The sequence below is a fragment of the Iodobacter sp. BJB302 genome (genome assembly GCF_002735645.1).
Classification (GTDB): Bacteria; Pseudomonadota; Gammaproteobacteria; order Burkholderiales; family Chitinibacteraceae; genus Iodobacter.
In genome coordinates, this window is record NZ_PDZG01000029.1 from 1 (window position 1) to 54,392 (window position 54,392).

The 54,392-nt window shown below is 51.1% G+C and carries 60 protein-coding genes, 2 tRNA genes, 1 other RNA gene and 2 pseudogenes; 17 read left to right on the forward strand and 48 right to left on the reverse strand.

The annotated features are described in order from the left end of the window. Nucleotides 1-197: 197 nt before the first annotated feature. Entirely contained in the window at nucleotides 198-554 is a 357-nt protein-coding gene (locus CSQ88_RS10805; protein ID WP_099398116.1) for a hypothetical protein, read from the forward strand. A gap of 80 nt (nucleotides 555-634) precedes the next feature. On the opposite strand, the gene CSQ88_RS10810 is transcribed toward CSQ88_RS10805, so the two are convergent. Both CSQ88_RS10810 and CSQ88_RS10815 read right to left on the reverse strand, forming a co-directional pair. Then, on the reverse strand, nucleotides 635-3,778 hold the full coding sequence (locus tag CSQ88_RS10810; RefSeq protein WP_099398117.1) for a S8 family peptidase: 3,144 nt from the start codon (nucleotides 3,776-3,778) through the stop codon (nucleotides 635-637). After that, a complete protein-coding gene (locus CSQ88_RS10815) occupies nucleotides 3,775-4,476 on the reverse strand; it encodes an NF038120 family PEP-CTERM protein (protein ID WP_099398118.1) in 702 nt (233 codons plus the stop codon). Before CSQ88_RS10815 ends, CSQ88_RS10810 begins: the two co-directional genes overlap by 4 nt. A 507-nt stretch (nucleotides 4,477-4,983) precedes the next feature. Between CSQ88_RS10815 and CSQ88_RS10820 the strand changes: the two genes are divergently transcribed. Then, nucleotides 4,984-5,060 (forward strand) — tRNA-Val (locus tag CSQ88_RS10820). A gap of 13 nt (nucleotides 5,061-5,073) precedes the next feature. Here the strand turns inward: CSQ88_RS10820 and CSQ88_RS10825 are convergent. Further along, nucleotides 5,074-5,304: a hypothetical protein gene (locus tag CSQ88_RS10825; RefSeq protein ID WP_099398119.1), complete on the reverse strand. Its 231-nt coding sequence runs from the start codon at nucleotides 5,302-5,304 to the stop codon at nucleotides 5,074-5,076. Between CSQ88_RS10825 and thrS the strand changes: the two genes are divergently transcribed. From thrS to CSQ88_RS10870, 9 genes are all read left to right on the forward strand, one after another. After that, a complete protein-coding gene (gene thrS, locus CSQ88_RS10830) occupies nucleotides 5,303-7,207 on the forward strand; it encodes a threonine--tRNA ligase (protein ID WP_099398120.1) in 1,905 nt (634 codons plus the stop codon). The genes CSQ88_RS10825 and thrS overlap by 2 nt on opposite strands. A 30-nt stretch (nucleotides 7,208-7,237) precedes the next feature. Continuing rightward, on the forward strand, nucleotides 7,238-7,783 hold the full coding sequence (infC, locus tag CSQ88_RS10835) for a translation initiation factor IF-3 (protein ID WP_099398121.1): 546 nt from the start codon (nucleotides 7,238-7,240) through the stop codon (nucleotides 7,781-7,783). 167 nt (nucleotides 7,784-7,950) lie between these two features. After that, nucleotides 7,951-8,148, forward strand: coding sequence for a 50S ribosomal protein L35 (rpmI, locus tag CSQ88_RS10840; protein ID WP_099398122.1), 198 nt, complete (start codon nucleotides 7,951-7,953; stop codon nucleotides 8,146-8,148). A 16-nt stretch (nucleotides 8,149-8,164) separates the two neighbouring features. Continuing rightward, a complete protein-coding gene (gene rplT, locus CSQ88_RS10845) occupies nucleotides 8,165-8,524 on the forward strand; it encodes a 50S ribosomal protein L20 (RefSeq protein WP_099398123.1) in 360 nt (119 codons plus the stop codon). A gap of 138 nt (nucleotides 8,525-8,662) precedes the next feature. Further along, a complete protein-coding gene (gene pheS / locus CSQ88_RS10850; RefSeq protein ID WP_099398124.1) occupies nucleotides 8,663-9,649 on the forward strand; it encodes a phenylalanine--tRNA ligase subunit alpha in 987 nt (328 codons plus the stop codon). 104 nt (nucleotides 9,650-9,753) lie between these two features. Beyond that, nucleotides 9,754-12,108: a phenylalanine--tRNA ligase subunit beta gene (pheT, locus tag CSQ88_RS10855; RefSeq protein WP_099398125.1), complete on the forward strand. Its 2,355-nt coding sequence runs from the start codon at nucleotides 9,754-9,756 to the stop codon at nucleotides 12,106-12,108. Nucleotides 12,109-12,137: 29 nt separating this feature from the next. Further along, a complete protein-coding gene (locus CSQ88_RS10860; protein ID WP_046352592.1) occupies nucleotides 12,138-12,455 on the forward strand; it encodes an integration host factor subunit alpha in 318 nt (105 codons plus the stop codon). Continuing rightward, nucleotides 12,421-12,786, forward strand: a complete 366-nt coding sequence (locus tag CSQ88_RS10865; protein ID WP_099398126.1) for a MerR family transcriptional regulator — start codon at nucleotides 12,421-12,423, stop codon at nucleotides 12,784-12,786. The genes CSQ88_RS10860 and CSQ88_RS10865 overlap by 35 nt, the downstream gene beginning before the upstream one ends. Nucleotides 12,787-12,824: 38 nt before the next feature. Next, nucleotides 12,825-12,901, forward strand: a tRNA-Pro gene (locus tag CSQ88_RS10870). A 28-nt stretch (nucleotides 12,902-12,929) separates the two neighbouring features. Here CSQ88_RS10870 and CSQ88_RS10875 read toward each other — a convergent pair. The 6 genes from CSQ88_RS10875 to CSQ88_RS10900 all read right to left on the reverse strand — a co-directional run bounded on the left by CSQ88_RS10875 (nucleotide 12,930) and on the right by CSQ88_RS10900 (nucleotide 17,749). Further along, nucleotides 12,930-14,081: a tyrosine-type recombinase/integrase gene (locus CSQ88_RS10875; protein WP_257212565.1), complete on the reverse strand. Its 1,152-nt coding sequence runs from the start codon at nucleotides 14,079-14,081 to the stop codon at nucleotides 12,930-12,932. Beyond that, on the reverse strand, nucleotides 13,964-14,365 hold the full coding sequence (locus CSQ88_RS23370) for a hypothetical protein (protein ID WP_257212561.1): 402 nt from the start codon (nucleotides 14,363-14,365) through the stop codon (nucleotides 13,964-13,966). Before CSQ88_RS23370 ends, CSQ88_RS10875 begins: the two co-directional genes overlap by 118 nt. A 12-nt stretch (nucleotides 14,366-14,377) precedes the next feature. After that, nucleotides 14,378-14,617 carry a hypothetical protein gene (locus tag CSQ88_RS22770; RefSeq protein ID WP_143449463.1) on the reverse strand — a complete coding sequence of 80 codons (240 nt, stop codon included), beginning with the start codon at nucleotides 14,615-14,617 and terminating at the stop codon, nucleotides 14,378-14,380. Nucleotides 14,618-14,704: 87 nt separating this feature from the next. Next, complete coding sequence (locus CSQ88_RS10885) at nucleotides 14,705-16,615, reverse strand: replication endonuclease (RefSeq protein ID WP_099398129.1); 1,911 nt, start codon at nucleotides 16,613-16,615, stop codon at nucleotides 14,705-14,707. Beyond that, nucleotides 16,612-17,070, reverse strand: a complete 459-nt coding sequence (locus CSQ88_RS10890) for a hypothetical protein (RefSeq protein WP_099398130.1) — start codon at nucleotides 17,068-17,070, stop codon at nucleotides 16,612-16,614. Before CSQ88_RS10890 ends, CSQ88_RS10885 begins: the two co-directional genes overlap by 4 nt. Before the next feature lie 442 nt (nucleotides 17,071-17,512). Next, nucleotides 17,513-17,749 (reverse strand): hypothetical protein, encoded by a 237-nt coding sequence (locus CSQ88_RS10900; protein ID WP_143449464.1) that lies wholly within the window; start codon nucleotides 17,747-17,749, stop codon nucleotides 17,513-17,515. An 86-nt stretch (nucleotides 17,750-17,835) separates the two neighbouring features. On the opposite strand from CSQ88_RS10900, the gene CSQ88_RS10905 reads away from it, so the two are divergent. Both CSQ88_RS10905 and CSQ88_RS10910 read left to right on the forward strand, forming a co-directional pair. Next, a complete protein-coding gene (locus tag CSQ88_RS10905; RefSeq protein ID WP_099398133.1) occupies nucleotides 17,836-18,309 on the forward strand; it encodes a helix-turn-helix domain-containing protein in 474 nt (157 codons plus the stop codon). Nucleotides 18,310-18,408: 99 nt separating this feature from the next. After that, nucleotides 18,409-18,663, forward strand: a complete 255-nt coding sequence (locus CSQ88_RS10910; protein ID WP_143449465.1) for a hypothetical protein — start codon at nucleotides 18,409-18,411, stop codon at nucleotides 18,661-18,663. A gap of 299 nt (nucleotides 18,664-18,962) precedes the next feature. On the opposite strand, the gene CSQ88_RS22975 is transcribed toward CSQ88_RS10910, so the two are convergent. From CSQ88_RS22975 to CSQ88_RS11000, 18 genes are all read right to left on the reverse strand, one after another. Continuing rightward, entirely contained in the window at nucleotides 18,963-19,739 is a 777-nt protein-coding gene (locus tag CSQ88_RS22975) for a polymorphic toxin-type HINT domain-containing protein (RefSeq protein WP_099398135.1), read from the reverse strand. A gap of 316 nt (nucleotides 19,740-20,055) precedes the next feature. Further along, nucleotides 20,056-20,298 carry a type II toxin-antitoxin system Phd/YefM family antitoxin gene (locus CSQ88_RS10920; protein WP_099398136.1) on the reverse strand — a complete coding sequence of 81 codons (243 nt, stop codon included), beginning with the start codon at nucleotides 20,296-20,298 and terminating at the stop codon, nucleotides 20,056-20,058. A 127-nt stretch (nucleotides 20,299-20,425) separates the two neighbouring features. Further along, the gene (locus CSQ88_RS10925) at nucleotides 20,426-20,761 is read right to left on the reverse strand and encodes a helix-turn-helix domain-containing protein (RefSeq protein WP_099398137.1); all 336 of its coding nucleotides are present in this window, start codon (nucleotides 20,759-20,761) and stop codon (nucleotides 20,426-20,428) included. Further along, complete coding sequence (locus tag CSQ88_RS10930) at nucleotides 20,758-21,102, reverse strand: type II toxin-antitoxin system RelE/ParE family toxin (protein ID WP_099398138.1); 345 nt, start codon at nucleotides 21,100-21,102, stop codon at nucleotides 20,758-20,760. The genes CSQ88_RS10925 and CSQ88_RS10930 overlap by 4 nt, the downstream gene beginning before the upstream one ends. 98 nt (nucleotides 21,103-21,200) lie before the next feature. Next, nucleotides 21,201-22,256 (reverse strand): phage late control D family protein, encoded by a 1,056-nt coding sequence (locus CSQ88_RS10935; protein WP_099398139.1) that lies wholly within the window; start codon nucleotides 22,254-22,256, stop codon nucleotides 21,201-21,203. Continuing rightward, complete coding sequence (locus CSQ88_RS10940) at nucleotides 22,253-22,663, reverse strand: phage tail protein (RefSeq protein ID WP_099398140.1); 411 nt, start codon at nucleotides 22,661-22,663, stop codon at nucleotides 22,253-22,255. The genes CSQ88_RS10935 and CSQ88_RS10940 overlap by 4 nt, the downstream gene beginning before the upstream one ends. Beyond that, nucleotides 22,663-25,245, reverse strand: a complete 2,583-nt coding sequence (locus tag CSQ88_RS10945; RefSeq protein WP_099398141.1) for a phage tail tape measure protein — start codon at nucleotides 25,243-25,245, stop codon at nucleotides 22,663-22,665. The genes CSQ88_RS10940 and CSQ88_RS10945 overlap by 1 nt, the downstream gene beginning before the upstream one ends. Then, complete coding sequence (locus CSQ88_RS10950) at nucleotides 25,245-25,958, reverse strand: site-specific DNA-methyltransferase (protein ID WP_099398142.1); 714 nt, start codon at nucleotides 25,956-25,958, stop codon at nucleotides 25,245-25,247. The genes CSQ88_RS10945 and CSQ88_RS10950 overlap by 1 nt, the downstream gene beginning before the upstream one ends. Continuing rightward, entirely contained in the window at nucleotides 25,955-26,077 is a 123-nt protein-coding gene (locus CSQ88_RS10955) for a GpE family phage tail protein (RefSeq protein WP_099398143.1), read from the reverse strand. Before CSQ88_RS10955 ends, CSQ88_RS10950 begins: the two co-directional genes overlap by 4 nt. Nucleotides 26,078-26,085: 8 nt before the next feature. Continuing rightward, entirely contained in the window at nucleotides 26,086-26,391 is a 306-nt protein-coding gene (locus tag CSQ88_RS10960; protein ID WP_099398144.1) for a phage tail assembly protein, read from the reverse strand. A 20-nt stretch (nucleotides 26,392-26,411) separates the two neighbouring features. Next, nucleotides 26,412-26,921, reverse strand: a complete 510-nt coding sequence (locus CSQ88_RS10965) for a phage major tail tube protein (protein WP_099398145.1) — start codon at nucleotides 26,919-26,921, stop codon at nucleotides 26,412-26,414. 15 nt (nucleotides 26,922-26,936) lie between these two features. Continuing rightward, a complete protein-coding gene (locus CSQ88_RS10970; protein ID WP_099398175.1) occupies nucleotides 26,937-28,109 on the reverse strand; it encodes a phage tail sheath protein in 1,173 nt (390 codons plus the stop codon). Between the two features lie 91 nt (nucleotides 28,110-28,200). Then, complete coding sequence (locus CSQ88_RS10975) at nucleotides 28,201-28,761, reverse strand: hypothetical protein (protein WP_099398146.1); 561 nt, start codon at nucleotides 28,759-28,761, stop codon at nucleotides 28,201-28,203. Between the two features lie 4 nt (nucleotides 28,762-28,765). Continuing rightward, nucleotides 28,766-30,673, reverse strand: a complete 1,908-nt coding sequence (locus CSQ88_RS10980; protein ID WP_099398147.1) for a phage tail protein — start codon at nucleotides 30,671-30,673, stop codon at nucleotides 28,766-28,768. Beyond that, the gene (locus CSQ88_RS10985) at nucleotides 30,670-31,218 is read right to left on the reverse strand and encodes a phage tail protein I (RefSeq protein WP_099398148.1); all 549 of its coding nucleotides are present in this window, start codon (nucleotides 31,216-31,218) and stop codon (nucleotides 30,670-30,672) included. Before CSQ88_RS10985 ends, CSQ88_RS10980 begins: the two co-directional genes overlap by 4 nt. Beyond that, complete coding sequence (locus CSQ88_RS10990; protein ID WP_099398149.1) at nucleotides 31,211-32,110, reverse strand: baseplate J/gp47 family protein; 900 nt, start codon at nucleotides 32,108-32,110, stop codon at nucleotides 31,211-31,213. Before CSQ88_RS10990 ends, CSQ88_RS10985 begins: the two co-directional genes overlap by 8 nt. A 3-nt stretch (nucleotides 32,111-32,113) precedes the next feature. Further along, nucleotides 32,114-32,464, reverse strand: coding sequence for a GPW/gp25 family protein (locus CSQ88_RS10995; RefSeq protein WP_099398150.1), 351 nt, complete (start codon nucleotides 32,462-32,464; stop codon nucleotides 32,114-32,116). Further along, nucleotides 32,464-33,180: a phage baseplate assembly protein V gene (locus CSQ88_RS11000; RefSeq protein ID WP_218963070.1), complete on the reverse strand. Its 717-nt coding sequence runs from the start codon at nucleotides 33,178-33,180 to the stop codon at nucleotides 32,464-32,466. The genes CSQ88_RS10995 and CSQ88_RS11000 overlap by 1 nt, the downstream gene beginning before the upstream one ends. Nucleotides 33,181-33,334: 154 nt before the next feature. On the opposite strand from CSQ88_RS11000, the gene CSQ88_RS11005 reads away from it, so the two are divergent. Next, a complete protein-coding gene (locus CSQ88_RS11005) occupies nucleotides 33,335-35,353 on the forward strand; it encodes a tetratricopeptide repeat protein (protein ID WP_218963071.1) in 2,019 nt (672 codons plus the stop codon). Nucleotides 35,354-35,417: 64 nt separating this feature from the next. Here the strand turns inward: CSQ88_RS11005 and CSQ88_RS11010 are convergent, their stop codons facing one another. The 12 genes and pseudogenes from CSQ88_RS11010 to CSQ88_RS11060 form a co-directional block, all read right to left on the reverse strand. Further along, nucleotides 35,418-35,870 (reverse strand): phage virion morphogenesis protein, encoded by a 453-nt coding sequence (locus CSQ88_RS11010; RefSeq protein WP_099398152.1) that lies wholly within the window; start codon nucleotides 35,868-35,870, stop codon nucleotides 35,418-35,420. Further along, a complete protein-coding gene (locus tag CSQ88_RS11015) occupies nucleotides 35,867-36,328 on the reverse strand; it encodes a phage tail protein (RefSeq protein ID WP_099398153.1) in 462 nt (153 codons plus the stop codon). Before CSQ88_RS11015 ends, CSQ88_RS11010 begins: the two co-directional genes overlap by 4 nt. Further along, nucleotides 36,321-36,536 carry an Rz1-like lysis system protein LysC gene (gene lysC / locus CSQ88_RS23665; protein WP_374700465.1) on the reverse strand — a complete coding sequence of 72 codons (216 nt, stop codon included), beginning with the start codon at nucleotides 36,534-36,536 and terminating at the stop codon, nucleotides 36,321-36,323. The genes CSQ88_RS11015 and lysC overlap by 8 nt, the downstream gene beginning before the upstream one ends. Continuing rightward, nucleotides 36,460-36,861, reverse strand: a pseudogene (lysB, locus tag CSQ88_RS11020) (Rz-like lysis system protein LysB); the annotation flags it as partial. The gene lysC and the pseudogene lysB, both read right to left, overlap by 77 nt. Further along, complete coding sequence (locus CSQ88_RS11025) at nucleotides 36,858-37,322, reverse strand: D-Ala-D-Ala carboxypeptidase family metallohydrolase (RefSeq protein ID WP_099398155.1); 465 nt, start codon at nucleotides 37,320-37,322, stop codon at nucleotides 36,858-36,860. The gene CSQ88_RS11025 and the pseudogene lysB, both read right to left, overlap by 4 nt. 64 nt (nucleotides 37,323-37,386) lie before the next feature. Continuing rightward, a pseudogene (locus tag CSQ88_RS23670) lies at nucleotides 37,387-37,680 on the reverse strand (phage holin family protein); the annotation flags it as partial. Continuing rightward, entirely contained in the window at nucleotides 37,620-37,988 is a 369-nt protein-coding gene (locus tag CSQ88_RS11035) for a putative holin (RefSeq protein ID WP_099398157.1), read from the reverse strand. The gene CSQ88_RS11035 and the pseudogene CSQ88_RS23670, both read right to left, overlap by 61 nt. 4 nt (nucleotides 37,989-37,992) lie before the next feature. After that, nucleotides 37,993-38,199: a tail protein X gene (locus CSQ88_RS11040; RefSeq protein WP_099398158.1), complete on the reverse strand. Its 207-nt coding sequence runs from the start codon at nucleotides 38,197-38,199 to the stop codon at nucleotides 37,993-37,995. After that, on the reverse strand, nucleotides 38,199-38,666 hold the full coding sequence (locus tag CSQ88_RS11045) for a head completion/stabilization protein (RefSeq protein WP_099398159.1): 468 nt from the start codon (nucleotides 38,664-38,666) through the stop codon (nucleotides 38,199-38,201). Before CSQ88_RS11045 ends, CSQ88_RS11040 begins: the two co-directional genes overlap by 1 nt. Nucleotides 38,667-38,769: 103 nt before the next feature. Then, nucleotides 38,770-39,390 (reverse strand): phage terminase small subunit, encoded by a 621-nt coding sequence (gpM, locus tag CSQ88_RS11050; RefSeq protein WP_099398160.1) that lies wholly within the window; start codon nucleotides 39,388-39,390, stop codon nucleotides 38,770-38,772. A 29-nt stretch (nucleotides 39,391-39,419) separates the two neighbouring features. Next, complete coding sequence (locus CSQ88_RS11055; protein ID WP_099398161.1) at nucleotides 39,420-40,520, reverse strand: phage major capsid protein, P2 family; 1,101 nt, start codon at nucleotides 40,518-40,520, stop codon at nucleotides 39,420-39,422. A gap of 31 nt (nucleotides 40,521-40,551) precedes the next feature. Then, a complete protein-coding gene (locus CSQ88_RS11060) occupies nucleotides 40,552-41,340 on the reverse strand; it encodes a GPO family capsid scaffolding protein (RefSeq protein ID WP_099398162.1) in 789 nt (262 codons plus the stop codon). A 156-nt stretch (nucleotides 41,341-41,496) separates the two neighbouring features. Between CSQ88_RS11060 and CSQ88_RS11065 the strand changes: the two genes are divergently transcribed. Beyond that, nucleotides 41,497-43,248: a terminase ATPase subunit family protein gene (locus tag CSQ88_RS11065; protein ID WP_099398163.1), complete on the forward strand. Its 1,752-nt coding sequence runs from the start codon at nucleotides 41,497-41,499 to the stop codon at nucleotides 43,246-43,248. Further along, complete coding sequence (locus CSQ88_RS11070; protein WP_099398164.1) at nucleotides 43,249-44,271, forward strand: phage portal protein; 1,023 nt, start codon at nucleotides 43,249-43,251, stop codon at nucleotides 44,269-44,271. A 302-nt stretch (nucleotides 44,272-44,573) separates the two neighbouring features. On the opposite strand, the gene CSQ88_RS11075 is transcribed toward CSQ88_RS11070, so the two are convergent. Next, entirely contained in the window at nucleotides 44,574-45,794 is a 1,221-nt protein-coding gene (locus CSQ88_RS11075; protein WP_099398165.1) for a membrane-targeted effector domain-containing toxin, read from the reverse strand. Nucleotides 45,795-46,390: 596 nt separating this feature from the next. On the opposite strand from CSQ88_RS11075, the gene CSQ88_RS11080 reads away from it, so the two are divergent. Further along, nucleotides 46,391-47,365, forward strand: a complete 975-nt coding sequence (locus tag CSQ88_RS11080; RefSeq protein ID WP_099398166.1) for an IS110 family transposase — start codon at nucleotides 46,391-46,393, stop codon at nucleotides 47,363-47,365. Between the two features lie 258 nt (nucleotides 47,366-47,623). Here CSQ88_RS11080 and CSQ88_RS11085 read toward each other — a convergent pair whose 3' ends face one another. The 8 genes from CSQ88_RS11085 to CSQ88_RS11125 all read right to left on the reverse strand — a co-directional run bounded on the left by CSQ88_RS11085 (nucleotide 47,624) and on the right by CSQ88_RS11125 (nucleotide 54,059). Next, nucleotides 47,624-48,073 (reverse strand): hypothetical protein, encoded by a 450-nt coding sequence (locus CSQ88_RS11085; RefSeq protein ID WP_099398167.1) that lies wholly within the window; start codon nucleotides 48,071-48,073, stop codon nucleotides 47,624-47,626. Nucleotides 48,074-48,186: 113 nt separating this feature from the next. After that, nucleotides 48,187-48,585, reverse strand: a complete 399-nt coding sequence (locus CSQ88_RS11090) for a hypothetical protein (RefSeq protein WP_099398168.1) — start codon at nucleotides 48,583-48,585, stop codon at nucleotides 48,187-48,189. A 717-nt stretch (nucleotides 48,586-49,302) separates the two neighbouring features. Then, nucleotides 49,303-49,845, reverse strand: a complete 543-nt coding sequence (locus CSQ88_RS11100) for a DUF4105 domain-containing protein (RefSeq protein WP_143449466.1) — start codon at nucleotides 49,843-49,845, stop codon at nucleotides 49,303-49,305. A gap of 3 nt (nucleotides 49,846-49,848) precedes the next feature. Beyond that, nucleotides 49,849-50,394, reverse strand: a complete 546-nt coding sequence (locus CSQ88_RS11105; protein WP_099398171.1) for a PAAR domain-containing protein — start codon at nucleotides 50,392-50,394, stop codon at nucleotides 49,849-49,851. A gap of 271 nt (nucleotides 50,395-50,665) precedes the next feature. Then, nucleotides 50,666-51,030: a transfer-messenger RNA gene (gene ssrA / locus CSQ88_RS11110) on the reverse strand. Nucleotides 51,031-51,337: 307 nt separating this feature from the next. Continuing rightward, nucleotides 51,338-51,991 (reverse strand): HAD family hydrolase, encoded by a 654-nt coding sequence (locus CSQ88_RS11115; protein ID WP_099398172.1) that lies wholly within the window; start codon nucleotides 51,989-51,991, stop codon nucleotides 51,338-51,340. A 41-nt stretch (nucleotides 51,992-52,032) separates the two neighbouring features. After that, entirely contained in the window at nucleotides 52,033-52,743 is a 711-nt protein-coding gene (gene ubiG / locus CSQ88_RS11120) for a bifunctional 2-polyprenyl-6-hydroxyphenol methylase/3-demethylubiquinol 3-O-methyltransferase UbiG (protein ID WP_099398173.1), read from the reverse strand. After that, entirely contained in the window at nucleotides 52,740-54,059 is a 1,320-nt protein-coding gene (locus CSQ88_RS11125; RefSeq protein ID WP_099398174.1) for a TRZ/ATZ family hydrolase, read from the reverse strand. The genes ubiG and CSQ88_RS11125 overlap by 4 nt, the downstream gene beginning before the upstream one ends. Between the last annotated feature and the right edge of the window lie 333 nt (nucleotides 54,060-54,392).

Consider the following 54,392-nt stretch of genomic DNA (forward strand, 5'->3'; position numbering starts at 1 on the left):
CGTTTTGATACCCGCTTCGCCAGTTAAATATTGCTGAACGACAGAGAGCTTGAATTGCGTTGAGTACTTGGACATAAAAACACCCCAAAAATATGGACGGGTGTCCAACTTTTGGGGTGCAGTTCACATTGTTTGGGCTTTTTTGTGTTTAATGATAAGCGTATGCATGTGTTTTGCTGCCCGATAATGGAGCCACAATGATTATTAAATTGTCTGCTTTGCTTTTTTGCCTGAGTGTTTCTTCTTCTTTTGCAGATGAGACTCTGCTTAGTTTAAGGGCAGAAATTGGCAGTGCCCGGTGCGTGAAAGATACGCAGTGCCGCACCGTGGCCGTGGGGGCAAAGTCTTGCGGTGGCCCTGAGCTGTATCTGCCATGGTCTGTTGCAGAAGGGCAAGGGGAAAAAATAGCTTTGCTTGCCAGGCAATATAGTCAGCAAAGGGTGTCAGAGATTAAAAAAAGCGGTGAGTTATCTGTATGTCAGTTTGTGGCAGACCCAGGCGCAGTATGCAGGCAAAAGCAGTGTGTTTTACAGAGTGCGGGTGTGATGAACTAGGGTCTGTTTGATTTTTAGGCATAAAAAACGGCGAACCAAACTGGCTCGCCGTTTTGCATTAAAGATCACATGCTGCTTAATTAAATACCAGCACTGACCGCGCGCGAAGTTGAAGTAGCGCTTGGGACAGGATCATTGGTTTCAACAAGTAGTGATGTATTGCTTTGTGCTGCCCCGTCAATCAGGTAAGACACATTAGCAAGGTAGCGTTTACCTGTTGGCAGATCTTTCCAGCTAAAGCCTACAGAAGCGGTACCGCCTACATAGATTTTACCTGGAGCGAGCGCTTTAAACGAGCCACCTGTATCACCAGCGTTCACAATCCAGCTGGATAATGTGTAATCTGTGGTGCCGCCTTTGACTGCATAACCCACAACGCACGCTTTGTAATTGCCTGCAGGCAGGTTAAAGAGCTGAACACTTTCGTTAGAACCATCAGTTCCGCTGCTGCCCACTTTTACACCCGCAGCGTTCATCACCAGTAAATCGAGGTCATCTTCGCCACCGTGTGTGGTATCAGCGTTGTAAAGTGCAAAGCGTGTTGCCAGATTACCGGCAGGTACACTAAATGAATGAACGATCACGCCTGCAGTACTTGTTCCTGCTGTGCATTCACGTACACCATCTTTTGCTGCGGAATCCGTTGCAACAGTTGCTTTGTTCAGCGTCGCTTCTTTCAAGCCCCCCTTCACTAATGTGAGTTTTCCATCGCTGCCAGTTGCAATCGTTACCACTTTATTGCCTGTGGACTCTTCGCTGTTTAATTGCAAAGGCGCGGCAAGCAGGCTGGCTCTGGCTGTTAAGGGTGAGCGCACGGTATGAGTGCCATCAGACCAGACGAGCGAGCCGTATTGGTAAACACTCTTTGGTGCGGTGGTACGGCTTAAAGTAACGGCGAATGACTTACTTTCGCCCGGATTTAAGCTCAGAGTGGATGGTGATACAACGGTATCAAAGCCACTGATTGACGCTTGAGCCGTATACGTTGCTACGCGGTCACTGACATTCGTTACTGTGCGGTTGAATGTAAATCTGCCCAGCACGTTCGCTGCAGTCAGCGATGGCACGTTTAAGTTATAAGGCTGAATGCTGCCGATTAAGCTGCATTTGCTTGGGCTCAGCTGATTTTGTCCGCACAGATAGCGGTCGTAATCCAGCGGGCTTACATCGTAAACCAGGCCCGGGTCTGCCGCCGTATTCGGGTTAACATGGCCTGCGCCCTGTGCCCATGGCAGTAAACCGTTTTGTAAGCCCGGCTGACCGTCGTTCAGTGTTGAATAAGCACTGGTCATGAGGGCTGATTTAATCGCCGCTGGCGACCATGTGGGGTGCAGCTGATGCAGCAGCGCACCAAGCCCTGCCACATGCGGGCTGGACATCGATGTGCCTTGCATGGATTGCCATTCAGCAGGGGCCGCTGCACCATTTGCAACCTGGTTACGCTGAGCTTCAGTCAGCTCAGGCCGTGAAGCGGCCAGAATATCCACGCCAGGCGCGGTTAAATCTGGTTTGAGTACGTTGGCATCTGCACGGTTTGGCCCGCGTGATGAAAAATCAGCCATCACAGGGGCATTGCCGGCCGAGGTCGTTACCGATGCGCTGAATAAAGCCTGAGCAGTATTACCCGCTGCTGCTGCGTAAGCTTTTGCAGCCACGCCATCTGCAGCACTGATATGGACCGTTGGAATCACATGCGAGAACGCGGTAATCGTTGCCGCACCGCCAGCAACATTGGTCAGCAGCATGCCTGCACCGCCTGCTTCTTTTACTGCTGCACTTTTATTGAGCAAAGCAGATGAGCCGCGATCGCACAGCACAATTTTTCCGGCTACTTTGGCCGTATCAAGTTTTGCATCTGCTGGCACGCCATCTGCATCGCCATAGCAACGATCCAGCGCCGTTTTGCTGGCTGGTGAAAGGCTTTCATAGTTTGAAATACCCGCATTTTTGGCCACAATCAGATTGCCTGAGAGCGGAGCAGGGTTCACTGACCCACCCTTAATGGAACGGCTGCCAAGGGTGACTGTGCTTTCCTGTACCCGGTCATGAGTGGATGCTGCAACAGTGGTCAGCCATGGGCCAATATGCGCCACCATATTCGCCGGGCCACTGTTACCTGCTGATGCAGCAACAAAAACCCCAGCATTGGTTGCTGCCAGAAAGGCAAGGTCAACCGGATCATTGAGCTGCTCACCGCCGCTGATGGAGTAATTCAGCACATTTACCCCATCGCTAACTGCTGCTTCAATGGCTTTGATGCTGTCACCGCCGTAGCAATTGTTTTTGCCTGCAGCAACAACAGGGTCATTGGATGTCCAGCATACTTTGTAAGTTGCAAGGCGGGCTCTGGGCGCAATGCCTGAGATATAACCAATGGACGCGCCACCAATAGCCGCTGCTACTTTGCCATTGCCACCGGCCGTAGATGCAGTATGTGAGCCATGGCTATCGCTGTCGCGCGGGGAGTTGTAGTCGCTCCAGTGCGGTACTTTTGCCCCGCTGGCAACCAGCGTATCGTACTGAGCCCTGAATTTTTTGGCACCAATCAGCTTGTTATTACAATTTGCATTGGAAAACCCTTCGCCATTTTCGCAAGAGCCTTTCCATGCTGCAGGAGGCGCACCATAGACTTGAGTGCCGGCTGCATCATGTGTTGCTTCGCCATTTGCATTAACGCGATCAGCAAAAGAAGGATCTTCAGGCCATACACCTGTATCAATCACACCAATAACAATGTTTTCACCGGCGCTGGCCGCCCCATTTAATTGTGACCAAAGGCCAACACCTGGTTTATCCAGCCCTAAAAATTTAGGTGTGTAATTGGTTTGGATGGTCCGTGGCACATCCAGTGTAATGGCAACAACATCAGTGTTATTTTTGAGTTTTCGTACTTCAGCATCCGTCAGCATGGCTGAGAAGCCATTAAATACAACCTGGTAGTTATGCACGACAGGTGCATTGCCAATGCTGGCAATCACGTTATTTTGCTTGCGTTCGATATAGTTGATGTAAGCCTGAACATCATAAGCATTGACATCCAGTAACTGACCACTAACTGGTTTTGTTGCTTTTAAGCCACTGATTGCACCGGTATAAGAAGCGGCTGGCTGATCAGCCAGCTGAATAATATATGGCAGGCGGGCCTCATCTGCAGATGCAAAGCCGGCAGCACCAGCAGTCAGTAATGCGGTAATGGCCAGATTAATAATGCTGCGTTTCATCATGATGCAATCCCTGCAGAGTTGTTTTGAGCTTTGCTTTTACGACGCATCATCATGGTGATGCTTGCCAGACCCAATGCCATCAGCAGCCATTCAGCAGGCTCCGGTACGGCGGCAACATTTATATTGTCGATAGCAAATTGCGCCTGGTTATTGCCAAACGCAACGCATGCACCTGCCTCAGTTGTCAGGCACGCAGCAAAACTGATTTCTGTAAAAACACGGTTATTTGTTGTGTATTGGAAATCGCTGAAAGACCATTGCCCGTTCGAGTTTTGCCCCGGCAAAGTAAAGCGATCAATAAAGCTTTCGCCACCGATGCCCTTGCCCAGAACAATTAAATTAGCCACGCTGAAAGGGATATTTGCCAGAAGAGGGGATGTAAAGCTGCTTGAAAAGCTGCTTAGTGTGAAGCCAGTATCGTTGGAGATACGCAAGCCACCATCGTTTAAGCCAAGGTAGTAAGGCGTATCGTTGCCGCCCGGGCAATCAATAATGGCGCAAGTGTCGGCGGAGGCAATTGCGCCCGCCATGCCTTCGCCCAGCACAGATAATTTAAAAGAGGGATCTGCCTGTACATTGTCTCCCCCTTCATAAATCTCGCCTTTCAATGAGTCAAAGTTAATAATCGAAGCCTGTGCAGCAGGCATGGAAAAACCAATGGCTGCCGTCAGCAGTGCCATCTTGAGTGATTGCTTCATATAACTCCCTGTGTCTTGGATTTGAATGAACAACGGGTGTGCTCAAGGCTCAGGCATAAAGTGCCTTTACTGAATGAATCTGACTCTTTTGCCTGATTATTTTTTATGTGACTTATTAGTTGACGAACTGATTGCCTTTCATATTTATGAAGTTGGCGTGTGAATAATAACAAAATATGCCAGGCCGTCTATAATTCACTGTCATAAATCATTTATTTGTATCTGTTATGTAGCAGTATTGAGAAAACAGCATTTTTTGATGATTTTTCTTTCGTTTCTTAAATGGATATCGAGGGTTGGCAAATGCTGATTTGTTGCGGCTGAAGACCTTGTTTTCCTGATGGATTTAAATAAATGACTTTTAATTCAAATGGTTAGTTTTTTTTATTGGGTTTTTTAGTTTTAGGGGTGGAGTTTTTTTTATTTCTGGCTTGTGTCGGAGGAAAATCTCCTTTAGAATGCTGTCTCTCTGATCTTGTTGTTCAGTATCAAGTCAGTTAAAGCGCTAGGGTTGTAGCTCAGTTGGTTAGAGCGTTTGGTCGACATCCAAGAGGTCGTGAGTTCGAATCTCACCAACCCTACCAAAAAAATTATCGGTTATGATAAGCAAGAAAAATCATAACCGTACTTCACGGAGTTAAGCCCCATGAACCAAGTAAGCACCACCACCGAGTAACTCTGGCGGCGTGTGCGCGGGGCTTGATTTATAAAAAGTGCGGCGTAAGCCGCACTTTTTTTTCGTTCATTTTTTACAGCATCTGTTACTGTTTGTTTTCTTTTTGAAAGCCTTCTAACCTTATCTAAAACGCGCAGCACAGGATAAAACATGCCTATCGTGACCCTGCCAGACGGCTCTGAACGACAATTCGACGCCCCGCTTACCGTGGGCGATGTAGCAGCCAGTATCGGTGCGGGCCTTGCTCGTGCCGCATTGGCGGGTAAGGTTGATGGGCAGTTGGTCGATACCAGCTATCTCATTGATCGTGATATTCAATTGGCGATTATTACCGAAAAGGATGCGGAAGGCTTAGAGGTTATCCGTCACTCTGCTGCTCACTTAATGGCTTATGCAGTTAAAACCCTATTTCCTGATGCACAAGCGACGATTGGCCCTGTGATCGAAAACGGTTTTTACTACGATTTTGCTTACAAACGCCCGTTTACGCCAGAGGACTTGGTCGCCATTGAAAAGAAAATGGTCGAGTTGGCGAAGAAAGATATCCCTGTTGAGCGTTATGAGCTGTCGCGGAATGAGGCCGTTGCTTACTTTAAATCGATTGGTGAGGCCTATAAGGCCGAAATCATCGAGTCAATTCCTGCTGATCAAGTTTTAAGCTTATATCGTGAAGGGGACTTTACCGACCTTTGTCGCGGCCCTCATGTGCCATCTACAGGCAAGTTGAAAGTATTTAAACTCATGAAGGTTGCCGGTGCTTACTGGCGCGGCGATAGCAAAAATGAAATGCTAACCCGTATTTACGGCACCGCTTGGGCAAAGAAAGATGAGCTTGAGCAGTACTTACATATGCTTGAAGAATCCGAAAAGCGCGATCACCGTAAAATTGGCAAGCAGCTTGATTTATTCCACATGCAGGAAGAAGCGCCGGGTATGGTGTTCTGGCACCCTAAGGGCTGGGCACTGTGGCAATCCATCGAGCAATATATGCGCAAAAAGCTTGATCAGCATGGCTATCAGGAAATTCGCACGCCAATGGTTATGGATCGCAGTCTGTGGGAAAAATCGGGTCACTGGGAAAACTACCATGACGGGATGTTTACCACTGAATCAGAAAAGCGTGATTATGCCGTGAAGCCTATGAATTGCCCAGGGCATATCCAGGTCTTTAATCAGGGCTTGCGCTCCTATCGCGATTTACCACTGCGCTTCTCTGAGTTTGGCTCTTGCCACCGCAACGAGCCATCAGGCTCCTTGCACGGCATTATGCGCGTACGTGGCTTTGTACAAGATGATGCGCATATTTTCTGTACGGAAGATCAGGTTCAGGCTGAAGCTGCGGCATTTATTGATTTGCTGCAAGAAGTCTATGCAGATTTCGGCTTTAATGAAATTTTGGTTAAGCTCTCCACTCGTCCGGAAAAACGTGTTGGAACAGAAGAAAGCTGGGATCATGCCGAGGCTTCACTTGCCGCTGCGCTAAATTCCAAGGGCCTTGCCTTTGAGTATCAGCCAGGCGAAGGCGCATTTTATGGCCCGAAAATTGAATTTTCTTTAAAAGATTGCCTCGGTCGTGTGTGGCAATGTGGTACTTTGCAGATTGATCCGAATTTGCCGGAGCGTTTAGGCGCTGAGTATGTCGGTGAAGATAATGCAAAACATCGTCCTTTAATGCTGCATCGCGCGGTATTGGGCTCGATGGAGCGTTTTATTGGTATCCTGATCGAAAATCACGCGGGTGCATTCCCTGTCTGGCTTGCACCAACGCAGCTTGTGGTCTTGAATATTTCAGATGCACAGCGTGAATATGCCGTAGAAGTGTGTGAAAAACTCAAGTCCTTAGGCTTTAGGGCTCAGGCGGACTTGAGAAATGAGAAGATTACCTATAAAATCCGCGAGCATAGTCTGCAGCGTCTTCCTTATCAGCTCATTGTGGGCGATAAAGAGAAAGAGGCAGGCCTAGTGGCCGTGCGGAGCCGCACTGGTGAAGACTTGGGGCAGTTAACGATTGAGGCGCTTGTTGAGCGTCTGAAATCGGAAATGCCTAAAGTTTAATCGCGGGCTGTAGCGCGGTTTTGATTTTGAATGACTTGGAGAATCACAATAGCTTCTCAGGATAAAGAACCACGGATTAACGGTGAAATCACCGCCCGTGAGTTACGTTTGCAGGGTGTGGATGGCGAGCAGCTTGGTATCGTCAGCCTTTCCGAGGCTTTGGCTCTGGCCGAAGAGGCCAATGTTGATCTGGTGGAAATCGCACCAACAGCTCAGCCGCCTGTTTGCCGCATTATGGATTACGGCAAATTTAAGTATCAGGACGCGAAAAAGAAACACGCCGCCAAGCAGAACCAGAAGCAGGTCCAGGTCAAGGAAATCAAGTTCCGCCCGGGTACGGACGAGAACGATTACCAGATCAAACTGCGTAATCTGACCCGCTTCCTCGCCGATGGCGATAAAGCAAAGATTACTTTGCGTTTCCGTGGCCGCGAAATGGCTCACCAAGAAATCGGTATGGCTCAGCTGAAACGTGTTGAAGCTGATCTTGGCGATTTGGTTGTGGTTGAGCAATATCCGCGTCTGGAAGGGCGTCAAATGGTGATGATGCTGGCTCCTAAGAAGAAAGCCGCTTAATTTCCCTTTGTAAAACGACCGGGCTAGCGGCTGCGCCTGGTAAGGCTGGTTGTTTGTTTAAAACCAGCCAGCAGCCGTAATAAAAGCGTGGTGGCAGGTATTAAGTGCAGAGCGGGCAACCGCTATGGCGCCTGTCGCCCTATCTAACTCAGTAGTAGGAGTTCATCATGCCTAAGATGAAGACCAAGAGCAGCGCTAAAAAGCGCTTCAAGGTTCTCGGTGGTGGTGGCGTTAAGCGTAGTCACGCTTTCAAGCGTCACATCTTGACCAAGAAAACCACTAAGACTAAGCGCCAGCTGCGCGGTACAAGTATGGTCGATGCGTCGAACATGCCTTCTGTCCGTGCAATGTTGCCCTACGCATAACTAAAGGAAAAGACTCATGCCTCGCGTTAAACGTGGTGTTACAGCTCGTGCCCGTCATAAAAAGATCCTCGCTCTGGCCAAAGGCTACCGTGGTCGTCGTAAAAATGTCTATCGTGTAGCCAAACAGGCTGTCATGAAGGCAGGTCAATACGCTTACCGTGACCGTCGTCAGAAGAAGCGTCAGTTCCGTCGCCTATGGATTGCGCGTATCAACGCTGCTTCCCGTGAGTGCGGTCTGGCCTACAGCCGTTTCATGAACGGTCTGAAGAAAGCTGGTATTGAAGTTGACCGTAAGGTTCTCGCTGATATGGCTATCTTTGACAAACCAGCTTTTGCTCAGTTTGTTGAAGTTGCTAAGGCGAAACTAGCCGCCTAATCGGCTGGTCGACAAGAGGGGGAGGCTTCTGGCCTCCCTTTTTTATTCCCTTGGTTTATCCAAGGGGGTGCTTTGCTGATTTTCTTTATTGGTATGTCAGCTAAAGCAAAACAATTTGCCTGAGATTGCCGCAAGATCATGGTTGATAACGTACAAGCGATTCTGGAAAAAGGCCTGGCTGCATTAAATGCAACCAATGACCCGAACGAACTTGAAAATGCCAAGGCGCAATTTATTGGCAAGCAGGGCGAGATTTCTGCGCTCTTAAAACAGTTAGCCACCTTGCCGCCCGAAGAAAAAAAATCTTTTGGTGCAATTGTTAATCAGGCTAAGCAAGCTTTTGAAGCATCACTCAATGCCCGTCGTGAAGCCATTGCTAATGAAAAATTAGCAAAGCAGCTGGCGGCTGAAGCGCTGGATATCACTCTGCCAGGCCGTGGCCTTGCTGCAGGTGGTTTGCATCCGGTGACTAAGGTGCGTGAGCGCATCGAAGCATTGTTTCACTCTATGGGTTTCGCAGTGGCCGATGGCCCCGAAATCGAAACAGATTTTTACAATTTTGAAGCCTTGAATCTGCCGCCAGATCATCCTGCCCGCGGTATGCAAGATACCTTTTATGTAGAAGGTGGCGAAGTGTTGCGTACGCATACTTCACCGATTCAAGCGCGTTACATGGAAAGCCACGAGCCGCCGATTAAAATTATCGCGCCGGGCCGGGTTTACCGTGTTGATTCTGATGCCACACATTCGCCAATGTTCCATCAGATGGAAGGCTTGTGGGTGGATCAGGATGTCTCCTTTGCCGATTTAAAAAGCGTGATTGTCAGCTTTCTGCGTCAGTTCTTTGAACGTGATGATCTGGAAGTGCGCTTTCGCCCCTCTTTCTTCCCCTTTACCGAGCCTTCGGCTGAGATCGATGTAAAGTGGTCTAAGGGCTGGATGGAAGTGGGCGGTTGCGGCATGGTGCACCCCAATGTGCTGAAGAATGTAGGCATCGATAGCGAAAAATTCACCGGCTTTGCCTTTGGTATTGGCTTGGATCGTTTCGCGATGCTGTATTACGGCGTAAACGATTTACGCCTCTTCTTCGAGAACGATATTTCCTTCCTCGAACAGTTCAAGTAATTAGTTGAAAAGTGGCTCAGCTAAAGCAGTTCTTTAAAGAGAGCTGTTCTGGCTGGCTTTCTACAGCGGATGTTGTACCGTCCGCGCATCTGTAGGTGCGAGTGATGAAATTTTCTGAACAATGGTTGCGTAGCTGGGTAAACCCGGCACTAAATTCTGAGCAGCTGGCCCATTTATTAACAATGGCCGGTTTGGAAGTAGAAGAAAATGACCCTGCTGCCCCTGAGTTTACTCAAGTGTTTGTGGCAGAGGTGTTGTCTGTTACCAAGCATGAAAACGCCGACAAACTGAATGTTTGCAGCGTAAATGTAGGTGAGGCTGAGCCATTGCAAATCGTGTGCGGCGCACCGAATGTGGCCCCGGGCATTAAAGTGCCTTGCGCCCGCGTGGGTGCCGCTTTGCCTGGCGATTTTAATATCAAAAAAGCCAAGGTTCGTGGCGTTGAATCCTTCGGTATGCTTTGTTCCGGCGATGAATTAGGCATGCCAAGCGATGTTGACGGCCTGATGATTTTGCCAAGCGACGCGCCTGTTGGCATGCCGATTCGCGAATACTTGCAGCTTGATGATCGCTTACTGACTTTAAAGCTCACTCCAAACCGCACTGATTGCCTGTCGATTAAAGGCATTGCGCGTGAAGTGGCTGCTTTAACGGATGCCGTGCTTCATCCGGTTGAAATTAAAGCAGTCGTTCCAGCATGTGACGATGTGATTGCCGTATCACTCAATGCGGGAGCAGCGTGCCCTCGTTACGCAGGGCGTGTAATTAAAAATGTAAATCAAGCAGCTGTGACTCCAGATTGGATGAAGCAACGCTTAGAGCGTTCAGGTTTACGTACTGTCTCGGCGATTGTTGACGTAACAAACTACGTCTTGCTGGAGCTTGGTCAGCCAATGCACGCCTTTGACGCTGATAAGCTGCAAGGTGGTATTCAGGCACGCTTTGCTCAGCAGGGCGAAAAAATTACGCTGCTGAATGAAAAAGAGTTGATGCTAGACGCCGATATGCTGGTGATTGCCGATGCTGCTCAGCCCTTAGCGCTGGCAGGTATTATGGGTGGTTTAGCATCGTCTGTAGTGGCTGGCACACAAAATATCTTTTTAGAGTCCGCCTTCTTTGCGCCAGGCACGATCGCAGGCCGCTCTCGTCGCGTGGGTTTCAGCTCAGACAGCTCGCATCGTTTTGAACGCGGTATCGACTTTGCCAATGTGGTGAATGCACTTGAGCGCGCTACACAGCTGATTCTGGATATCTGCGGCGGTGAAGCTGGCCCGGTTACAGAAGCAAAGGCTGAGCTGCCAGCTCGCCCGGCTGTGGCCTTGCGTGTATCGCGCGTGGCTAAAGTTTTGGGCATTCAGCTATCCGCAGATGAAATCCTTGCCTTGCTGGCTCGTCTGGCTCTGCCAACATCGCTTGCTGGCGATGTGATTACTGTAACGCCTCCTTCTTTCCGGTTTGATATCGAAATCGAAGAAGATCTGATCGAAGAAATTGCCCGCCTGTTTGGCTACGACAATATTCCTGTTGCACCTTCAGCATCGCGTCAGATGATGCTGCCGCAGCTTGGGGACCGTCGTGAAAAGGCCGCACTGAAATCAATTATGGTGGCTCGCGACTATTTCGAAGCCATCAGCTACGCCTTTGTTGAAGAAAAGTGGGAAGCCGATTTTGCGGGCAATACCAGCCCGGTGAAATTGCTTAACCCTATCGCCAGCCAGATGAGCGTGATGCGTTCCAGCCTGTTTGGTGGCCTAATCTCTGCGCTTCAAGGCAATCAAAAGCGTAAGCAAGAACGCGTGCGCCTGTTTGAGCTTGCCCGTGTATTTAATGGCACTACTGCCGATGCTCAGCCAGAGAAAATCGCTGGCTTAGCTTGGGGTCACCGCAGCGCCGAGCAATGGGGCATAGCCAAGCAATATGTTGATTTTTATGATGTAAAAGCTGATGTAGAAGCACTGCTTGCTCCGCGTAAAGCAGACTTCCGCCGAAGCGAACATCCAGCCCTGCATCCTGGCCGCGCTGCCGAAGTATTACTAAATGGTGTCGTGGTTGGAGTGATTGGCGAGCTGCATCCTAAATGGGTGCAATCGTACGATTTAGGCACAGCGCCCATCTTGTTTGAGTTGGATGTGGAAGCGCTTGTAAGTGTTGAAACGCTTACAGCTAAGCCAGTATCCAAGCTACAAGTTGTTCGCCGTGACCTTGCCTTACTGGCAGATGAAAGCTTGTCTGTGGCAACACTGCAAGCCGCATTCGCCAAGCTGAAAAACCCGCTCCTTATAGCATCAGAAGTGTTTGATGTCTACCGTGGAAAAGGTGTTCCAGAAGGTAAAAAAAGCCTTGCTTTCAAGATGTTAATGCAAGATACTCACAAAACTCTTACTGATGAGGAAGTCGACGCTGTAGTCGCGGATATGATCCGTGCTGCCGAAGCAAGCGGTGCGACGCTGAGAGTCTAATGCTAATGCAGTATACCCCCACTACAATGATGACGCTTACTAAAGCTGACTTAGCCGATATGTTGTTCGACAAGGTTGGTTTAAATAAGCGTGAAGCCAAAGACATGGTCGAAGCCTTCTTTGAGGAAATCCGCACGTCCCTTTCTGAGGGCGATTCGGTAAAACTCTCCGGTTTTGGCAATTTTCAGCTCAGAGACAAGCCACAACGTCCTGGGCGTAATCCTAAAACAGGCGAAGAAATCCCAATCTCCGCCCGGCGCGTGGTTACTTTCCACGCCAGTCAAAAGCTGAAGGGAATGGTCGAAAGTCACTATGCAAAGCACCAGCCTCGTCATACCGACCAGTGATCTGCCTTCAATCCCCGTGAAACGCTACTTCACCATTGGTGAGGTCAGTGAGCTTTGTGGTGTAAAGCCGCATGTGCTGCGTTACTGGGAGCAGGAATTCACGCAATTAAAGCCGGTAAAGCGGCGCGGAAACCGACGCTACTATCAGCACCATGAAGTGCTGCTGGTGCGCAGGATCCGCTCTTTACTTTACGAGCAAGGCTTTACTATCAGCGGCGCCCGTAACCAGTTGTCAGCACTTCGAGGAGATGCTGATGGCGTGGAAGAGGGCGCAACAGTGACAGAACTGCGTCATGAATTAGAAGCACTACTTGCTTGGTTGGATGACTAGTCAGGCAAGCGGACGTAAGGTATAATACGCCCTGAGTTCGGAATGTGGCGCAGCCCGGTAGCGCACTTGCATGGGGTGCAAGGGGTCGGAGGTTCGAATCCTCTCATTCCGACCAACTTAAGTACTTGATTAAAGGCCACTTTCTAAGTGGCCTTTTTTCTTTTTGTGCTTCTGATTAAGGTAAGTGCGGGAGTTTTGCGGGACAGGTCTTCTGTCACTTTGTTTGCGGCATCTATTAACTGGCTCAGTTCAGCGGCGGAGTAGTGTGTCGTGACGTTGCCATTAGTATGGCCAAGCAACACCTGCCGGTCTTCATGGCTTACACCCGCAGCCCTTAAGCGTCGGCCAAAGGTGTGCTTTAAATCGTGCACTCTTACATTGGCCAGCCCTTCACAAAATGGCTGCTTTGTTTCTTCTGCCATTCGTTCAGCCGCTCTGTTCCTTGCTTTGCGCCAGGCGTGATCATTCATTCTGGCAAGGCACCGGCCTTCATATGGGAATACCCATTCCTCATCAATTCCGCGCTGGTTGTTTATGACCTGTTTCGCTGCGGCATTTAAAATAATTACGCGGTCATCTCCATTTTTAACACCGCGTGCGCCATCTCTTCCGCCAAAATTCCAAGGCACTACAAATACGCTGGTATTTAATTCCGGGATTTTTACTTCCCATTCCCAGCGCAATTTGCAGACCTCTTGTTCCCGTACTCCAACATTTACCTTAAACATTGCCATTCTCTTTAAATGCTCTGGCAGCTCCATCATTAAATATCGCTGTTCATCAAAATTAAGAGGGTAGGGCTCGCGGGCGGTTTCTTTTTCATTTAGCTTGGCAATCATTGGCGGTGAATCAAGCCACGTCATCCCGTGCTCATCGCGCCAACTGCGAGAGGCCAGATTTAATACCCGGATCACTTTCTCTAAGGCCATATTGATGGTGCGATGGCTAACCCCCTGTAATAGACGGGCCTCAATAAATGCGGCTAATGTACCGTCGTGTAATTTATTTAATGGGCAATTACCAATAAATGGATCCAGCTGAGAAAAAATCAGGGCAGTTAATTTAATAGAAGGCTGCTCCAAATTATCCCGCAAGTATTTCGTTGCGGCTTCCCGCCAGATCCGCTCTGGCCGTATGCCATAGACCGTGGCATTACGGATTGCCTCCAGCCGGTGGATTAAGTAGCTTTCTGCTTCTTCCCTGTCGCCAGTGCCAGTGCTTTCGCAAAGTCGTCCGTACCCCTTAATTTGTTTGTCGATGTGCCAGGCACCTGCCCGGAGCGTAAGACCGGTGATATTCTTTCTTGCCATGTTGATACCTCTTTATGTTGTCTTTCTACGGGGCCGGTTTTGGGAATATTGGCTGCTGGTACTCGGCAGCCATTGATACGCTGAAAGCCGACGTCTTGTTTGTATTGCGTTACCCACTCATCCAGGTCGAGCCGGTCAAATGCGACGCCTTGAATGCCGATAGGAACGGCCACAACATTAGGCTCGACTGTCTTAGTAAATTCGTTTTTATTCATGCCCAGATAGGCAGGGGCATCGCTTTTACGAATAAGTCTTGGGAGGATTTGCATCTCTGTGTCCTTTTATCGGCCTGCGATGCGCCGGGCTTTTTGTTTGGTGGCGTTATGCCCTTGCCAGTCTTTCGCGCACTCCTCGCAGCAGAACACCGCATCATTGGCGGCGACCGCGCTGCACCAGCGGCATTCCCCGCTGGGCTGAGGGGTTGTATCTTTGCTTAGCTTTGCATTGACGTAGTGGGCTGCGATGGCGTTGCAGCGCATTAGCTCGGATACGTCGCTGGCTTGGTCTATCTTGTCGCTCATGGTTCAGATTCCTGTTTAGATCGATGAATGATTCAGCTGCATACGTCGGGCTGGATGCGGCAGGCGTAGCAGTGCCTTGGTCGTGCTTTAAATTTGATTTTTTGCGTCCAGATAAGCCTGAGCACCGTACTTCTGAGCGTTGATTCTTGCCCGTTCACTCAGATCCGGCGGGGCTTTCTCTTTTCTTATGCCTTTATCATTAAGTGCCTGATCCAAAGTGCAGGAAACAGTTAATGCCACATGACCTAGGGTCGAAGGCTTCGCCCTCTCCCTACGCTTGCGCTTCGCTTCAGCGGCAAAAGCCACCCCTAAAAACACGGCTTCTTGTTTCTGCTTTTGGGCGCGCTTCATTTCGGCCACTTCGTGCGGGCTGTATTCAATATGCGATGCGCCCTTAAATGGGCCTTTTTGCGCCTGGCAAGTTTTACCCAGCCGGGCTTTGCCTTTGGCACCCCATTGCACCTTCCAGCCTTCCTTATGGGTGAGCACCTGGCCGCGCTGGCTCTTAACACCGCAAATCACCGCAACCACTTCGCCATAGCCGTTGATTTGTTCACGTTTCACCAGCTCCAGCGGGTCGTTTTCCATGGCGACCATATAGGCTCTGAAGTCGCCCTTGTCGGCGGCATCCCATGCGCTGCCTAAAATACGGGTAGGGCAAACGATCTGGCCATCCAGATGTAAGTCACGTAAAGCAGTGAGCGGGGCCAGTACATCGGCGCGGCCTGATCTCATGGCCTTCATGGCTTCGGTAATACAGGGCTGCAGATTGCCGTCGATTAATCCCCTGGCGGCTTCCGCAATGGCCGGCTCTTTATCCAGCGCAATCAGCTGCTCTAATAATGTTTCGGCGTCTTTGCGCACGCGGCGGGATTCGCGGTAAGGCGTCACCGGCGCGGTGCCAAACATCTGAAACTGACGACGGCCTAAAATACGTGCCCAAACCGTGGCGCGCTGTGCGCCGCTGATGGCGCTCATGCCCGCTTCGGTATCGCCGTCTACTTTGTAGCCGTCGATATTTTTAGCGATATAGGCGATGGCATAGGCCACGGCGGCGTAAACCATATCCTGGCCTTTGCGGGGCTTGATGGCGTCGATCTTCACGCGGACTTTTTGGGCGTTTTTTTCATTAGGTTCAGCTTGCAGATATTTATCGCGGATGATCTTCAGGGCTTCGCTGGCGTGCTGCGGTTTCACAAAAAAGATTAAGTGCCAGTGCGGGGTGCCGTCTTTGTGTGGCTCTAAGGTGCGCAGCCCCATAAAATCAATTTCGGCTTTGCTAAATTGGGTACGGCATTGCGCCCAGCATTGGGTCAAATAGCTGGCGGTTTGTTGCTGGCTGTAGCCATTCCATTTTTTATTGAGGATTAGCTTTAAGTGCGGCTTTTCACCAACGCTGGTGCAGCGGTGGTAGCAACCTGGCGCCGTCAGCGTGATGGCGTAAGCGCGGTAGCCCATTTCTTGCGCCCGTTCGGCCATGCCCTTCATGCGGACAATTAACTCGGTGCGCTTGTTCTTGCCGTTGGCCATGCTGCCTGCCAGTACATCGGCCATATCGACCACTTCACCATCGGGCGAAATCGCCACCGCTTCGGCCATGGCCACCGCGCTTTGCTGGGCGCGGATCACCATCCGTTCTAAATTCCACGGACTGACATAAGCCTGATCTTTACCCATGCCAATACCATAGGAATAAGCGCGGGCTTCGGCGGCGCGGATGGCGAGCGTACGCAAGCGCTTGCTCCACCATTTATCTGACTTGATCCGGGCGGCCAGCTCCAGCACATAACGGCGCTGGGACGGTTTCATTTTTTTGTAATCAAGATGCTTTACGCCGTGCTCGGGTAACACAATCCAGCCGCGAGCCACCACCATTTCCAGCAGCTCCAGCGGCGCTTCAATGTTTGAGCAACGGACGGCAAATTCTTTGGCCTTGGCGCGGCACTCGCTATCCGTGGCGGTTTCCAGCCATGCTTGTAAATTGAATTTGGGATTCATTGCGCGGTCGCCCTGGCATACCAAGCGTTTTGCAGCGTGGTTTCGCCTTCTGCGATGACGCTACCCAGCAAGCCGCGTATCTGTTTCAGCTTGGCGGATTCACGGGGCAGATCAAATTGATTCAGGCGGGCCATGCGGGCATGGATGGCCGCGTCGGCTTTTTGTGCCCAGGCCAATAAATCGGCCAGCTCTTGGTTTTCTGCCTGGTTTAATACCGGCAAAGGTTTGCGCTGTGGTTTCAGTGTGGCGAGGACTTCTTCGCCGTCATCCGCATAGATAAAAGCAGGGCGCTCTTGTTTTACTTCTGGCAAAGGCATGGCCGGAGCGTTTCTGACCATGGCTAAAACCCGGCTTCGCGCATCCACATTGATCTTTGTTGCCACACAGCGCTTAGGCTCTGAAGTGTTGGCAGGCAGATCAATCCTTGCTTGTAACTGCTTTGCGAGAGCGGCCATGTTTTATCCAGACGTGACAAAGCCCCTGCGGCTGTTAAACAGGCGCGGGAAGGCTTAGATAAAAGGGGGATTACTTCGGGTTAAAGCGCGAGGGAGAGTTGCTGTTCTTTAAATTTTGGATCGTTAGCAGGGGGAAAGTCAGTCCATTTAAAGACTTCATGATCTTCGCTGTACTTGGCGACCCTGGCCTCTGTGATTTGGAAACCTACTTTTAGCCTGGCGCCACAACACCGGCAGCCAATTTGGGCGGTAGTGGCTGTGGGCGTAATCCGGACGCTGGTTCGCGTATGCGTTTTAGAATTGCAGTAAGGGCAATGAATCTCTACGGCCATGATGATTACTCCAGAGCGAACAAAAATTACAAAAGCAAAAGGCAGAGCCACAAACGACTACCATTCGTCGGGTAAAACGCTTATATTTCTCTACGAAACTTAACAACGCATTAAGCGGCAGCTGCTTGTTCTGTCTCGGTAAGTGCAATGTCTTCTATGTCTTTAAGCTCTTCTTCAGGGATTTCAATTCCGCGAAAAGCCAAGCCTTCTAAGATCAGCAACCGGCACATTGAAGCAACAGACCTTGATTCTTGTTTTGCGATTGAACCCACAACGGGGTGCTCAATGGTTGTTAATCGTAAATTGATACCCCGGCGGCTGAGCAGGCCGCGCGGCGCTCTGGGCATTGTCTGATCACCTGCCTCGTTTTCTATCATTGTTTAAGTTACCATTAAGGTTATTTAGAGTGTCACTAAGCGACTTATCAGAATTTATGAATTCATTATCAGTTGAAATCAACCGAATGTCAAACGATGAAGATCGAATTCACTCGATAAGTGATCGATTTAAAGAAGAGAGAAAGCGTCTTGGCTTATCTCAAGAAAAGGCATCGAAGGCGCTTGGTGCCTCGATTAGCTCTCTTTATATGTATGAAAAAGGGAAGGTAAGCCCTCCTGCTTCGGTACTTTTTTTGCTTGCATTATTAGGTGCAGATATTCAGTACATAGTTACGGGTGAGCGCAGCTCTGTGAACTTGCCCGACACAGAACAAAAATTAATTTCTGCTTTTCGTGCTGCACCTGAGCCGGTGCAAGCTGGCATCCTGGCCATGCTTCAAGTCGTTCCTGTCGCCGATGCGCCAACCTCAGAGAAGTCGCCAGATGTAAATCCTAAGTTCACAGGTAAGGTAGGCCAGGTCATTGAAGGCAATGTGAAGGTAAAAGGTAAGCAAACCTTTAAATTCTGAATATAAAGTGATGAATAAATAGCCACCGCTTAATCGTAAGCGCTGCCGTTGAAGCGATCAAACCCGCAATTTTGCGGGTTTTTTTATGGTTTAAATAAATTGAAAGATCAATCATTCTTGGGTGAAGTGGGTATGGTGGCATTTAAAAACATAAAGATTGAACACAAGCATTTTCACTATGCTGCTTCTCCCCGATTACTCTTAGCCGCCTGCATATTGTTGTCTTTTGCGCTGGGTGTGGTGACGGGCAGGGACTATTTGCCTGTACGGTATTCTTCAGAGGATAAGCCCGCCATGACAGAGCAAAAGGATGGCCCTCTGGTCCTGACAATCAATGCGAGTTCAGCTGTATAAATAGCAGGTAAACAAAAGCCCCTCGATAAAAAGGGGCTTGGTTCGTTTGGCCGAGGTGCGAAAGCTCAGCATAGAACACTGTGCGGCAGCTTCCGACCCAATGCGGCCACTGATTCATCAACAATGTGAGTGGCGGGTTTCCTCAGTAAAGCTGGCGCTCTGTAATGAATCTGAACGGCAACAGCTCAGCCTTAGCGGAGTCTCATTACCTGCCGAGTCCTATTCAAGCCATGCGACAATACCCTTCAGCTGCACCTCGCCTTTACGGATGGCTTCATTCAATTCTGACGTATAGCAAACTAGGGTACTTCACTCGGAATTGGCAAAACGCCATCACCATTCATCAGTTTGACACCTACACAGTTGTCGTTATGTACCCATACTCCTTTGCCGACATAGTAGGTATGATAATCTTCAACTTCAAGGTTATAGACCCGCAGCTTAAGATAAGGATCATCCGAATAACGAATCGCATAATCGCCCGGAATCTGGTTCCCAATTGGATTATAGCTATTGAAGTCCATCAATGAGCCGCGCTCGAAATTATCCTGCAGCTCAGGTGCCCAACCCACCCCAGGCTGATGGGTACGATAAACTGGCGAGTTGTACATAACGCGCGCCAGCGTACCATCCGTCAACTGCACCAAATGCCAGCCGCGCTCTAAATCTGCAGCCTGCACCCAACCAATTGGCATATGTGTCACAACTTCTACGTCATTACCATCGTCACGCTCTTCCCAGCTCACTGTTTCCTTAACCACCCAGAATGGATGGTTACCAGTAGCAAACAACACATACTCAGATTGAGTATCATCACCAAGACGATAGTAAATTTTATGTAAAGTTTTGTCATCATGAACCAATGTCTTCACAACACGTTTGTATTGCTGCGCACCTCCCGTTTCCGGTTGCGAAAGTACTAGATCACCAATTTGAATCTGCTCAATCGGTTTTGGTCCTTGGTCAGTCCAAACTCGGGTACCGGCAGGGAAGCACCCTCTTACTTGTGATGGGAGTTTGATGTCTTCGGCTAACCCGAACGTTTTGAAGATTTCGGAGGGAATGTTTTTTTTCATCGGGTTAAGTCCATCGACAACGGTTTAAATATCCAAGGCATTCAAAAAATTTAATTACGATAGAGAGCGTCCGTAATGGTGATTTTTACCGACGCTCAACTTAGCCTAAATCAGCAATCCTAAACGCCCGCTTCTGGCCGATAGCGGCCTGCCGCTCAGTCTAACCCAGTCGTTTCAACCGAGCATTAACTCTCGTTTGATGATGGCGATATTGGTAAGCGGGCTGGCGACGTTCGATGAGTTCGGGTGGATAAATTGAGTAAGATTCCGCAATATTTCGCGTGCTTCAGCAGGATATGTGTATCTAACAAATACTTCACTCGTCAGCCCCATTGAATAAAAGCTCAATTTCTTTTGCAGCCATCGTGTCGAAGTCATCCGGCACCAAAAACGGCCCCGACATAAACCCTAGCCTTTGCATGGTTGGCGGTGCATCAAGGGGTATGACTTTTACCAGTGGTTTTCCGGCTTTTGCAATAATAAAGCCCCCAGTCATTTGGGCTTGATCGACCAGCTCGGATAAGTTGGTTTTCGCTTCGTGCATATTAATTGTTAACACAAGCACCTCTTACTTTTAAACTAAGTTATGTTGGTCTAGTTTAATAGCCGGCGAAGTACAAGCGAACCAAAATAAAAAAGCCCCTTGATAAAAAGGGGCTTAGTTAGTTTGGCCGATGATCTGCGGTCTAGCCAATATGTATGGTTACTGGCTTATCTGCACGGCCAAGCAAAGAAATCAGCGTATCAATCGTAAACTTATTAGTTTTTTTATTAACTACATCCGAAACGCGTGGCCGCGAAATATGGAGTATTGCAGCCGCTTCAGCTTGCTTAAGCTGTTTGCTTTCGATCCATGATCCTAGCTCTGCAATAAGCTGCTCTTTGAGCATTAAGGTAGTATTAATTTGTTTTTGTGATTCGGCGTGATAGCGCTGTGCTTCTTCCGGCGCAAAGCCAAGCTCAGCAAACAAGTTGCCACCAGCCGGGGTGATATGCTGGATTGTGGTGTCAATATTATTCATGGCTCTGTTTTCCTTGATTGAACGATGGCCCGATAACGTGCTTCGGCAATGTCCTTATCTTTTTTTGCAGTAGCTTCAGTTTTCTTTTGGAAGCAATGCAATACATAAATGGCCTCTTCAAACTTGGCCACATACATTACGCGAAAGATACCGGCTGCATCTTTAATCCGAACCTCTTTTGTTCCCCGGCCAACATCATCAAAAGGCTTCCAATCATCTGGATCTAAACCGGCCTGAACTTTTGAAAGTTGGTAGCCTGCTTCTTTGCGTGGGCTTTCTGGAAAGCGGATAAGGTCATCAAATGATGATCCCACCCACCTTATTTCTTTATCATCTCGCATGTATAAAATTCTATACATTATTATTGGTTTGCGCCAGCGTAAAACTTCGCATTAAAAAATGAAACACCAAACGGCGGCCAGATGGTCGCCGTTTTTGTTTACCCGTCCACCTCACTAGCCTTCACTTCCAGCTCCAAAGCCGTGGTGTAGCCGCTGTCGGTCAGGCTGTGCGTGGCGCGGCTGATGATCCAGTCTTGCTGATCAATGATCGGCTTAAAGCCTGACACGCTGGCGGGCAGCTCGGGGAAGAGTTCGGGGCGGCCATAGGCGAGGGTGATTGAGAACTGAGCCACGCCGCGCTGCAGTTTTTCCCATTCTGCTTTTGCGGCTCGCTCTGCATTGGTTTTGCTGGCGTAAACGTGGCGCAGAGTTTTGACGTTATCGTCTGCGCCCTGGATGACTTCACCTTGCCCGGGGCCTGCTTTTTTTCTGGGTTTGCGTTTTACGGTGGTGGTTTCTTTCTTGGCCGTTTTGGTGTTTTGCCATGCCGCTTTCACGCCGCTATATGCACCCCGGTCTGCAATGCCAAAGCGGTGGCTATCGCCAGACTGGCGCGTAATCAGCACTTTACCTAGGGGCTGGCCACTGGCCGTGGTGGCCTGGCCCGCTTTCATAAACAGCAGGCTGCTGTCTTTGACCGTGGCAATGGCGTCAAACATTTTAGCGATGCGGCTTAAAAAGCTGGCGTCGCTTTCGCTGGTCTGGTCGATATGACGGATGGCTTGCCCGGCTAAGTCTGGCCCAATCTTGTGCCGGATCTTGTTTTGCCTGGCGATGGTTTCCACAATCGCGCCCACGGTGGTTTGATGCCATGAGCGTTCTTTCTTGACTGACAAGCCCGCGCGTAAATCGGCACTGCGGGCGCGGATGGTGAGCTGATCCGGTGCGCCGCTGTGCTCGACTTCATCGACGGTATATTGGCCCTTATCGACTAAGCCACTATCCGCCCAGCCCAGCGACACACTGACCACGGCCCCGCGTGGCGGAATCTCCAGCAGGCCGTCGCTATCGTCCAGCGTGATATCCAGCTGGTCCGCTTCAAAGCCGCGATTGTCTGTGAGGCTAACCGATACCAGCCTGTCGTTCACCAGCTTAGAAATATCCTTGCTGCCAACTAAGATTTTAACGCGCGGGGATTGATGGCCTTCATTCATTGCAACAGGCCCATGATTTTTTCGAGGGGGTTGGAGGTGATCCGCTTCAGGTTTAAGTTAAATTCAATCTTGCGGGCAGAGCCGTTCTTGTAAAACAGGCTGCGGGTGGTTTTGATGGATTCAATCACGTACTCGCCATAAATCCAGCCTGTGCCTTCAATTAAAAAATACGCTTCCCCCGTATCGGCCATTTCTTCCAGCGCCAGCAAAGACACCTCGCCCGCGTTCAGTTCTTCATACAAGACGCCGCTCAGTGCGATGGTTTCCGCATCCGGCCCCAGAAACTGATTGGCCGGGCCGATACCGATCCGCGTCTGGCTGGCGTGCCGCCATGATTTTGACTGTTCTAAAGTTTGGTAAGGCGAGCTGGCCAGCTCAAATACAAACATGCCTAAGACCATCATCATCAGTCGCTGTCTCCTAAGCGTGAACGGCTGCGCACCTGTTTCTGGCGGTCGGCCCTGGCGATTTCTTGCGCGACCAGTTGCGCCAGTGCTTGTTCGTTCATACCTGGCGCCGCATTAATCGTGATCTGGATCGATGGCGCTTGGCCGTAGCTGGTTCGGGCGGCCATGGGCGGGCGCTGATCCAGTTGGATGTCGGCCATGGCCCCTAAACTGGTGCCGCCAATGATCAGGCCACCGGCAGCGGTCGCCATTTTGCGGGCCATGTTCCTGATGGTATCGAGCGGCGTTTGCTGGCTGTCGCTTAAGCCTTTGTCCAAACCCGCCACGGTATGCCGCCCAATCTGGGCAAACACGCGGGAGGGCGAGTGAATATCGAGCGCCTTTTGTACCGGCTCGGGCAGCATTTTGGCCAGCTCGTAGAACTTGCCTTTTAACCAGTCCCACTTACCGGCAATGCCTTGCCATAGGCCATCGACCATCATCTGGCCATAGCCGGTAAAGGTGGCGGGGAGTTCCAAACCAAACCAGCTAAAGACCTTGGCAAAGGCGCTGTAAAACAAACCCAGTGGCGACCAATTGAGGATTAATGCGCCGATACCCGAAATGCCACCATGAAACGCGGCCTTGATCTGCTCCCACAGACCGCCAAAGAATGCCTTAACCGGCTCCCAATATTTGTAAATCAACAGGGCAGCAAGGGCGATGCCCGTGACTAATAAGCCAATAGGATTCATCAGCAGGGCGCGGCCCATAAACAGCGCGGCATTCCCAGCCAGGCTTAAAGCACCGGTCAACAGGCCATAACTCCATGTGGCGGCTTTGGCTAACACTGAGCCAATACCCATTTGAATATTCATCGTGGTCAGGGCAAATTGAATCATGGCAAACGGGCCTAACAGTGCCGCTGCGGCCAGGGCTAAGCCGCCCAGAATCGCCACAATCGCAGCAGCGGATACGCTGACTTTAACCAGGGTGGCGGCCAGCTCAGGGTTGGCCTTCATCCACTCGCCTGTTTTGCGGATCACGCCGGTGATGTTTTGCAGCAGCTCGCGCAGGGGGCTGTTGCTGCCTTCAAACATTTCAATGCCCATATCTTCCCATGCCGATTGCAGGGTCTTGATATCACCCGCCGCGTTGTCGCTCATGGTCGCCGCGTTTTTACTGGCTTCACCAGCGGATTGTCTGAGGGTGGCAATCAGTTCTTGCAGCTTGCCGCTACCGGCTTGTGCGGTCAGCACTTGCAAGGCGCTGAAGGCTTCCTCCCCGGCTATATGCTTAAAGTATCCGGCCCGCTGGGCGTTGCCCATGTTTTTGGTTTTGGCTTCCAGCTCGGCCAGAATGGTCGGCAGGTCGCGCAGATTGCCCTTAGCATCTTTGGCCTGCAGTCCCAGCTCTTTCATGGCGTCTGCGGCCATTTTGGGCGGGGCGGACAGCCTGGACATAATGGCGCGTAAAGCCGTACCGCCCATACTGGCCTGAATCCCCGCGTCGCCCAGCTTGCCGGTCATGGCGGCGGCGGTTTCCAGATCCACGCCCAGGCCGGCAGCCACCGGCGCAGCGTATTTCATGGTTTCGGCCAGCATGCTTAAATCCACATTTGAGCGGGTGAACGTGCCGACCAGTACATCGCCCGCACGGCCCATCTGATCCGCGTTCAGCTTAAAGCCGGTCAGAATATTAGAGGCCATATCGGCAGCGGCGGGCAGTTCTACCCGCCCGGCCCTGGCTAAATCGAGCACACCCGGCATGGCCTTTTGAATCGCAGTCGGATCAAAGCCCGCCATGGCTAAAAAGCCTTGCCCCTGGGCGGCTTCATTGGCGGTAAAGCTGGTGGCCGCGCCTAATTCCCGCGCCTGTTTGCGTAAGGCGGCCAGTTGCGGGCCGTTTTTATCCAGCCGGGTGAGCGCCTGTACGCTGGACATTTCCGCATCAAAATCTAAGCCCGGCCCCATCACCCGCCTAGCTGCATACAGCGCACCGCCGCCTGCAACCGCCATACCGGCACCGGCTCCCGCCAGATTGTTTCTGGCGTTCATGCTTCGGTCGTAAGTTGCCCGGGCGGCGTGCTGGCGCTGCATCTGTCGGCCTAAGCGTTCCAGTTGCTGTTGTTCTCTTTGCAGTGCGGCGGTTGTGCTGGCGGCGTTTTGCCTGAGCTCGTGCTGATGTTGGGACAGATTGCGCGTAGAAATACCCGCCGCATTTAAGGACGTGCGCAGGCTTTGTTGCCGGTTGACCAGCTGGGTGTGGCGGGCGGCCAGTTCCGCCGCTTCTTTTTTAGCGCGGTTAAATTCCGCGCTCATTTGTCGGGTCGGATGGGCCGTGGCGGCGAGACTTCTGCCCAGCGCCGTGGCGCGTTCCTGGGCTGCTTTCATTTGCAACGAGGTCTGGGCGGTATCGCGGGTCAGCTTTTTAAACGAATCAATCTGGCCCTGGGTTTTATCCAGTGCTTTCATTTTGTTTTTAAGTTCGCTGACTTGCCTTGATACGGCCCGGCTTTGATTCAGTACCCCTCTGAACGGCGCGGTAAATTGATCAATTGCTTTGAGCACCACTTCTAATCGTAAATTTCGCGCCGCGCTCATTAGTGCTCCTGGGCCAATCGTGCTAAGGCAATGTTTTTGTATTCCTCGCTTAACTCACAGCCCAGCCAGTCGTAGCCTTCCAATTCCGCCGCCAGCAGGGTGGAGCCTGATCCGGCGAAAGGGTCCAGAATTAAACCGCCAGGCTGGCAGATCTTGATCAGATCGCGCATTAAGTCGGTAGGTTTGCCGGTGATATGGAACTTGTCTTTTTGTTTGACCACTTCCTTATACACACCACGCAATACGCCCACATCGCGGGCCAGCGGCATATCACCTTTACTGCCCCAGACCACATACTCGGCTTGATTGCGGTATCGGCCCATCACTGGCCGCACGCCTTCGCCCTTATCCCAGACCGCAATGCCGCGCCAGGTAAAGCCCGCTACCTGCAAGGCATCGGTGGTCAGTGGCAATTGTCGCCAGTCGGAGAATAAGCAAATGGGCGCACCGTCTTTCATGACGCGCAGGCATTCAGACAACCACAGCGTCATCCAGCGCAGGTGGGCGCGCTGGTCGCGGTGATCGCCGGTAAATTCAGGGTATTTGCGGACGGTGTCGTTGTTTTGGTATTTCTCGGTTGTGCTGCGGTTTTTAGCGCCGATATGTAAGCCGCCCGAGGCATAAGGCGGATCAGTGATCAGCGCATCGACCCGGGCGGCGGGGAGGGATTCTAAGAAGGGCAGGCAGTCGCCTTGGTGGAGGAAATTTTTCATGTATTGTTTTCTGGGTGGTATCGTTTGCGCGCTTCTTCGCGCCATTCCATCAGATCCGATATTGTCATGTCGTCCATGGCCGCCGGGGGCCAGTGAAACACCATGGCGATATCGGCCATGGCTGAATTTACGCTTGCGGGTAGTCCGCTTTGGCGTCCTTCTGCAATAAAAAACCGGCGGTAATCCCAGCCAATTGCAGCAGGTCGGCAGGGTCCAGATTGCGGACATCCTGCTCGGTGAGCGCAGGGTCTGAAATACGCGGCAACACCTTGGTGATGGCTTCCACATCCATCTGCAGCAAGTCGCCCAGCTTCACGCCGCGCAATGCGCCGCTTTTGGGTTTGATGAGCGTAATACGGCTGATAGATTGCTCGCCGCGTGTGATGGGGGTATCGAGTTCGACGGTGTTGGGGTTTTTTTCTTGAACATTCATTTTTGTTTAAATCCTTTTAATTACAGGCCAATGGCGCTGCGCATTTTTGCAAGGCGGTCGGTGCCGTCGATGATTTCAATCATGTTGACCGTGTCGATTTCCACCAGTGTTTTGCCGTTCAGGGTCAGCTTGTAATAGCTGAGGGAGCTGGCGACTTTGAACTCGGTGTCGTCGCCCGGCTTGGCGCTGCCCATATCGATTTCTTTATGCCGCCCGCGCACAATCACCTCGACCGCATCGACTTCTTCCGAGTCTTCCCGCTGATAGCCACCGGCAAAGCGCAGCAGCACCGCGTCGTGTGTGGGTGCGCCAAAGCGGGCGAGGATTTCGCGCATAAAGCCGCCATAAGTCGCCGACATTTCGAGCTTTTCCAATCCAAGGTCGATATCGACCGTGCCGCTCATGCCGCCGCCCCGGTACTCTTCCATCTTGCGGCTGAGTTTGGGCAGGGTCACTTCCGTTACCTGTCCTGCAAAGTTGATCCCATCCATAAACACATTGAGGGCTTTTAACTTACCTGGTAAAGCCATATTGATTCCCCTTTGTTAGCCCACGCTGGCGCTAAAATTCATCAGGTATTGATCGGTGATGCGCTGGCGCAGCTCTAAGTCTTCCAGAGGAGGGACGGGGGTGTAGTCGTAATCGATGGTGAGCTTGCCCGCCTTCAGATCCTCTTTCCCGTTGGCCTCCACATCCAGCCAGGCGTTAAAGCCCAGCAAGTAACCCGCTGCCACCCAGGCGCGGCCCTTCGCATTAATCCCTTCCAGAATGTCTTTGGCTAAGGATGGCGTCATGGGCTGATCGATGGCCCACAGATGCGCCTCGCCCATGGTGTCGGCAATCACCTGGGCGCTGCGGGTGTAGTTCTCAAACATAAACAGCGGATCAGCAGACAGGGTACGGTTGCCCCAGAACACAAAGCCTTTGGCGCGAACAAGGGTGGTGATGTCTTTGCTATTCAGGAGGCCCGCGTCGGTGTCCGGGTCTTGCAGATCCCAGAACACGTCCTGGCTTAAGCCGGTGACACCATTAATCACCACATTGGAAAGCGTCTTATGCCAGCCGATGTCCTTATCCAGTTTGGCGCGTAAGCCGATGGCGTAGGCGACGGCTAAGTCGAGGCCTTCATCATCAAGGCCCGACCAGTTGGGATTCTTAAAGTCTGGCCAGATCATCATTAATTCGCGCTGGCCGAAATTGGCGCGGTATTCCAGGGCTTCTGCCACGCTATTGCAGCCACGGGCGCTGATATAGGCAAAGCCGCGCAGCTTCTGGCAAATGCTTGCCAGCTCGTTAGCCACCAGCAAAGTGTCGTAGCCCGGCACGCCTAAAATGCGCGGTTTGACATGCACGATGCTGTTGGCCGCGAGCAAAGCTTTAAGGCCGGTAAAGCGGCCCGTTTCATCGGTGCCGCCGATGATGTTCTGCTCGGTTTCTTTTTCGTCTTTGCCTTGTTCGACGCGCACCATGACGACAATCGGGCTGGTTTGTTTGGCGATGGCACGTAATGTGCGCAGCATGGTGCCTTTGGTGCCTGCTTTGCCAATGGCTTTTTGTACGTTGGTAATCAGCACCGGCTGATTGATGGGGAAGAACTTTGCATCTGCATCGGGGGCGGTGCAGACCAGGCCGATGACGGCAGTACTGATGGTTTGAATGGTGCGCGTGCCCTCGTTAATCTCGATAACGCGCGTGCCATGGTGGAATTGATCGCCCATGATTTCCTCGGTTTGAATTGACCGGGCCATCATGAGCGTTTACGGCTGGATTGGCTTTCACCGGGGAGTGTGAAGCCTTGAACGACACTGCTTAGGCGGGTGTTTCACTTAAAACCTGCGCTAATAAGCTTTCAAGCCGTTCTACCTTTTCATTTAAGGCGAGCAATTGATCGTCAGCGATGACTGGCGGCGGGTCTAAAACCAGCGGGATGGGCTGAGCTTCGGTGATCCATTTTTTGCCATTCCAGACCGCCCCTTCAAAATACGGCAGCAGGGTGAAGCCTTCAGGTATCGGGCCTAATGTATCCAGCAAACGCGCCGCGCCGTCGCTGGTTTGGTAAGCGATCATTTTCCGGTAGTCTTCAATCAGCGCCCAGCGCTGATCTGCCTGATTCCGAATGATGGCCTTGTTTTGAGCGGGCCGAACTTTAGGCGCATCCAGCACCGCACCGGCAGGCAAGCCGCAATCTTTAGACACCCACATTTCAGCCTTGCCGATATATTCGAGCGTGCGGGTGTCGTGGCAAAAGCAAGGCACGACGCCGTCATGGCTGGCAAAGCCGTGCTGATCGAAAGAAACGGGCGGCAAGGGTTTTGTTTCTGGCCGCTGTTCCGGGCGGGTGTTGTCTGGTTTTGTGGTGTTCTTCAGCATTGGATTATCCCCACCGTACGATGTAATTAAATGCGACGTTATCCGGGTGCGTTCTGCCCTGCGGGCCATCGACCGTGGCTCGTGGTTGGGTTCTCACATAGTTAACGCCGGGCTGCCCGCCGCCGCCCGAGTAGGACAGCCAGCCGCCATCATCAAAGGGGACGGTGTGCTGATGCTCGCCTACATTGGCGGCCTGATAGCTCAATACGGTTCGCCCCGGATCAATACCGCGCCCCGCGTCCCAGCCTGAGATATACATGCCGCGCAGGTCGGGCAGGGTGGCACCATAGAGGCTGGCTAAAATCGGTGCTTCGTTTGGATTAATGCCCTGGCCCTGTAAAAAGATCCAGCCAGCGGGCGGGGTATTGCTGGGCCATGGGACGGGGACGCCGGTTGGTACGCCGAAAGAGCCATCGGCCATGCCTTCCGCGTATCTTGCTGCATCTACTCGAACGCCAAAGGTATCTGAACCATTTGATCCCATCAGTACGGGATAACCTGGCGACCAGCCCACACGCGCATCAATATTGCCAACGCCTGCGCCTACGGGAGAACGGCCTGCACTCGCATCAAAGATCACATGGCCGTTACCGAACTGATTCCAGCGCAGCAGCGTGGATACACCATTAAAATCCCAGTCAATTACACTAATCGCCTGCTGTGCATCTAGGACTTTATGGTATCGGGAATAAAATCCTCCATCCTGCCTAAATTCCCAAGTCGTAACGGCTCCTGCATCACTTGAAATACAGATACACGCAGCAGGAAATTGATTACCTGAATAACGAAGCGATCCAAATGAAACCAGCCCCGCCCAGCCTGCATCTCCGACGGTGTACTGTTTTACTATGGGCGCATATTGGCTGCCTGCAACCATTCCTGCATCAACAAATAAGGGGGCAGATGATGTCAGTTGACTATCAAATGACCCCGTGCCGACTTGAGAATTGGCCCTGAACGCGGTCAGACGCCCCCCAGCAATAAAATCACGCATACGCTCAAAAGTGTTGTACTGAGGATGAGGGTCTTCAGCTGATTGATGTGAGCGCATTACATCGTTGACTACCTCGTTTGTTTGCTCCTTCAGATAGTAGTGTTCACTGTGCGGGTTCGCCTCTTTAACGTGCGCTTGAATCAGCCCCTTGGTTTCCCCTTCGGTGGTGTATTGCGGGTGCGGGTCTTCGGCTGATTGGTGTGAGCGCATGACATTATTAACGACTTCGTTTGTTTGATTCTTTAGGTAGTAGTGTTCGGCGTGCGGGTTTTCGTCTGTGACATGCGCAGTGTCTGCTTCGTCCGCATGATGGATCGCTTCATCGCGGCCACGGTTGGCTTCGCGCTGTGCGGTGGTGGTGAGGTCTTGCCTTAAATCGGCATTGCTTTTATCGGTGATTTTTTTGTTGTAGTAATCTTTTGAATGCGGGTCGTCATCGGCAATATGCTGCTTCATGGTTTCTTCGACCAGCTCAATGCTGGCAATCCCAATATCCTGGCTGACGCTGATCGTCACGGCGGCGGTGTTGCTGACGACAAACACCATTCTTAGGGTTTGCACCTTGCCCGAGCCTTCTTCTAACTGCGGCTTGTAGCTGGCAGGGCAATTGGCGACGGCGATCAGGCCGCCTTTGTCGTCATAGATCCCCATTTCCCGAATCCACCAGCCGCCGATATTTTCTTTAATAATGAGTTCGGCAATCACGGTGTTTTTGCCCGCTTCAGATTTAAGCGAGTTTAAAGGGCTGCGGTAATTCTCTTTGACCAGTTGGGTTTGGTTTTCATCGGGGGTGGTGTCGTTGCCGCCGCCATCGCCTACGGCCATGGTTTCAAGATGGATGGTTTTGTTTTGCGCGGTGGCTTCGGCAATTTGCGCCGCGCCGTATTGGGTGAGGATGGCAAAGTATTTTTGGCTCATAGGGTGTCGATTGCCTTGGGATAGATGTTGATGACTTCGCCCTGGTATTGGCCGACGCCGGTATAGATCAGGCCGCGCGGCTCGACGCTGATATTCATTTCGATCAGATGGCGCGAGAGCGGCTTGGCTTCGTCGATTAAATAATTCAGCTCGATCTGGGTTTCTTCGGTAATGCCCTGGTCTATGGTTTTGACTTCCAGCCTGAAGGTGCCGCGCGGGCCGGTGGGGTTTTCTTCCCACCATTCGGTGATCTCTAAGCGATAGCCCAGCGGCTCGACAATGCGCTTAAGTGCGCCAATCGTGCCCTTGTGCTGATGCACAAAGAACGATTGGCGGATCACTTCCCGCTGCACCGGCTCGCTCCAGTGCTCGTCCCATCGGTCCACTGAGAATGCCCAGGCTAAATAGGGCAAAGCAGCCTTGGGGCAGGTGTCGGCATTCCAAAGCGCCGCCAGCAGAATCGGCAGTTCTTGCCCGGCCTGGCAGCTCTCGGCGATGGCGCGTTCCAGCTTGCTTGATCCGGTCGGCAGCAAGGATTTAGTCATCGATGCCGCCGACGCTGATTTCCACGGCGGTGCAGTGCGCGGCCTGTGTTTCATCAAGCACCACATCTTTAGCCGGCGACACGAGTTCGACCCGCTGCACGCCTTCCACATGCAGCGCGGCAAAGATGGCCGATTGCCGGATATCGCGCCCCATGCGGCGCTGGGTGCTGATGTATTTTTTAAGCTGGGCGTGGGCGGCTTCTAAAATCGGGCCTTTTTCTGGGCCTTGGTAAAGATATAAAACCGCCGTCACGGCGTAATTGATGATCTGGGCCGACTGCACGGTAAGCCGGTCGCCCACGGGGCGCACGTCTTCACCCGATAGCAGCAGCCTGACTTTGCTGAGCAAATCAGCAGGGGCGCTGCCGTCGCCATCGTTTGCCAGTACGCTGACCACCACTTCGCAGGGCTGGGGACTGATGGCGCTGGCGTCGGCCACGCGGGCGTCCGCCGAAAGCGCGTGAAAGATATACGCCGACCTTGGCCCCGCCACGCTTAAGCCCTCAAAAGCTCGCTGGCCGCGTGCGCGGAGTGAATCATCGGATTCTAAAACCGCATCGGTGGGCGGTACCGCGTTTGGATTAGCGGGCGTAATCACAAAACGCTTCACATTAAAATTAGCCACCAGATGATCTAAATCACTTCCCTGGCTAAACGCCAACATGCAGGCCGCGCCGCGCTCGTTAATCCTTTGCCGCTGGATCAATTCGCGGTAAGCGTTTTCTTGTAACAGCTTGGTGAGCGGTTCAGATTCCAGACTCAGTACGGCGGCCGCATCGGGATAGAGCGCAATCAGCGCCGCTTTGCGCTCTTTAAAAATCGTTTCAAAATCCAGCGCCTCGATCAGATTGGGCGGGGGCAGGCGGGAGAGGTCTACTTCCTGGCTTTTCATGGTTTAGGCTCGCAGAGGAATAGAAAGCGCCACCGGCTGCTGGCCGCGCGGGCCATCAATGCGCTCGGCTTCCAGCGTGACGCTGAGTGCGCCGTGTTGTTCGCCCAGCGTTAAATTGACGCGCTGGGCGCGGATACGCGGCTCCCACTTTTTAAGCGCAGTGGCGGTGGCGGCCATCACCCGTAAGCGGGTGGCCCCGTTTAAAGGCTGATCGATTAGCGCGGGGATTTCAGAGCCATAGTCGCGGCGCATCAGGCGGCTGCCCAGCGGTGTGGTCAGCACATCGGCCACGGATTGCTGGATATGGGCCAGATCATCAATCGCATGGCCGTTGTGCTTGTTCAGGCCCGCCATTATGTTGGCCCGCCGGTGCTGCTACCGCCTGCCTGCACGCCGCTGTGGGTGTGGTCATGCAAGACCACGCCATTACTGGTGATCGCACCGCCGCTTTGGGTGATTGGGCCAGTAATCGTGGTTGCACCGCCCCCTTCACCGCCGGTACCGCTCATGCCTGCGGCGTAACTGAATGCGCCCAGCACATCGGCTTTACCTTTAAAGGTGCTGTCGCCCTTAATGACCAGATCACCGACCACGGTCAGATTTCCGGTGGTGGTGGTTTCAGGGCAATCGACGGTGACATGATTCGAGGCTTGAATCAGCGCGGTTTGAATGCCGGTGGCGCTCAGTGCGCCGCTGGCGTGGTTGTAGCTGACCAGCGCCCCGTCTGGAAAGGCCACGCAAGTGACGGCGGCGGCTGAGCTGGGCGAGGTAATCGCATCCGAAAACAGCCCGGGCAACACTACGCCCGCACCTACTTCGCCCGATTGGCTAAACAAAACGACTTGCTCGCCAATGCTGGGCGGACTCCAGATCCGCACCTTGCCCGCCCGGGCAGTGAGCCATGGCAGCCAGTCGGTCAGCAGCCCGCCGGTTTGCACACGGCAGAGGGCGTGGGTGTGATCCACTTCGGCCACAGTGCCGATGCGGATCAGGCTTTCTAAAATGCGGGAATGTTCGGCTGTTTGATTCATGCCGCCATAGTGCCGCGCCGGTGCGCGATGTTCACGCACGGGCGGGTGTGAGGCGGGTTTTTACAATGATTGGCAGGCGTAGCGAAGCAAAGATAGGTTTTATATTTTGATAAACATCTGTAACAGAATTAAAACTTACGTGTTGATTGTTTTTAAATTACAATCCGCGAGAACATAAACGGACTCAATAAAAATGAAAAGAATGGTTCTTGTTGCTGCTTTGTTTACTGGTTTCATTTCCATGGCAAATGCAGGGTTAGATGAAGGCTTAGTGGCTGCAAAGGCTGGTAACTTCTCGCTTGCCTTCAAAGAATTTGAGCCGCTTGCTGAGCAAGGTAATGCAATAGCGCAATACAACCTCGGCCAGATGTATCTTGCTGGTCAAGGTGTGGTTAAAGATACTGCCAAAGCTGTCAGCTGGTATCGTAAATCCGCTGAGCAAGGCTATGCCTATGCACAATTTGCACTCGGCACGATGTATGAAACGAGCCGTGGTGTGCCACAGAGTGATTCCCAAGCTGTAATTTGGTATCGCAAGGCGGCTGAGCAAGGAGAAGTCAACTCGCAATTCCTACTTAGCTTGATGTACACCGAGGGTAAAGGCGTACCTCAGGACGATGCCCAAGCCGCAAACTGGTGTCGTAAAGCTGCTGAGCAAGGCGATGCAGTAGCTCAATATGATCTTGGCCTGAGGTATGGCAATGGTGAAGGCGTACCGCAGGATTATATTCAGTCAGAGAGTTGGTATCGTAAGTCCGCTGAGCAAGGCCATGCCAAAGCGCAATACAATCTTGGCTGGATGTATGCTAATGCTCAAGGCATACCCCGAGATGATGTACAAGCTGTAAGCTGGTATCGCAAAGCTGCAGAACAAGGTAATGTCGACGCGCAATACAACCTTGGCAGGATGTATGAAATCAGCAAGGGCGAGCTACAGAATTTTGATCTGGCTGTAAGTTGGTATCGCAAGGCCGCCGAGCAAGACGATGCTCACGCGCAAAACAGACTGGGCCGTATGTATGAAAATGGTACAGGAGTGCGCCAAGACAATGCCCAAGCGGTAAGCTGGTATCGCAAGGCTGCTGAACAAAGCGATGTCGACGCGCAATTCAACCTCGGCCGGATGTATGAAAATGGTACAGGAGTGCGCCAAGACAATGCCCAAGCGGTAAGCTGGTATCGCAAGGCTGCTGAACAAAACGATGTCGACGCGCAATTCAACCTCGGCCGGATGTATGCTAATGGTAAAGGTGTGCCCCAAGACGATGCCCAAGCTGCAATCTGGTATAGCAAGGCCGCTAAGCAAGGCAAAGTCAAAGCGCAATTCTATCTCGGCCGGATGTATGCTAATGGAAAGGGTGTGCCGCAGGACGATGTTCAAGCGGTGAATTGGTATCGCAAAGCTGCAGAGCAAGGAGATGCTACAGCTCAATACGACCTTGGTGTCATGTATGAAAAGGGGCTTGGGGTAGCCAAAGACATTGCTCAAGCAGTGAGTTGGATTCGTCAGGCTGCTGAGCAAGGCTTGGCTATTGCACAATATAGTCTTGGTGTGTTGTATGACAACTACGACAGCGTTTTACATGACAAAGCACAAATCGTAAGTTGGTATCGTAAAGCCGCAGAGCAAGGTCATGATAAGGCTCAATTTAACCTTGGCTTAATATACGAAAAAGGTGAAGGTGTGGTGCAGGATGATGCCCTGGCCGTAAGTTGGTATAACAAGGCCGCTGCTCAAGGCGATGTTCAGGCGCAAACTAATCTTGGTGGGATGTACGAGAGAGGCCAAGGCGTGGAGCAGAACAATATCCAAGCAGTTAGCTGGTATCTTAAGGCTGCGGTTCAAGGTAGCGCTTCGGCACAAGCTAATCTCGGCGGAATGTATGCAAAGGGACAAGGCGTACCGCAGGATGATACACAAGCGCTAAGCTGGTTTTTCAAAGCGGCTGAGCAAGGCAATTCCGCCGGACAAAATAACCTCGGCGTGATGTACGCCAGAGGTAAAGGCGTACCTCAGAACTGGGTTGTTGCTTATGCGTTATTCAGCCTTTCTGTACTAGGTGAAGTAAGCCATGGGGCAAAGTACAGGGAGATTTCTTTAAAGAAGATCACGCCTAAGCAAATTGAAGCCGGTCAGCAGCTAAGCATTGAAATTGCCAAACCGAATAATTTAAGTAAGGCAATTGCGGCCTATCTGGAAACGGCCAAATAATTCTTCAAACAAAAAACCGCTCTGGCTTGAGCGGTTTTTTTTCGTTAGCTGTTTGGCGGTGTGCCTAGCTGATTAGTTGATTTAGTATCATCTTGGTGATCAGTTCATCATCGCTTTGGCTAAACCCCAGCAAGACGCGGGCGGCGTATCTGTGCCTGATGCCGTGCCTGGCGTTGACCGTATCAAGCAAGCCAAACTGGTGAACGCTGGCCAGGCGGTTGGCGCTGGGGCTGAAATATACGGCGGCCCCGTTGGCGGTGCTTTGGGTTTTAAGGTGGCGGGCGGTGCGCAGCTTGGTAAACATTTTGCGCTTAATCCGTCCGCCTTTTTTACGCATCTGAGGTAAGCGCGGGGCGTAGGGCGTGCCGTCCGGGTTTTGATTGGCGGCGATGTGGGCTTGCTGGCGTTTGCGCAGTTCGGCAGCGAGGCGCTTATTCATGCCGCGTAATGCTTTGGCGTCTAGATTGCCAAGCAAGCCCGAAGCCCAGCCTTCCAGCGCTTTAAGGTTGTCGCTCATTTAACTGGCCACGGCTGATCGCGCAGGAATGAAGCCCAGTCTTTGCCCGCGTATTCATCCGGCGGTGGCTCGCCGTAATGGGTAATGACGGGCTTGCCATCTACCTCTCGCACCACCACGCGCTCGGTTAAGTTGATCTTGATCGAAAGGTCGAGGGTGTCGTGGTTCAGGATATCCGCTTCAAAGCTGATGCCGTTTTGGCGTTTATCGACATTACTAAACAGCTCGGGCTGATTGCTGCTGACCCAAGCCAGTACCGGCACCATGATGGTGTCGGGGTGGTCGGCGTAATCCTGAATGATGGCGTTCAGCGTGTATTGATATTCAAAAGAAAGCGACTTGCCCGCTGTAGCAATCAGCTTGCCTTCATCAATAAAGACGGCGAGCTTATCGGGGTTGTGGGCAAGGTGGCGCACCGTTTTAGAGAGGTATTCGCGCAGGTCGGCGGGCTTAATCATGCTTCATTTTCGCTTGGCAGCTTTGGATCATATCGACCTGCGCCGCGCAGCTGTGCCATGCGGCTTCCAGATCATCAATCGCCAGACTCAGTTCGCCGTTGGTCCTGGCCTGGCTCGCTGGCAGGCGGCAGGCTGTCACGCTGGGACAGCCAATCCCGATAAGCTGCACCGCTGGTGATTTCGGGGCGCTGGCGCAGGCGGATAACATCAGCAGGCAGGCGAGTATCAGCCCAATCCCTGACTTCTTTGCTTTCATGTTTAAGTTGCTCCATCGCGCGTTTGTTTTTAAGGAGGGCGGTGTTGACGCTTTCAAGGCTGCTGCGTAAATCGGCTTGGGCGCTGTCGTTGTCGCTGCTGACTTGGTAAAGCTGCTCAAGCAAGGCCGCTTGCCGGGCCTTGTCTTGTTCGCTGGCGCTTAGCTCAATTTGCAGTAGCTCGGCTTTGTGCTGCTGGCCCTGGTGCAAATTGATGGCAATCAGTAGCGCGGATAGGCAGCACAAAGCGATAAGGGCAAGGGCGGTGAGTCGGTTCATTTAATCCCCGCGTAATAGGTTTTATCCCCGGCAAACTTGGTCAGCACTTGCCGCCGGTTGGCACCTTTACGAAAGCCGATATGCACCCATGCGCCCGGCAGCGTGGGGGACTCTAAAATCAATTGATCGAACTCGATATCAGAGGCGGCCAATACCCTGGCAATCGTTCTGGCCGTACCAAACTTCGGGCAGTGAATATCTACGGCGCGGGCGGTGGCGTGATCGCTGCTGGCGCTGCCTCCTACCGCCTTGTTTAATGCAGGAGCACGCCAGCCGCTAGTGATAACGACCGGATGATTGTCGAGTAGCCGCCGCACTTTTTCTAATTGCTCGCAGGTGTGGGTCGCGTTGTCTCGCAGCGCGTCGGGCAGGCTGTTGTCGATCCTGAGCCGGTCGGCGGTGGCGCTGGCGGTAAATTCGCGCAGGCTGAAGTGTGGGGAGAGCTGGGGCGAGGTGTTCAATGTGATGCTCCTTGTTGAATAATTTCTGGATGGGCCATGCCAAAGCCGCCCATAAATCGCTGACGTTGCCGCGCTTAAAGCAGAAATAAACACCACTAAACAACAGCAAAAAGGTGTGTATTGGGCTGGTTGGCATGATCCCCATCAGCAGGCGGATGGCAGTCAGGCCGTAATAAACGGTTAAGCCATAAGCAAAAATAGAAATGCCTAAGCTATGGGCTTTGCTGTTTCGATTAAACAAAGCAATACACAGCGCGGCTAAAGCGCAGGCCAGCACGCTGATAAGTAAATAGAGGTTCATTTCTTGCCCCCGATATTGAGCAAGTCCTCGGGGTGTTCGGCCCGCACAATCAGCCATTGCAGCAGCTTCATACTGATCGCACCCGCGATCAGTGCGCCGATGCCTTCACTGACCACAATCGAAGCGGGCAGGGGGATGGCGATCAGATCCGCCACCAGTTTGGCGGCCACGCAACCGGCCACAAAGGACGTCAGAAAGAAAACAATCTTCTGTAAAACGCTGAGCTTTTGCGCGGTCATGATAAACACCACCGCCCCTGCAAAGCTGCCCATCAGTACGTCGGCCTGGATGCCTGAGAACAGCCCCGCAATGGTGAGTAAAAACACGGTAAAAGAGGCGGCGGTGCCGGTAATGGGTTCGGTCATTGGTTTAGTCCCATAGTTGGATGATGGTTTTTTTAGATTCGGGCGGGCGGATATCGGGCAGTTCGATCACGGTACCCATTGTGAGCACCGGCCCCATATCGGCCAGCCGGTGATTGGCAGCCAGCACCGCCTCGGTCATGCCAGCGGTTTTGCCATAAACCCGAAAGCAGATCTCGTCCAGCGTATCGCCCTGGCGGGCCATCACCTGCATCAGAGCAACTCGACCGAAGCGCGGGCGCTGCCGATCAGATCCCGAATCGCCCAGCGTGCGTCGCGGTTTAAATCCTCGATGGGGTCGCTGAGCTGGCCGGTCTTGTTGTGGCCGTCGCCGGTACTGTCAAAATCGCGGTAGCGTTCGGTCAGGCTGGCTTTGGCTAAGCAATACACCGCGCGGATGTAATGCCCGACTAAGATGTGCTGGCCGTCGATGGTGTCGCTGTCCACCTCGATCAGGTCGCTAAACCCCTGCCCGATTTGCGTCGCTTTGTACTTGCGCAGATCTTGATTGGCGCTGGCCATCGCGGCAATCAGCGCCATCTTTAAGCGCGGCGGGGTGACGGTGCCATCCAGGCGCAGGCTGAGCTGTGCGTCGGCCATATCAATATCCGGCCAGAAGCCGCTGTTCTTGATAATGGGTTCTAAGATGTCATCGTTTTTTTGTGCTGCAATAAATCCCATGTTTTGCCCTTCTTCTCTTTCAAAGAAGAGGTGGAGGGGGATTTGAAAAACCTTAAAAGGTTTCGCCTCCCCCTGCCTCTCGCTGCGGGGTTCGCCCGGTCGGCTACTTTTCAGCGGCCTTGTTCTTCATTTCCCGCTCCAGCCGTTCCAGATCCTTAATCACGCCGCACTTGGGGTGCAGGGCTAAGGCTTGCCGGAAATAACTGGCGGCAGCGGGTTTGTCTTGCTCGGATAAGCCGTAAGCAATGGCCTTAAACAGCTTGGCCTTCACCTGGTCGGGCATATCTTCGGCTTGGGTGATTTCGGCAATCTCTTGCAGCCCGGCTACATCGATGATTTCGCCCAATGCCCGGCCATTCATGGCGGTATCGGCCATTTCTTCCACCACCAGGCAGGCTAAGGTGCGCTGGTACTGATCCGGCAGAATCAATTGATGCCTGATCGCATAGCGCACAATCGGCAGGGCGGCGCTGAAGTTGCCGGTGTCGATCATCCACACCATGACCGTCATCAGCACTTCATCCTGCCCGCCGCCCTGGGCGGATAAAGCGCCGCTGATCCATGGCGCGTAATCGGGCAGCATTTCGCGCTTGGCGTCGATCTTGCGGCTAAGGGACTGGATCTGTTTCAGCCGTCGCTTGTCGCCCGCGAGTTTGGAAAGCATCAGTTCATAGCCGCTGGCATTGGCCAGCGGGTGGTGAGCCGATACTTGCGCGGCAGTCATTCGCAACAAGTGGGCTTTGGCCGGGCTGATTACGCACCGCCTTTAGGTGGATCGATGGGCGCGGCTTCGGTGCGCTCAGTCGGCAGCAGCTCGATGTTTTCAATCAGGCAACCGGCTTCGTACACTTCCACTACGTAAGCATCATTCGAGCTTTCGTAATTGGCGATCTGGTTGTAATCCGGCTCTTCCCGCACATGACGGCGACGTCCGCCGATTTGCCAGTACAGCGACAAATTGGAAAGCGTCGTAATCATCATTGCGCCCTTAGGAAAGAAAGGCACGGTCACAGCAGGGAGGCCACCTACCCGTTTTTGGCTGATCAGCATATCCATCGCCATTTCTTCGGTCGGGGCGTGGTCTTTGTTGATCTTAGGGAAGTATTTATCGACCAGTAATTCGCTGGAGGTGATCACCACCAGCTGCGGGTTCTCGCGGAACTGCGGGTGGATCAGCGTATTGATGGCATCAAAAACGAGAGCGTCTAAGTTCAGGTAGTCGCCGTTCTCTGTTTTCCAGATGGTGCCGTCTTCAGCTTTTACCGTGGTTGCCCCGACGGTGATCTTGCCCGATGCGGGCTGGCCTTCGGCCATGACATTGGTCGGCGCATGGTCGCGGTACTGTTGCAGCCAGCCGATGTTCACGTCCTGCAAAAGCGGGAATTTTTCGCGGTCGGTTTCTTCGGCGACAGATACGCCATTCAGGCCGATCATGATTCGATCCAGCGACTGCTGATTCACAATCAGGTTGCGCAGCTTGGCCTGGAAGTCGGGGAACTTGGCCCACATATCCAGCTTGGGGTAGTTAATGCCGGTATCAAAGTTGGTTTGTACACAGCGGTAACGGCCAGAACTTAAATCGGATACATCGCGTGGTTTACGCGGTCCCTTTTTTGTATTGGTTCGGCCTGCAATGGTGCCGGTGAGCCCCAGCCCCAGCTTCTCGCCTTCCTGCTCGGTGACGCCAGGCATATTAATTTTGCTGAGGAATAAGCTGGAAAGCTGGACGCGGTTTTCAAGTTTTTGCTGTACCGATGGATCGACGGAGAAGGTCTTGCTGATATCGCCTACATGATTCAGGTTGGCAATTTGTTTTTCAAACTTTTCATAAACGAGTCGCGTGTCATTACGCATAAATTCGATTTCCTTTTATTTGTTTTTTTAATTAGCAATCTGTGAGTAATTCAACCGCACCGCCGGTAGCGCGATCCCGTCCGCCAGATAAATGGCTGGGCTCGTTTTCAATCTTTGATTTGAATTCGCGCAATTCGGCCATTTCGTTTTTTAATTCATCGATGCGGCAGGTCATGGTGCGAAAGCCATCATTGTTTTCTGCGGTTTGCTCGGCGATGGCTTCTAATGCCTGCTGGATATCTGCAAATTGCAGGTTTTCTTTTTCTGCTTTTTTAGAAAAGATCTTCTTTACAGATTCCAGCATCGACACGGTGTGCGTTCCTTCTTCTTCGAGCGCAAACTCGATGGCATTGGTAAATAGGCAGTTTTTATTGGTTTTGCGGGCCATCAGCGGGCTGGCACCACCGGCAGAGGCAGAAAACTGCAACATCGATGTACCCAGGCTGGCAGGGTTATCGGTGACGGCTAAGCCGGTTAAGTAGGCTTCGCCCGTATCTGCAAAGTCGGGGTCACACTCGATGGAGGTGTAAACCTTCTGGCGGTTCTGATTCATCGCCACCAGTTCGGGGGTAGGGTCAATCGTGGCAAACAGGGCCATCTTGCCGTCGATTTCTTTGGCTTCCAGCGCCACCACATCGCCATAGGATTTAAAAGCGCTGTCCGGGTAAATGCCCCGGATATGCTCCATATTCACCCGCGCCCCGAAAGTAGCCGGGTTGTAGTTCTTTGCCATCTGGCTGAGCCATGCGCGGGTAATGGTGCGGCCATCGGTGGTTGCGCCTTCGGTAGCGACCCGAAACGATTTAAATTTTTTGTCCATAGACCCTTCTGCGGTTTGATTGAATAGCGGGGTTAATTCCTGAAGGCACCCACTATCGCCACAAAAGAAAGGGTCATCAATTTGCTTTCGGTGTGAATCGCCAAGCCACAAAAGCCAACAAAATACAGCCGTCTTTGATTGCCTTAGCCTTTGGCTATGGAAAATACACACAGCAAAGACCCGCGTATTGAGGCGCGCCACCTGTATTGGGCAGGCTGGCGTATTTCAAGGATTGCGGAATCATTAGGCGAAAAACCCGCCACGGTGCACAGCTGGAAACGGCGTGATGAGTGGGACAAAAAGAAGCTGATTGAGCGCGTCGAAGAGTCGCTGGAATCGCGCTATATCCTGCTTTTGAATAAGGACAAAAAAGAAGGCATCGACTTTAAAGAAATTGATTTGCTGTCGCGGCAAATGGAACGAATCGCCCGGATTAATAAATACAGCGGTGGCGGTAATGAAGCCGACCTGAATCCGAACATCGCCAGCCGCAACAAGGCAGAGCGCAAGAATGCCACGAAGAACGATTTCAACGATGAGCACGTCGATTTAATCAAAGACGCCTTTATGGATTCCTTGTTTGCCTATCAGCACGGCTGGTTTGAGGCAGGCAAAAAACACAGCTTCCGCAATGTCTTAAAGTCCCGCCAGATTGGCGCAACCTGGTACTTCGCCCGGGAGGCTTTATTCGATGCAATGACCACGGGCCGCAATCAGATCTTTTTAAGTGCCAGCAAAGCGCAGGCGCATGTGTTCAAGCAATACATCATCGCCTTTGCCAAAGACGCCGCCGATTTAGAGTTAAAAGGCGATCCCATCGTCTTGCCCAATGGCGCAACGCTGCACTTCCTGGGCACCAACGCCCGCACCGCGCAGAGCTACACCGGCAATCTGTACGTCGATGAGTATTTCTGGATTCCGCGTTTTCAGGAACTTCAGAAGGTCGCCTCGGGTATGGCCCTGCATTCGCACTGGCGGCAAACCTATTTCTCGACCCCTTCCAGCCTGAACCATGACGCTTACCCGTTCTGGTCGGGTGAAGCCTTCAATAAAGGCCGTGCCAAAGCCGACCGCATCCTGCTCGATGTCAAACCGGCCAGCCTCGCCAAAGGCCGCCTCTGCGAGGACGATCAGTGGCGGCAAGTGGTGACCATCGAAAACGCAATCGAAGGCGGTTGCAATCTGTTTGATCTGGACAAGATCAAAAAACGATACAACCCAAACGATTATCAAAACTTGCTGATGTGTGAGTTTATCGATGATAGCGCCAGCATCTTTCCCTTATCTGAATTGCAAAAGTGCATGGTTGATAGCTGGGAGAAGTGGGAAGACTTCAAAGCCATCGCCCCGCGCCCCTTTGGCCACCGGCCTGTGTGGCTTGGCTACGACCCGGCTTTATCCGGGGACAGCGCGGGCCTGATCGTGCTGGCCCCGCCGCTGGTGCCGGATGGCAAGTTCCGCGTACTGGAAAAACGGCAGTGGAAAGGCATGGACTTTGCCGCGCAGGCCGAAGGCATTAAGCAGATCTGCAGCCAATACAACGTGGCCTATATCGGGATTGATACCACCGGCATTGGGCAGGGCGTTTATCAACTGGTTAAACAGTTTTACCCGGCGGCGAGAGCCATCAATTACAGCGTGGAGATGAAAGGGCGCTTAGTCATGAAGGCGCAGGACGTGATCCGCAAAGGGCGGCTGGAGTTTGACGCGGGCTGGACGGATCTTGCGGCCGCATTTATGGCGATTCAAAAAACCATGACCGCCAGCGGGCGGCAAGTCACTTACTCGGCCAGCCGTTCCGAAGAGCTTAGCCACGCCGATCTCGCATGGGCATGTATGCATGCCTTACTTAATGAGCCGCTGGAAGGCTCGACTTCCACTAATTCCAGCTTTATGGCGATCTACTAAATGAAAAAACAATCACGCTACCAAGCAAAAACAACTTTAAAACCAGAAGTAAAAGCACCTGATCACTCGGTGGCCTTCACCTTTGGCGAGCCTTCTGCCGTGCTCGACCGCCGCGAGCTGCTGGATTTCTTAGAGTGCGTCAACAATGGCAAATGGTACGAGCCGCCGCTATCGTTTGATGGCCTGGCTAAGACTTACCGCGCCACCGTTCACCATTCCAGCCCGCTGCAAGTAAAGCGCAATATCCTGCTCAAAACCTTTATTCCGCACCCGCTGTTCAGCCGGTCGGAGTTCTCCAAGTTTGCGCTGGATTACCTGATTTTTGGCAATGCCTACTTAGAAAAGATCACCAGCCGCACCGGCAAGGTGCTGGGCCTGAAACATGCGCTGGCTAAATATATGCGGGTGGGCGTAAAAGAAGAGCAATACTTTCAGATCCTTGATTACACCAAGGAGCACCAATTCCAGCAGGGGGCCATCTTCCACCTTTTAGAGCCCGATATTAACCAGGAGATTTACGGCCTGCCTGAATACCTGTCGGCGCTGAATTCAACCTGGCTGAATGAATCGGCCACGCTGTTTCGCCGCCGCTACTTTGCCAACGGCAGCCACGCCGGTTTTATCCTGTACATGACCGACGCTGCGCAAAACGAAAGCTATGTCGACGATTTGCGTGAAGCACTCAAGGGAAGTAAAGGCCCGGGCAATTTTAAAAATCTGATGGTGTACGCGCCAGGCGGCAAGAAAGACGGTATGCAGATCCTGCCTATCTCGGAAGTGGCAGCAAAGGACGACTTCTGGAACATCAAAAACGTAACCCGGGATGACCAGCTGAGCGCCCACCGTGTACCGGCACAACTGATGGGCATCATCCCCAACAACACCGGCGGCCTGGGCGATGTAGAAAAGGCGGCCACCGTGTTTGCCTATAACGAGATTGAACCCTTGCAGGAGCGGATGAAGGAATTAAATGATTGGCTGGGGGTGGAGGTGATCCGGTTCAAACCTTATGTGCTGTTGTAAACAAATCCAAGTAAACAGCAAGCCCGCAAGCGCGGGCTTTTTTACGCCTGCATTTTGAGAAGAATCTGCAGTCAGCCCCCAGCGCGCGCCCTCGTGACCCCGCCACGCCTGCCCACTTAACCCACTATTTTTTATGCACCTGCATGATAAAGGCTCAAGCCCCGCCAAATATGGCACTAACCGGTAAAAAGTGCCCCTATAAAAGCTTGCATAATTTGCATATTGCGTGCCTATTTTTGCAGAGTCCGCAATACCTACTATTAGAGACTATCAAGGGGGCGTGATTCTACTTTTACCTAGTATTATTTTGAGGGAGGATTACCGAACAAATGAGATTCTATTCGTATTTCTTTACTCACTGTTGTTGTCTCATCGTTGATTGCAATTCCTAAAGTATCCCCTGACGCAATGTTACATACAGACTCACCTTTATGGAATTTATTGGTACTCTCCAATACTACATAAAGATTTTGCCCCGTAAGCTTGGCTGCAGTCACTCGCATATGATGGCCAGGAAGCAGAAGGACTTCAGCCTGTTTAAGTTGTGCATAACCAGCAATGTTTTTACCTGTTGTAACATTATCAATGGAATAAATTACCGTACCTTTCCCGCCACGAAATGTCTTAGCAAAGGAAGGGCTTGAAGATGTAGATATGAAACCTTTATCTGTTACAAGTTGGCCTGGGGTGAGTTTTTCTGCTAGGGAAGAAAGATTATCTACCACTAGTGCTCGATAAACTGTACCAGTGAATGGGCTTAGCTTACTCAGACCACTAATGGTGTTTTCTCCATGGTCCTTAAGAAATGAAGTCAATTGTTCACCGTTTCTTAGGGCCGCATTAATATATTGAAAACCAACACTTGTATACCATTGAATGCTTTCTATTTCGTTTTTGTTCAGGTCAGCCTTGTCCTTTATTGCATCACCATCAACTTTCGCTTTGTCCAGCTCGTCGTTTATCTGTCCATGGATTATTGGTTTCTGCAGTTCATTCAACAATTCAGGTGCTCTTGGGCTATCAGCGAGCAGCTTAGAGCCATCAGACATTTGTTGAATGTTAAAATCTATTTTTTGCGTTGTAGCCACTCCTTCTCTGATCTTGCACAATTGCAGAGCAGCTTGCACTTCGTCATATTGATAAGCATCATTAGACGCTGGTTTGGATTCACTAATATGTTTAGAGCAGGAGTCTCGAAGATTCTTCATTGCACCATTACGGCTAGAATTCGGATGTTTATCTATATATTCCCCTGCTTCCTGATAAAGTTTCAATTCAGCCTCAAGTTTATTAGAGTCTGAAAGTCCTTTGATTGCTACGAGATGTGAAACTATATTTGTATAGCTGTTACCTTTTTTTTTACAAAAAGAAGATGCATCTTTAGTGAAATTTTCAATGGAATAATCTGATGTATTTTTAACATTTGCAAGGTTGGAGGAAAAACTATCATTATTGCGCGTTGCGCTATTAATTCTTGAAATAGTTGTCAGAATAAATCTGAGTGGGTTGATCTTATTTGGCACAGTAACCTCATATATTAATTAAGTATTTTGTCAAAAGGACTATTTATTGATCAGTGGTTGATAAATGTCACAATAACCAAATTAAAAATACATTTTAATTTAAATTAAATCGCATTTATCCGTCATGGCGCTATCAAAAAACGATTGTGCTAGTGTGGTTTTTTACATCATTGGTCCTCAAACCCTAGTGCCAACATGGTGCAGTGGTCACGTATTTTCATACACCACAAACGCAATTGGCATCACCCATTAACCCTCTCCGTTAATAGGGACGCAAAAATACCTGCGAGAAATAATGGGGTCAGGCCTTACATTTTGCGCAGGATAAAGTTTATATTAATTTTCAAAGCAGATTAAATAGATTGCTTTATGTCAAATGTAAGACCTCGTATCTTGACCAAGACGCTTCAGTCAGCTGTACTCATCACACTGAGCAGTCCGTGCAGGATGATGCTGTCAAGACTTTAGGCTAACCAAGCCTGTGGGTCAGATAAGTGCTCCTGCCCGTTTTTCGTTCACAAAGTCCGAACGGTAACTTAGGCCCTCGTCCAGTTTTATCGAGACAGTGAGCCTGCATACGAGGAAGGTCAAGAGCGATGAATGAAGCTGTCTGCTCCGTAGGTGTTGATGTTTCCAAGCGTAAGCTAGATCTCGCCTTATTGTTAAATAACAAACTCAAAACCAAAGTCGTTGAAAATAGCCAAAACGGTTACTCACAATTGCACCAATGGTTGTTAGATCGGGGTGCCGTAATGGAATCCACTCATATTTGCCTGGAAGCCACCGGGCCTTATTCCGAAAGTGTTGCTTTAGCTTTGGTTGAACTCGGCTGGACCGTCAGTGTGGTCAATCCAGCCCGGGTCAAAGGTTTTGCTCAAAGCGAACTCAGTCGCAACAAAACTGACACACTGGATGCAGCTTTACTGGCTCGCTTCTGCGCCGCTATGCACCCAGCGCCATGGACACCCCCGCCTGCCGAGTATCGAGAGTTGCGGGCCTGGGTGGATCGCTTGCAAGCCCTTAAAGGCATCCAACAACAAGAGACAAATCGCCAGGAAGCCTATGACGCCAGCGGCCAAAGCGCCTTGGTTGCTTCGGTTCAAGTCCATCTGGATTGGTTACAGCAACAAATCAGCCAGCTAGAACACGAGATTGATGATCACATCAATAGCCATCCTAGGCTAAAACACGATGCGACCTTGATGCTGAGCATTCCCGGCATTGGCGATACTACGGTCGCCAAAGTGCTGGCATATATTGGGGATGTTCGACGCTTTGATTCGGCCAAAGCCTTAGCTGCCTTTATTGGGGTGACTCCACGGCAAAAACAATCGGGGAGTTCCGTGCGCGGTAGAACGATGATCAGCAGAACAGGTCACTCGGCATTGCGCCATAATCCGACGTTAAAAGCCTTTGGGGAACGGTTAAAAAGCAACGGCATGGCCCCCAAAGCAGTCGTTGGGGCTGCCATGCGCAAACTAGTGCATTTGATTTATGGAATTGTGAAGTCTGGCGTACCGTTTGATGCCCATTTCGGGGCTAAAAACCTTGACTTGCAAGACGGTATCTGACCCCAATTTTTTTCTAGCTCATGAACAATATTCAACCACTTTTCAGAAAGGTACTTCATACTTTCCGCTGAGGTATTTAACCTCTTTTCATCTATGATAAATATTTCCTTTATGTGCTTTTCTGACTTTGCATATTTGCCAATATTTATTTGTTGATTATCCCAGCTCTCAATCCATCCATGAACACAGACATCCCGGATTTGACTTACATCAAGTGTTGCCTAGGCCAGTCCCAATTGACTGCTGGGTTGGGCATTTTCATGAGATACGTACCATCTCTGCAATACGCCAAACGATGAAAAAAATTGCACCAGCCACAAACAAGCGAAACTGCCAAATACCATAGAACTGAGCTTTTTTGCCGTTTTGTTTTAACGCACTTTTTACCCCTGGAATGGCTGCCGATTCGAGCTCCTGAGGTGATGGCTGCTCCGGATGAGAACCTTGGCGCAATTGAAGTAAGCTATAATTTGCCATTATTGACGTTTGCACCCAAGTTATATTTTTACAACCAAAGTGGAAGCTAATGCCCCAACAAACGGCCGCTAAAGCAACAGGTAGTAACCACCATGACAGAGGAAGTCCTTCGGTTTTTTGTACAGCAAAACCAATTGCAGTTCCCGCAGCAGCAAGTAAAAAATACGTGTATTTTTCTTGCCCAGTTTGATGAGCTTTGTGGAGATTAGTGATTGCATCGTCAAGTGACATAGGTATGTGTCCAACGTAAAGGTGAGGGGCGCGGAGCAAGTGGGGCGAAAATGGGCGAAGCCTGCCCCGCTTGCGGAGCGTCCCTCTCGACCGCTGGGTTGGGCAGCAAATGTTTATTTGAGCGTGCCATATGTAATGTTAGGCCTGAAATCTGCTCCGGTAGCTGTTGCCTCCAACGCGCCAACCTCGATTAGGGTGAAGCAGTTTCGTTTTTTGTTTAAGTAGAACGTCTCAGTGCTTCCTGTAAGGTGTGCAATGAAGATGAGAACAATAGTTTCATCGTCTTCGAAAACTTTGGTGGTTTCTTCACCGTTGCCGCTGGGAAAGGTAACGAATGGGCGTTGGGCTTGAAGATTTGCAAATGTAAATTGTTGGCCGGGCTTGCGCTTGTCGGCTTTTGATACGACACCAATATATCCGTCGTGCGGTGATGCCTGCGCGTACGCGACCCCTGGGCCAAAGCTGGCAAATAGAAAAAACAAAAATGGCATAACCAACTGGCGAATGTGCATTTTCAGACTCCTCTTTTTGCTGCCCAACAAGATATAGACACCCTAAAATGGCAGAAAAACCACGACCTTGGGTATATAAAAACGCTTCGCCCCTTTGGAATGCTTTACACGGCGCAGCCTGAAGTGTCTTATATCAGGATGCTACACCCGATAAGGCAGATATTTGCACCATGCAACTACAAAGCAAGTTTCGTGACAGGCTAAGCATAGTAAAAAATAAGGGCTTTGCTTGTTCATCTGTTATGAAGGCTATCTTTCAGCTATTTCGTTTGATTACTTCTTCTGCGGGATTTTTGCGGGGCAGGGTGATCATCTGTTGCGATTTGTGATGATGCCCTTCAATGTGACTTAACTCTAAGTATTTGATTGTATTGGCAGGATTTAAACCCCTCACGCATGGGGTGCAAGACTGGATATGTACACTGGTATTTCGTAGTTTCCTTGCTTACTTTGATGTTGGTAATCTTGTGAAGTGTTCACTTTCAGTTACCCACCCTGACCCAGACTCACAGTTTAACTTGGTGTACGCGTCTACTTTTCCGTAGGCTGTTTCCCCTGCTTCGCATTTTTCACCTTTTTTTATGGTAAATGCTGCTTTACCTTGTGCCGCGTTCACGTTTGCGTATGCAAAAACGTTCTTGTTTGCTTGCCATATTTCTTTAGGTGCTTTTTCACATCCAAATAGAACAAGGCATAAGCTAGTAAGTATTAAGTTTTTCATTTTTTAGGGTATGTTTCTTTTTTAGTTAATCTTTTAGAGTGGCTAAGACCTACCATTAAATCTACTGGCGAGACTATGGGTAGGCCATATCTAGGGTCATAGGCTGGAATTCCAGCAAACTCTAGTATTTCAGCAATATTAGATGAGCAGCTGTTGCTATCTAATTTATATGGCTTGTTTTCCGTAGCTCTTTTCTTTATCTCTTTTAGAATATTTTCTTTTTCAGTTTTCGATATTGCTAATGAGTACCCCCATGTGTCACGGTGCATTTTTACTTGCTGTCGGAATAAATAGTTTTCAAGTGTATCAATATCCCATCCATCATGTGCCCGACCGTATACCGTTCCATCTATTGCCATGGATGTATGCCCAAACTGTGATCCACTGGATATTAAACGTGAATCACTAATTAATATTTCTATACGTTCGCGCGATACAAATATTTTTTTAATTTCTTTGTTTTCTGTATCTGTAGTTGTTCTATTGGTGACAAGAAACATCTCTTTGCCTGATGGAGATTGTATGCTTTGATTTGGCATCTATTAACCCTCCAAATAAATTTTTATATTTTCAGCTTTAGTTATGGAATCAAGAAGATGTGTATTTCCTTCTTCGTCTGTTTCTCCATGCTCAATTTGACCACTCTCTCGTACAATTGCATAAAGGTGATTAGCAATTGGCTTTTTTGTTTCGCTATCTAATAATTGAAATTTATCATTAAATAGGCTGTCAATTATTTTAGATGTAGCCGCTAGAGCCGCTGCCGCTGCAATCGCTTTTCCTGCTTTGCTAGATGCTCCTGATGAGGCCGCACCGCTTCCTTCATACGAGCGCCCGATCTCTGGCATGGATGAGATTAAAACCGCTCCACATGAAGTTTTATGCCCTTCTAATGCAACGGATTTACCGCCAACACTCCACGAGGGGTCGCCTTCAATAATTGGGCAAACGCCGTGGCCCGGGATAGGGCAGCTAACTTTATCCCCAAGAAGAGCAACAGGCTTGCCAAACATATTGCTCGTTGATGCCGCACTTATTACAACTCCGCCGTGGCTGGTTTGGTCGCCTAAGCGTATTACTCTTTTCATGCCTGTTACCTATAAGAGACCAAGATTAGTACACTAATCTTAATCTTTGCTTACTATGGTCACAATAAGAGCTAGGGTGCATTGGCTAGGTAAGTTGATGTAATTAATGCACAGATGGCTTGCATTGCTTGTGCGAGGTTTTTCTATTGAACTGGATTTTTTGTAAGGAATGTTGCTATTAATGTTGCTATTGTTTGGCCTAAAAGGGCCTTTTTAGGCATAAAAAAAGCCACTTAGATTTCTCTAAGTGGCTGATTTCATTGCTTTATACTGGTGGAGCCGGCGGGAGTCGAACCCGCGTCCGGAAGCACTCTATAGTGAGTTCTACATACTTAGTCATGTCATTTGGTTTTAATTCCCGACCACGCCGACCGACAGGCTTGGAGAGAACGAGTTACCTTAGATTTAACCCCTGCCCAAGTAACCCGGACTGAAGCGATCCCATCTTAATGACTCTGCATATCGTTTTTAGGCGACCTACCCGATGGGCCCTGTAGTGCAGAGTCAAGCGCGATTAAGCTACTTGAAGGTATTGTTTGTCGTTTGCGACTATATCAATTCAGTGTTTTACGGGAATCTGAGACCCCGGTATGCCCTCATCCACTTCGCAACCCCCGTCGAAACCATGGCGGCCCCAATGAAGATCTCTGATTATACGCGTAAGCCAGCGCTTGCACAATGATAGCCCTTGGTTAGTGCTGGCTTCTGGAGAAGCTTTCTGGTGCTGATGGCTGGATTTATGAAGGATAACAATGGCTTATGCAGGGTTGATGGGGCGGCAGCGTTTGCGTTGCGTGGTCGAAGATTTGTATTGATGCTGTGTAAATCCCCCTCGGTCCCTCTTTTGCAAAGGGGGAGGCAAGGTCAAAATCATGCAGAAATTGACTTTGCCTTGCATATTGCTTGTTTTATGGCGAGCCGGGCCTGCTTGCCAGAGCAGGCTTTAGCCTGGCAGATGTTGCAGCAGGTCCAGCGGGTGAGCAATGCGGTGGTCTGCGCCCCATTCGTGTGGTTTGTCTTGGCCGCTGATATAGCCGTAGTCGGCCAGCACGGTGCGCATACCTACCTTGCGGCCCGCTTCAATATCCCGCTCGGCGTCTCCTACGTAGATGCAGTGGGCGGGGTCAACGCCAAGCCGGGCGGCGGCAAAGTACATCGGTTTGGCGTCTGGCTTGGCCACACCTACGGTATCCCCTGAAACCACTACGCCGGGGCGGCTTGGGAAGGGTAGTTGGGCGATCAGCGGGTCTGTATAGCGGGCAGGCTTATTGGTAACGATGCCCCATTGCAGGCCGCGGGCTGCAATTTTTTCGATCAGGGCATGAATGCCTTCAAACAGGGCTGTTTCTTCACAGAGGCTGGCTTCGTACAGCGCCAGAAAACGCTCACGCAGCGCAGCAAACTGCTCGTCTTGCGGGATAACACCAAAGCCCAGCTCGATCAGGCCGCGTGCGCCGTGGGATGCCAGCGGGCGGATGGCGGAGTAAGGCTGCGGCTTGCGGCCTTCTTCGGCAAGCAGGCGGTTGAGCGCTGCACCTAAATCAGGTGCGGTATCTGCCAGCGTGCCGTCAAAATCGAACAGGACTGCGGTAATCATGGTGTTTTCCTTGTGAGGTTAAATGGATGGTTTGTCTTGATTTAAGGGGCTTTCCTTGTGGCAATCAGGTAGTTCACGGCTGCATCGTCATCCAGCTTATAGATTTTGGTGAGCGGGTTATAGCTTAGGCCGCTGAGCGATACGGTTTCGATTTCTGCATTGCGGGTCATGCGGGCCAGCTCAGATGGCTTGATAAATTTGGCGTAGTCATGCGTGCCGCGTGGCAGCATGCCCAGCACGTATTCAGCGCCCACCACGGCCAGCAGATAGCTTTTGGCATTGCGGTTGAGGGTAGAAAAGAACACCCAGCCACCCGGTTTTACGAGGCGTGCGCAGGCGGCGACCACGCTGGCCGGGCTTGGTACGTGTTCCAGCATTTCCATGCAGGTAACGATGTCATAGCTTTCAGGCTCATCGGTGGCCAGCTGCTCCACCGGCACACAGCGGTAATCGATTTCAAGCTTGGATTCAAATAAATGCAGTTTGGCAACTTTTAGCGATTTTTCTGCCAGATCAATACCGGTAACCTGTGCGCCTTGGCGTGCCAAGCCTTCGGCCAGAATGCCGCCGCCGCAGCCTACATCGAGGATTTTTTTGCCAGCCAGCTCAACGTGCTTTTGCATAAAATCGATGCGCAGCGGGTTGATCTCGTGCAGGGGTTTGAATTCGCTTTCGGTATCCCACCATTTATGGGCAAGGGCAGAGAATTTGGCGATCTCGGAAGGGTCGACATTAATAGGTGCTTCAGTCATTCGGTTTCCTTAGTCTTAGAGCTAATGCGTTGTTGCCAGCGGCGGGCGCGGTTAAGCGTTTCGCGGGCATGAAGGCTGAAATGCTGCCCTTCCTGATAAACACAGCGGCCAGCAATCCATACATGGCTGACTTGTGAGCGATCAGCGGCATATACAATTTGTGACAGCGGATCGTATAAGGGCTGAGTGTGGGCGGCAGATAAATCAATGGCTATCAGATCCGCCTGTTTTCCTGCTTTAATACTGCCTATTTTATCATCGAGGCGCATGGCTTTGGCACCGTTTATGGTAGCCATTTCTAAGGCTTGCCACGCAGGGATGGCATGTGCATCGTTTGCTTCGGCTTTTGCAAGCAGGGCTGCAAGGCGCATTTCGGCAAACAGATCGATCTTATTATTGCTGGCCGCGCCATCTGTGCCAATGCCGACATTGATGCCTGCCTGCTGCATGGCATGTACACGGGCAATGCCAGAGGCCAGCTTTAAATTGCTTGCCGGATTATGAGCAATACTGACGCTATATTTGGCCAGCAGGGCGATTTCCGGATCGCTGGTATGCACCATATGTGCTGCCACTAAGTTTGATCCTAAAAAGCCCAGCGCGGCGAGCCGCTCCAGCGGGCGAACACCGTATTGTTTCAGGCTGTTTTTGATTTCATCCTGCGTTTCATGGATATGGCAGTGCAAGCCCAGATCAAATTCATCGGCAAGGGTAATTACTTTACTGAAGGTTTGGTCACTTACCGTATAGGGGGCGTGCGGAGCAAGGGTAAAGTGGACTAAAGGCTCGCCGCTGAATTCAGAGCGCGAGTTAAGCGCTTTTTTAATATACCCATCCGCATCAGAGGCGTAGGGCGTGGGGAATTCTAAAATAGAGCAGCCTATGCCCATTCGGAATCCGCTGGAAACCGCCGCCCGTGCCACGGCACTGTGCTCAAAGTACATATCATTGCTGCACGTTGTGCCGCCGGCAATCATTTCCATAATGGCGAGCGTTGTGCCATCACAAACAAAATCATCGCTGACATGTGCTGTTTCTGCTGGCCAGATATGCTCATTCAGCCAGGTCATCAGGGCTAAATCGTCGGCATAGCCGCGTAATAAGCTCATGGCAGAATGGCTGTGCGTATTAATAAAGCCGGGGAGGAGGGCGTGTTCAGGCAGCTGGATTTCCTGGGCTGCCGGGTAGTGGCTGCGCGCTGCAGTGAGCGGCATGATACGAATAATTGTGTCACGATCAACGATGACGGCATGATTCATTAATACCTGAGCCCGGGGCTCAATTGGAATCAGCCAGCGGGGTGCAATAATCTGCATGGAATCGTCCCGAATTAAGCGATAAAAATAGCAGGGTCTGTTTTTATTTAATGGGCATAAATGGAAAGATTAAAATTGTTTTGTGCTTTGATTGTAAAGGCAGAATTGATCTGATTATGATTTTTTAATGCCAGAGGAATGATTTGATTCTGGTCTTGATTTTAAGCAGTATTGAATGCAGGAATAGAAAAACAAAAAGCCGGCCTTGTGAACTGCACCCCAAAAGTTGGACACCCGTCCATATTTTTGGGGTGTTTTTATGTCCAAGTACTCAACGCAATTCAAGCTCTCTGTCGTTCAGCAATATTTAACTGGCGAAGCAGGTATCAAAAC

Excerpts from the sequence above, each read along its gene's own strand:
- CSQ88_RS10805 (WP_099398116.1), top strand. The coding sequence starts at position 198 with ATGATTATTAAATTGTCTGCTTTGCTTTTTTGCCTGAGTGTTTCTTCT.
- CSQ88_RS10810 (WP_099398117.1), bottom strand. The coding sequence starts at position 3,778 with ATGATGAAACGCAGCATTATTAATCTGGCCATTACCGCATTACTGACT.
- CSQ88_RS10815 (WP_099398118.1), bottom strand. The coding sequence starts at position 4,476 with ATGAAGCAATCACTCAAGATGGCACTGCTGACGGCAGCCATTGGTTTT.
- thrS (WP_099398120.1), top strand. The coding sequence starts at position 5,303 with ATGCCTATCGTGACCCTGCCAGACGGCTCTGAACGACAATTCGACGCC.
- CSQ88_RS10825 (WP_099398119.1), bottom strand. The coding sequence starts at position 5,304 with ATGTTTTATCCTGTGCTGCGCGTTTTAGATAAGGTTAGAAGGCTTTCA.
- infC (WP_099398121.1), top strand. The coding sequence starts at position 7,238 with ATGACTTGGAGAATCACAATAGCTTCTCAGGATAAAGAACCACGGATT.
- rpmI (WP_099398122.1), top strand. The coding sequence starts at position 7,951 with ATGCCTAAGATGAAGACCAAGAGCAGCGCTAAAAAGCGCTTCAAGGTT.
- rplT (WP_099398123.1), top strand. The coding sequence starts at position 8,165 with ATGCCTCGCGTTAAACGTGGTGTTACAGCTCGTGCCCGTCATAAAAAG.
- pheS (WP_099398124.1), top strand. The coding sequence starts at position 8,663 with ATGGTTGATAACGTACAAGCGATTCTGGAAAAAGGCCTGGCTGCATTA.
- pheT (WP_099398125.1), top strand. The coding sequence starts at position 9,754 with ATGAAATTTTCTGAACAATGGTTGCGTAGCTGGGTAAACCCGGCACTA.
- CSQ88_RS10860 (WP_046352592.1), top strand. The coding sequence starts at position 12,138 with ATGACGCTTACTAAAGCTGACTTAGCCGATATGTTGTTCGACAAGGTT.
- CSQ88_RS10865 (WP_099398126.1), top strand. The coding sequence starts at position 12,421 with ATGCAAAGCACCAGCCTCGTCATACCGACCAGTGATCTGCCTTCAATC.
- CSQ88_RS23370 (WP_257212561.1), bottom strand. The coding sequence starts at position 14,365 with ATGCAAATCCTCCCAAGACTTATTCGTAAAAGCGATGCCCCTGCCTAT.
- CSQ88_RS22770 (WP_143449463.1), bottom strand. The coding sequence starts at position 14,617 with ATGAGCGACAAGATAGACCAAGCCAGCGACGTATCCGAGCTAATGCGC.
- CSQ88_RS10885 (WP_099398129.1), bottom strand. The coding sequence starts at position 16,615 with ATGAATCCCAAATTCAATTTACAAGCATGGCTGGAAACCGCCACGGAT.
- CSQ88_RS10890 (WP_099398130.1), bottom strand. The coding sequence starts at position 17,070 with ATGGCCGCTCTCGCAAAGCAGTTACAAGCAAGGATTGATCTGCCTGCC.
- CSQ88_RS10900 (WP_143449464.1), bottom strand. The coding sequence starts at position 17,749 with ATGCCCAGAGCGCCGCGCGGCCTGCTCAGCCGCCGGGGTATCAATTTA.
- CSQ88_RS10905 (WP_099398133.1), top strand. The coding sequence starts at position 17,836 with ATGAATTCATTATCAGTTGAAATCAACCGAATGTCAAACGATGAAGAT.
- CSQ88_RS22975 (WP_099398135.1), bottom strand. The coding sequence starts at position 19,739 with ATGAAAAAAAACATTCCCTCCGAAATCTTCAAAACGTTCGGGTTAGCC.
- CSQ88_RS10925 (WP_099398137.1), bottom strand. The coding sequence starts at position 20,761 with ATGAATAATATTGACACCACAATCCAGCATATCACCCCGGCTGGTGGC.
- CSQ88_RS10930 (WP_099398138.1), bottom strand. The coding sequence starts at position 21,102 with ATGCGAGATGATAAAGAAATAAGGTGGGTGGGATCATCATTTGATGAC.
- CSQ88_RS10935 (WP_099398139.1), bottom strand. The coding sequence starts at position 22,256 with ATGAATGAAGGCCATCAATCCCCGCGCGTTAAAATCTTAGTTGGCAGC.
- CSQ88_RS10940 (WP_099398140.1), bottom strand. The coding sequence starts at position 22,663 with ATGATGATGGTCTTAGGCATGTTTGTATTTGAGCTGGCCAGCTCGCCT.
- CSQ88_RS10945 (WP_099398141.1), bottom strand. The coding sequence starts at position 25,245 with ATGAGCGCGGCGCGAAATTTACGATTAGAAGTGGTGCTCAAAGCAATT.
- CSQ88_RS10950 (WP_099398142.1), bottom strand. The coding sequence starts at position 25,958 with ATGAAAAATTTCCTCCACCAAGGCGACTGCCTGCCCTTCTTAGAATCC.
- CSQ88_RS10955 (WP_099398143.1), bottom strand. The coding sequence starts at position 26,077 with ATGGCCGATATCGCCATGGTGTTTCACTGGCCCCCGGCGGCCATGGAC.
- CSQ88_RS10960 (WP_099398144.1), bottom strand. The coding sequence starts at position 26,391 with ATGAATGTTCAAGAAAAAAACCCCAACACCGTCGAACTCGATACCCCC.
- CSQ88_RS10965 (WP_099398145.1), bottom strand. The coding sequence starts at position 26,921 with ATGGCTTTACCAGGTAAGTTAAAAGCCCTCAATGTGTTTATGGATGGG.
- CSQ88_RS10970 (WP_099398175.1), bottom strand. The coding sequence starts at position 28,109 with ATGGGCGATCAATTCCACCATGGCACGCGCGTTATCGAGATTAACGAG.
- CSQ88_RS10975 (WP_099398146.1), bottom strand. The coding sequence starts at position 28,761 with ATGCTGAAGAACACCACAAAACCAGACAACACCCGCCCGGAACAGCGG.
- CSQ88_RS10980 (WP_099398147.1), bottom strand. The coding sequence starts at position 30,673 with ATGAGCCAAAAATACTTTGCCATCCTCACCCAATACGGCGCGGCGCAA.
- CSQ88_RS10985 (WP_099398148.1), bottom strand. The coding sequence starts at position 31,218 with ATGACTAAATCCTTGCTGCCGACCGGATCAAGCAAGCTGGAACGCGCC.
- CSQ88_RS10990 (WP_099398149.1), bottom strand. The coding sequence starts at position 32,110 with ATGAAAAGCCAGGAAGTAGACCTCTCCCGCCTGCCCCCGCCCAATCTG.
- CSQ88_RS10995 (WP_099398150.1), bottom strand. The coding sequence starts at position 32,464 with ATGGCGGGCCTGAACAAGCACAACGGCCATGCGATTGATGATCTGGCC.
- CSQ88_RS11005 (WP_218963071.1), top strand. The coding sequence starts at position 33,335 with ATGAAAAGAATGGTTCTTGTTGCTGCTTTGTTTACTGGTTTCATTTCC.
- CSQ88_RS11010 (WP_099398152.1), bottom strand. The coding sequence starts at position 35,870 with ATGAGCGACAACCTTAAAGCGCTGGAAGGCTGGGCTTCGGGCTTGCTT.
- CSQ88_RS11015 (WP_099398153.1), bottom strand. The coding sequence starts at position 36,328 with ATGATTAAGCCCGCCGACCTGCGCGAATACCTCTCTAAAACGGTGCGC.
- lysC (WP_374700465.1), bottom strand. The coding sequence starts at position 36,536 with ATGTTATCCGCCTGCGCCAGCGCCCCGAAATCACCAGCGGTGCAGCTT.
- CSQ88_RS11035 (WP_099398157.1), bottom strand. The coding sequence starts at position 37,988 with ATGACCGAACCCATTACCGGCACCGCCGCCTCTTTTACCGTGTTTTTA.
- CSQ88_RS11040 (WP_099398158.1), bottom strand. The coding sequence starts at position 38,199 with ATGCAGGTGATGGCCCGCCAGGGCGATACGCTGGACGAGATCTGCTTT.
- CSQ88_RS11045 (WP_099398159.1), bottom strand. The coding sequence starts at position 38,666 with ATGGGATTTATTGCAGCACAAAAAAACGATGACATCTTAGAACCCATT.
- gpM (WP_099398160.1), bottom strand. The coding sequence starts at position 39,390 with ATGACTGCCGCGCAAGTATCGGCTCACCACCCGCTGGCCAATGCCAGC.
- CSQ88_RS11055 (WP_099398161.1), bottom strand. The coding sequence starts at position 40,520 with ATGCGTAATGACACGCGACTCGTTTATGAAAAGTTTGAAAAACAAATT.
- CSQ88_RS11060 (WP_099398162.1), bottom strand. The coding sequence starts at position 41,340 with ATGGACAAAAAATTTAAATCGTTTCGGGTCGCTACCGAAGGCGCAACC.
- CSQ88_RS11065 (WP_099398163.1), top strand. The coding sequence starts at position 41,497 with ATGGAAAATACACACAGCAAAGACCCGCGTATTGAGGCGCGCCACCTG.
- CSQ88_RS11070 (WP_099398164.1), top strand. The coding sequence starts at position 43,249 with ATGAAAAAACAATCACGCTACCAAGCAAAAACAACTTTAAAACCAGAA.
- CSQ88_RS11080 (WP_099398166.1), top strand. The coding sequence starts at position 46,391 with ATGAATGAAGCTGTCTGCTCCGTAGGTGTTGATGTTTCCAAGCGTAAG.
- CSQ88_RS11085 (WP_099398167.1), bottom strand. The coding sequence starts at position 48,073 with ATGTCACTTGACGATGCAATCACTAATCTCCACAAAGCTCATCAAACT.
- CSQ88_RS11090 (WP_099398168.1), bottom strand. The coding sequence starts at position 48,585 with ATGCACATTCGCCAGTTGGTTATGCCATTTTTGTTTTTTCTATTTGCC.
- CSQ88_RS11100 (WP_143449466.1), bottom strand. The coding sequence starts at position 49,845 with ATGCCAAATCAAAGCATACAATCTCCATCAGGCAAAGAGATGTTTCTT.
- CSQ88_RS11105 (WP_099398171.1), bottom strand. The coding sequence starts at position 50,394 with ATGAAAAGAGTAATACGCTTAGGCGACCAAACCAGCCACGGCGGAGTT.
- CSQ88_RS11115 (WP_099398172.1), bottom strand. The coding sequence starts at position 51,991 with ATGATTACCGCAGTCCTGTTCGATTTTGACGGCACGCTGGCAGATACC.
- ubiG (WP_099398173.1), bottom strand. The coding sequence starts at position 52,743 with ATGACTGAAGCACCTATTAATGTCGACCCTTCCGAGATCGCCAAATTC.
- CSQ88_RS11125 (WP_099398174.1), bottom strand. The coding sequence starts at position 54,059 with ATGCAGATTATTGCACCCCGCTGGCTGATTCCAATTGAGCCCCGGGCT.